Source organism: Kitasatospora sp. GAS1066B, from assembly GCF_041262605.1.
Classification (GTDB): Bacteria; Actinomycetota; Actinomycetes; order Streptomycetales; family Streptomycetaceae; genus Kitasatospora.
In genome coordinates this window covers 1-56,223 of the sequence record NZ_JBGCCO010000027.1, presented here as the reverse complement: position 1 = coordinate 56,223, position 56,223 = coordinate 1, and the positions used below count along the sequence as shown (strand labels likewise).

Below are 56,223 nucleotides of genomic sequence, written 5' to 3'. Positions count from 1 at the left end.
GAACACTGGGACGATGCCACGACAGCTCTTGCCCACCCGGTCCCCGAGGACCGACTCCGGAAGGTGCTCGATGTCCTTTCAGCCGGATGACGCGACCCGCCACCGCCTGGGGGGCGCACATGCTAAGGCCGCCGCCTTCCTCGGTCTCGTCTGCTCCGGCCCGTCCATCTTTGGCACCTCCGGCTCCACCATCGGCCGGCGGACCGAAGACGTCTGGCTTCGCGTCTCCTGCAGCCAACGCCGCCACGCCCCCCGGCCATCCGGTCAAGGCTCCCTCGGAGCGCAGCAGCTCATTCCGGAGTCCGTTCCGCGCCCGCGGCTGCACGACACCATGGACTGGACCGAGGCCAGCTTCTTCTACCAGGCCGACGTCTTCGACCTCGCCGGCCCCGCGGTCTCCGCGACACCAGATCTCCGCGAGGACCCGCAGTTGCAGGACGACTGGTGGAGCGGCCTGAAGAGCGCGCTGGACGGCATCGCCACCGCACCCGGCACGAAGGTCATCCTGCGGCCGGCGTGGATGGAAGAGGCGTTTCCGAAGTACCTCGGCATCCCGGCCCCCACCGAGGTCGAGCGGACCACCGGCCACGGAGATCTGCACTGGGCCAATCTGACCGCTCGGCCTCTCATGCTTCTGGACTGGGAGCGCTGGGGACTCGTCCCGGTCGGCTACGACCCCGCGCTGCTGTGGGTGAGCAGCCTTCTCGTCCCCGCCGTTGCGGACCGCATCCGCGTGGAGTTCTCCGACGTCCTCGACACCCCAGCGGGACGCGTCGGCCAGCTCGCCGCCCTCGCGGAGATGCTCCAGGCCGTTGACCGGGGGTACTACCCGGAACTTGCACCGCACCTTGTCGAGGCCGCGCACAGGCTCACCGGAGACCACTCTGCGTACTGATCACGGGCGGCCCGTTAACCCGCCTGAAGCTCCTGCACGATCTGGGCAGCTGCGTGCCGGGCCGGCCGCACTCGTGGATCTTCCGGGTGGGCGTCAGGGCCGACAAGCTTCGAGCAGGCGAACAGCATCATCAGCCTGCCGTTCCGGCTCTCCAACTCGCGCCGCCGCTCCCGGCGAACCCGGTCCGCCAGGGCAGGGACGGCAAGCGAACTGGCCCACAGCGACGCCGAGTCCAGACCCCGCGGCGCGTTCCCCCAGTCCTCCCAATCGAACAAACAGAATTGCGGTCCGGTGACGTTCGCCCAGTTCAGGTCCGCATGAGCTGGCACCCACTGCGTGACGGCTGTCTCGAACGTGCCGGGGAATGCAGCGCGGATGGCCTCGGTAACGACGGCCTGGGTGATGGTCATGGTGTCCGGGGTGGCAACGCGCGTCGTGTGCTGCCCAGCCAGCGCATCCAACGAGGAGCTCAATGCTTGCCACCAGGAATCGGGAAGCTCTGGGTCGGTGGCAACTACGCTGCTGCCGACCGGGTTTCCCGGCAGGAGACTGGTCTCGTCGGCCCGCCACACCGCCGCGTGCGACTCATCCCACCAGGCCAGTCCCGCGCACCAGGCAGGCTTGGCAATTCCCGTCAACGCCTGTGCACATTCGGTGCCGTTCCAGCCCTGGCCGTCGATCCTGTCGACCTGGCGCCGTTCGATCCGGACCCACGTGTCGCGATGCGTCCGCGCCCCGACAGAGCGGCGCTTCCGAACCACCGTTCCCCGCTCCAGGCACACCTGAAGAGCCCGCTCAACACGGTCAAGAACTTCGTCAACCGGCTCAACCCGCAAGTCGACAGAGGCAGAGGACATCGGGAGCGTCATGCGAGCGACCGTAGCAGCGGGGTACGCAGGGTCGCAGCGGTCAAACAGGTGCTGGGAAATCCAGCTCAGTACCCTCCAGTCCAATGCGGCCCCGATGGGTCCGCTTCGGTCGATGTCGCAGAAGAGTGTTCGCTCGGCACCGAGACAGCAATCCGAGACGGTAGTGAACTGCGGAATCAGCCGCTACGCGGTGCCGACAACCGTCCTGGGACGTCTTGAGGACGTCCCAGGACGGGGTCGCGCCGTCCAGGTTCCGACCACCAGCATCAACAGACCACCGAGCGAGTAGCGGCGCGCACAACGTGCCACGTTCGGCCTTCGGGCGACCAAACGATCGGTCACACTGAGGGATCATCCGGTAACTCAAATGATCAGGGAGGGTGTTCATGTCGACCAAGTCAGTGCCCGGCGATGGACAGCACGGCAAGGGCAGTAAGGGGAGCCCCGGGGGTGGCGTCACCCAGGGCGCCTGGGCGTTCGTCCAGGACCTGACCCGCGGCTTACTGGCACTGCGCCGCAGGTGAGTCTCCTACCCATGTTCGAGGACGGGGCCGGCCGTAGGTCAGCTGATCCGCTGGCCCTGGCGGGCCCCGTCCCCGCGGTCGACCTGTCCGCACTAGCCCTACTCCTGGCGCCACCCGCGATGCTGGGCGAGTTCGTTCCAGCCTCCCCCTGGCAGGACGTTCACCGGGTCCCTGTCGCTCTACCGCGGGTGCAGGCCGGCGATCTCAGATCGGAGTTCACCGCCTCTGTCCGCGAGCTCACCGAGGGCGCGCAGACGATCGGGGTCCTGGTCTCCGGCGGGTTGGACTCGCTGGCGGTACTGGTCCACGCGCTGCGCGTTGCTGGTGATCGCCGTGTGGTGGCTCTGACCACGGACCTACGCGACGATGTCGGCGGTAGCGCTGCGGCTGTTGTCCGCGGACTTCTGGATGAACTGGGGCTGCCGGCGGAACTGGTCGTGCTCGACCCTGCACGGGATCGTGCCGAGCCGGTGTGGATCGGAGCCGGGCCACGGCTGGACGCGCTGCCCGAGGTGAACGCGGCGGCGGCTGAGGTGGCGGACTCGCTCGGGTGCGCGGTGCTGCTCTCCGGGGACGGCGCCGATGAGCTGCTGGGCGTCCCACGGTTCGCCGCCACGGAGGTAGCCCGACGCCGGGGAATACGAGGTGCCGCGCGGTATGTGAACGATGTAGCCCACTCGGGCCCGGGAGCACCCGGGGAGGTCGTCGCACTGGCTGCGGGCCTGCTGCCTCGCCAGGCTCGGGCACGGGCCTACTGGGCCGCCAACTGGCCGTCCTGGTGTGATCCGGTGGCGGCCGCCGTGCTCGCGGAGCCCTTCCGAGAGGCGGCCACCGAGTGGGCCAGGAGGTGGGTGGACGGCACGGTCGCTGCTCATGCTTCGGCCGGGCGCACCTGGGCGCAGGCCGACGCCCGCGACGCGCTGCTGCCCCGCGAGGTCATCCCGCCCGCGGGGAGGGTGGCGGAGGCCTCGCCGTTCCTCCACTCGAACTTCCTCGCCGCAGCCCTCGCCCTTCCGATCGGCGACCGGTACCACCCGGGCCTGCCCAGCGCCTATCAGCGCTGCAAGGCCCAAGTGGTTCGGCTGCTTCCCAGCGGAACAGTCCATGCGCTCCCCCAGCGCAAGCAGTACTTCACCACCGCCCTCGGTCAGCAGGCTGAAGCCGGCAGGAAGGCCCCGATCTGCGTGGAGGCCGGACTGATCGACCCAGCCGCTCTGGCGATCGAGCAGGACGCGGCCGTGCTCCTGGTGGTGGCAGCCATCGAGCGCTGGCTGGCCGGCGCCCTGGAACACGGCGCCGCCCTGCGGTGACACCCCTACTGATGCGCCAGCGATCGGAGCAGCACATTGAACCGAGCTGCACTGAGCGGCAGTTCACGGACGGCGCGAGAAGCTCCACAGGCGATCGACCTCGACCAGACCCGCTCGGTCGTACATCAGATTGGCGGCGGCCCGGCTTCGCTCGACGTCGTCGGCGGGGGCGTCGTCGTCGACGAACAGGATGACCTCGCTCGCCCCCAGGCCCGCGAGAAGGTCGAGACAGGAGCCCATCAGCGCCGGCCCCAGACCGTGGCCGCGGTGCGCGGGTACGACGCTGATCCACCACAGCACACCGATCCCCGCGACAGGCCGGCCGATCGTGGCCTCGGCCATCACGTCGCCGTCGTCACCGCGAATCTCCAGCTGCTTTCCCGGCGGCTCCTCGCACTCACTCACCGTGTAGGAGGCAGCGTGCGCCAGGCCCGTGATCGGCAGCGGGGCGTGCATGTAACGCCAGAGGTTCCGCCCGGTGAAACCGGCCAGCTCCAGCGCCTGGCGGGTCCCGGGGCGGTGGCCAACGGGCAGGCCCTCCAGCCCGAGTGTCAGGGCGGAGGCGAACTCGAAGGCGAGGATCACGCGGTCGCCGAGTTCGCCCACCACGTGGGTGATCAGGACACTGGCAACGGCCTGGTCCTCCCGGCAGTGCAGCCACAGCAGCAGCCCGATGCCGTCCGAGGGGCGCACCGCGTAGGAGGCGACACCCAGCACCCGTCCCGAGGCATCCTGGGCGACGGCGGTCACTGGGACGTCCAGCTCTTCCCACCATCCGGCGTCCACCTGCGACTTGCCGGCCAAGGCATCGGCCAGCATGCTCGCAGTGCTCTCCGGCTGGCCCGTGAGCCGGTCGGCGTTCAGCAGCTCAAGGACCGCTGCCTCGTCAGCCAACTCGTAGGGCCGTACCGACACGACCGTCGCCCAGCCAGAGTTCACGGTTGCCACAGTCCTGCGCCTCCTCTGTTGCATCCCAGCTAGCCCTGTCGAGCTGGGGGGCGAGGTGCCGCAGCACCCGCAGCCCTCGGGGCCGACGGCATTACATCACTCAGATCTCGACTGACCTTACGTCAGTTCTGCTGCCTAACGGGACGCCAGAAGGCACACAGCGGACGCCGGACGTCAGGACCGGGACCTGCCGCCTCCCCTGCGCAGGACCTCGACTGGGGAGGCGAGAGCGACGCTGCGCGCCCTCCAGAACCTGGCCAGCCAGTCGGCGCCATCAGGCCGAAATGACGCACAAGCCACCACCGACGATGGGATTCAGCATGCAGTTCCCGCACGTTGTCCAGTCGCTCACGCCGATGCTCGCTTCACGCTGGGACCGGGAATACATAAGCCGCCGGGACCGGCCTCGTGATCTGGAAGAGGGGCTGTGGCGTCGCACCCAGGACCCCCGCAACGTCGAGGAATCGGGCTGGTCGGGTCCGCTGGACGCGCGCCGTCGGATCCTGCACTACCGGTATCGCTACGCCGCCCAGACGGGCTGGGACGGCACGCAGCTGATCCTGCCCGAGCTATACATCCACCACAGCGCCTCCTACCCGGGCGACGAACTCGCTGCCCACCACGACCTCGTCCGCAAGGCCCTGGCCGACGGCGGCTGGCAGCGTGCCGGGGCCGACGGGCAGTGGCAGCGCGGAGACCTGCGCTGCACGGTGACTGCGTACCGGGTCCACCCGAAGGACACCGACGCCGGCCGCAGCCTGCCCGACGGCTACGAGAGCTTGGATGTGACCGTCACCTCCGCCGGCCACATCCCGACCACCCGGGACCGGGACATGCCGTGGCAGGTCATGGCCGCGGGCATGCGGATCAAGGAGCAGCGCGGCAATCCCGTCCAGCTCGCGGACTTGGCGGCGATGAAGGACTACCTGCCGTTCCAGGTGGAGGTCGGGTGCGGCATGTCGGTGGAGGCCGGCGTGCCGCCACTGCACCGGCTGCACGAGGTCTACCGGGTGACTGACATGGATGACCACAGGTTCATCCTGGCGCCTCAGCGCGACACCTTCCTGACCGAGCTGCTGGGCACGCCGGAGGAGAAGCTGCCGGAGCTCACCGAGATGACGCGCTCCTGTCTGCAGGCCGAGCCGACCGTCGGGCACCGGGCGCTGCGCGGGCTGGCGGACGCCGGGGCGATGGTCGGACCGGTGATCACCAACAACTTCGACGGGTTGATGGCCAGGGTCGGCCTGGACGAGCACTACGTGCGCCGGTACCACGAGCAGATCCCGGACGTCCCGTTCCTGCCCGGCGCCAAGTCCTTGCTGGTGATCGGCAGCCACGCCGACCGGCGCCGGGTGCAGGCCAGGGCCCGCGAGCGCGGTCTGAAGGTCTTCTACCTCGACCGCGAGGGCTTCGAGGAGGCCAGCGTGTTCAGGCCCTACCCCGTGGAGGGCGCGCAGGACGGCGACTTCATGTGCCGGCGCGAGGCCATCCCGGCCCTCCTCGAGCTCGCCGCCCACCTCGACGCGCGGATTCCCCCGGCAGTCTGACCGCCACTGTGCGGCGGTCCCGGGCCCTCGCGCTGCCCCGCCCTGAGCCCGGCGCCCGCACCATCGCCAACGTCCACTCATCACCGAGGAGTTGTTGATGATCGATGAGAAGCCGAAGCTGATCTGGCACAACGGCGCCGTCGTGCCCTGGGAGAGCGCGACGGTCCACGTCACCTCGGAGACCGCGATGCGCGGGTTGAGCGTCTTCGAGGGCCTACGCGGCTACTGGCACCAGGACGCCGGCCGACTCGCCCTGGTCAGGCTGGCGGCGCACCTGGAGCGCCTGGAGGTGTCCGCCCAGCTGATGCACATTCCGAGCGAGGGCCTGGCCAAGCAGATCAGGGCTGGAATCCTGGAGCTGCTGAAGGAACTGGACCCGCGGCACGACGTGTACCTGCGGCCGACACTGTACGTCGACACCGGCCGCTACACCGCGCAGCGCAACGAGGTGACGACCGGCGTGTGGGTGGCCTGCTACCCGGCCGGACCGCGCCCGGCGGAGCCGCTGCGGTGCGTGGTTAGCCGCTGGCAGCGCATCCCCGACGTGGCGATGCCGACGGCGGCGAAGGTCGGCGCCGCGTACACCGCGTTCCGGCTGGCCCGGCTGGAGGCCCTGGATGCCGGGGCGGACGAGGCGATCCTCCTCAACGCGGCCGGCACCGTCGCGGAGACCGGCGGCGCCGCAGTGTTCACCGTGCGGCGCGGGCGGATCGTGACGCCGCCCCTGGCGGACGGGCTGCTGGACAGCATCACCCGCCGCACCGTGATCGACCTCGGCCAGAGCATGGGGATCCCGGTCGCCGAGCAGCCGGTGACCCGCAGCGACCTCTACACGGCGGATGAGGTGTTCGTGGCGGGGACGCTGGACGAGGTCCGCATCGTCGGCGAGGTGGACGGCCATCGGCCCCGCTCGGCCGGATCCCCGATCGGCACCACGGTAAGGGACGCCTACCTGAGGATGTGTGCCGGCACTCGGCTGCCGCTGGACGACTCGTTCCTGGAGATGACGCCGTGACCGGCAACGACCTGCCGAAGGCTGTTCTGCTCGACATAGGCATGACGCTGATCCACCCCAGCGGCCAGGTCATGTCCGAAGAGCTGGCCCGGGCCGGCGCCGCGGGCATCAAGCCGGCCGCTGCCGAGGCCGCGCTCGCGGTCGCCGCCGAGGCCCACCATCTCGACTTCCCGCGCCGGCTCGACCGCTCGCAGAAGGTCGGCGTCACCTGGGGACCGCTGCTGGGCCTCTCGCCCGAGGCCGGCCAGGCGGCGTGGGCCGGCTGCACCGCCCGCCCGGACCTGTACCGGGACCTCGACCCTGACGCCGTCGCCGTGCTGGAGCAGGTACGGGTCCTGGGCATCCGGGTGGCCGCCGTGTCGAACTCGGACGGCACACTGCGCGAAGAGCTGCAGAGCTTCGGCCTGCTGGACCTGTTCGACGTCGTGGTGGACTCCACGCTCGTCGGCGTCGAGAAACCCCAGCCGGAGATCTTCGCCGAGGCACTGCGGCAGGTCGGCTGCTCACCGGACGGCGCGCTGTTCGTCGGCGACGGATTGGTCAACGACATCTTCGGTGCCTACCGGGCCGGGATCACCCGCACCGTGCTGTACGACCGGCACCGGGTGTACCGGCAGCTCCCCGTCCCGGTGATCACCCGCCTGCCGGAACTCCTCCACCACCTGCCCGTCGGTCTCTGACTCTCACCACGAGGGGGAACATGCGTATCGGCCTGGTCAGCACCACCTACCGGCCCAGGGCCGGCGGTCTGGAGACCCATGTCACTACGCTCGCCGAACACCTCGCCCAAGCCGGCCATCAGGTCACCGTCCTCACCAACCGCGACGAGAGCGAGCACCCGGGCGAGTCCGTCGAGAACGGCGTGCGGGTGATCCGGGCCGGTGCCCTGCTGGCCGCACCCGACCCGAACGAGGTGCCCTGGGAACGAGCCCTGTTCGGCCTGCTGAACGACTTCAAGCCGCTGACCGACGAGCAGTTCGACGTGATCCACACCCACACCCAGGCCGCGCTGCTGCTGGCCTCCATGGCCGGCCTCGACCAGATCGCACCGATCGTGGCCTCTTTCCACGAGACCCGGCCTGAGACGGAGCCGGGCGGACCGGCCCGCTCCCGGTTCGTCCTCACCCGCTGCCCCGCCACCCTGGTCCTGGCCGGCAGCGAGGCGTTCGCGCGTCAGGCCAGGACGTTCGGCTTCCCGGATGGCCTGATCCGTACCGTGCACCTGGGCCTTCCCCACCGCGAACGGGCCCACAGTCGGCCCGCAGCGCGGCAGCTGCTGCACCAAGCGGCCGGGGTGCCGGAAGATGGTGTGCTGATCGCACTGACGGGCCGCTACACACCCCGCAAGGCCCAGCACCGCCTCCTGGACGCCTTCCAGCTCATGGAGCACCGCAAGCACGCCCACGTCGTCCTGCTCGGCTCCCGCAACGGCTCCGACGCCCAGTACCTAGAGCGGATCTCCGCCCGGGCCGCCGAGCTGGGCCACCGCGTCACGGTCCTTGAGGACCAGCCCGACACGGTCAGGGACCTGCTGATGGAAGCAGCCGACATCGTCACCCAGCCCAGCATCACCGAAGGTCTCGGCCTGGCCTGCATCGAAGGAATGCAGCGCGGTACCCCGGCCGTCGTCAACGACGCCGCCGGCCTGCGGGAAGTCGTCACCCCCGCCACCGGCCACCTCATCGACTCCGCCGACGCCCGCGCATACGCCGCTGCCCTGGACACCCTCACCGGCTCCGTCGCCCGCCGCATGCAGCTCGGCCGGGCCGCCCGGGAACGGGCGACGACCGTGTTCGGCATCGACCGGTGCGCGGCAGCGACCACTGCGGTCTACGCCGAAGCCGCCGCCATCACCCGAACCGCCGGAGCCGTCCATGCCTGAGCACTCCCGACCCACCCTCGGCGTCTGGGGCCCGGGGCCCGACGACAAGAGCGGCGTCGCCGCCTACATCACCACCTCGCTGACCCACCTCGCACACCGGTTCCGCCCCCAGCGGCTCGCCGGGCCTTCGGCCGGCGCCGACCGGTTCGACCAGGTGCTCTACCACCTGGGCAACAACGAGCTGCACCACGGCGCGTTCCGGGCACTGGCTGAGCGCCCCGGCCCGATCCTGCTGCACGAGTACAACAACCTGAACTACTACTACGAGAGTTGGGGCGCCCTGCCCGCTGCCGAGCAGGCAGCCGTCCTGTCCACGCTCGGTACCGCCCTCGGCACGACGTTCTCCACCCGCGGCGCGCTGGAGCGGTACTTCCGGGAGCACCCGGAGGTCGACCGGTTCAGCGTCGATGCCGGGATCGAGCGCCTGGCCATCGAGGCGGCCACCGTTGTGCTGGTCCACTCCCCGCACGTCGCGGCGTACCTCGGCGACCGCTACCCGGCAGCCGACATCCGGCACCTGCCGTTCCCCGTCTCACCCCTGATCCCCAACGGCCCTTCGGTGCGGACCCGCTACGGCATCCCCGCCGGCGCCTACCTGTACGGGACGTTCGGGTTCCTCGGCGCCTACAAGCGGATCCCCACCGTCCTGGCGGCTTGGCAGTGTTGGGCCGACCGGCCCGCCGACGCCATGCTGCTCCTGGCGGGCGAAGCCCGCGACGGCCTGGTGGTGCCCGACGACCCGAGCATCGTGCACACCGGCTACCTGCCGACCGCGGACTTTCGCTCCCTGCTGCTCGCGGCGGACTGCGGTATCCAGCTGCGCGGGCCCTGGCTCGGGGAGAGCTCCGGGCCGGCGTCCGCGCTGATCGCCCACCACCGGCCGGTCATCCTCAGCGACATCCCCGGCATGCACCCCCACCCCGCCGACGACGGCCAACTCCTGGTGCCCACCGGGCCCGACGAGACGTCCGCCCTCATCAGCGCGATGCGCAGCCAGTACCAGCGGCCGCGTACCGCGCCGCACTTCGACCCGCGGTTCTCCTGGACATCCTGGACCGAGGAGATCACCGCAGCGCTCACCGCCAGGGCACCGCAGTGAACCGGGCCACGGCCCACCCCACCGGCCGGTGGCAGCAGCAGCTCGCCCCCGCGGTTGAGCAGGCCGCCGCCCGCCTGATGCGGACCTGGACCGGACGGCCTGCCGCGGCCGCCAACCGGGCGCGCACCAAGCCGGACGGCACCCTGGTCTGCGACGCCGACACCGCCAGCGAGCAGATCCTCCTGTCCGCGATCCGGGCCGCCGACCCGGGCGGTCGGATCATCACCGAGGAGGACCCGGCCACCCACCACGGCCACGACGGCGCCGCCACCCTGTGGTTCATCGACCCGCTCGACGGCACCCGCCAGTACCTCGACGGGTCACCGGACTTCGCGATCCTCGTCAGCGCCTGGCAGCACGGCGCCCCGGTGTTCTCCATCGCCGCGTTCCCCGCCTGGGACATCCTCGCCCTCGCGCACCACGACACTCTGCAGCTCCACCCGTCGGTCCCCGCCCAGCGCCGCCCCCAGCCGGTGCACGCGTGCTACTGCGATCTGCCCGCCGTGCGCGAGTGCCTGCCGGACGGGACGGCGTACCTCGTGGACGCCTTCGAGTCGACGCGGGCCCTGGTCGACGTCGCTCGCGGGAGTGCGGCTGGCGCCGTGGTCGAGATGTGCGGCCACAGGGCCTGGGACATTGCCGCACCCTGCCACCTGATCGGCGCCAGCGGACGGACCGTCACCGACGAGACCGGAAAGCCCATCTGCCTCGACCAGCCCGACGTTGAAGCCCGCTACCTGGTCGCCGCCGCCACCAGCACCCTGCACGCCAGCCTCCTGACCGCACTGGAGAACTATCGTGACCCACGACCGTGAACCCGCACCCGCCGACCTCGAACTGCCGCCTGCCCCCGAGCAGTGGGCTCGGGACTTCTTCGACCAGGGCTTCGAGACGACCTTCCGCGCCCTGGGGAAGTACGACACCACCACCGCCGACCTCGACGCTCTGGGCGCGCAGCCGTTCATGCAGCCGGGCGCCTCGATCCTCGACGTGCCGTGCGGCTTCGGCCGGCACGCCGGGCCCCTGACCGAACGCGGCTACCAGGTCACCGGGATCGACGCCTCCGCCGAGCAGATCGACCAGGCCCGCCAGCGCCACCCGAAGGCCACCTTCGCCCAGGCCGACATGCGGACCCCGCCACCCGGCCCCTTCGACGTCGTCCTCAACCTGTGGACCAGCTTCGGCTACCTTGACACCCCCAGCGAGGACCAACAGGCCCTCACCGCCTGGGCCTCAGCCCTCAACCCCGGCGGACACCTGGTCATGGAACTCACCACCCGCGAACGCGCCGAGTACGAGAACCGGCGCGCAGCGGAACCCATCAGCACCAAAAGCGTTACGCACGAGGGCGTCACCGAAGATGCCTGGTACGACTGGGAGGCACGCATCGCACACGTCCGCTACACGCGGCCCGGCTGGTCGCGCACCTGCCGAACCCGCATGTACTCCCGCCCCGAACTGCACGCCATGCTCACCGCCGCCGGCTTCAGCACCGTCACCTTCACCGGCGACTTCGCCGGCGGACCCGTCCAGCCGCAGAACCGCACTGTCGTCCTCGCCACCACACCCACCCAGAGGCACCACCTGTGATCACCCGCCGAGACTCCAGCAGCATCACCGAACACGCCGAGAGCAAGGTCCTGGCCGCCCACGGTCTCACTGCCGCCAACCTCCTGGCAGCCGGCACCGAAGCCCGCGTCTACGCCCTGAGCGCCGACCGAGTCCTCAAGATCTACGCCGACCCCGACCAGCGCGGAGCCTTGGACACGCTCGCCGATTTCTACCAGCGCCTCGACCGCGCGAGCGTGCCCTGTGCGCTGCCGCTCATCCAGCACATCGAGCAGGACGGCCCGCTGCTCGCCGTCACCGAGACCAGGCTCCCCGGCAACCCGATGGGCGATGTCCTCGATCTCACGGCGCCGGAGAGCGAAGCGACCTACCTCGAAGCCGTCACCGACCTGGCCGGCCTGCGGCTCACCGTCCCGCTCGGCCGCCGCATGCTGCTCACCCACCCGCAGCAGCCGGACGCCGGGCCAGGTGACTGGAACGCCTTCCTCGCCGAGCTGCTGCACCGCAAGCTGCCAGCTGTCCTCCCGGAGCTGGAGCAGGACGTCCCCGGTATCCAGGACCTCGCCTGGCGTCTCCTGGAGCGCCTGGACGTGCCGTATGCCGGCCCCGAGGGTGTGATCCACGGAGACCTGTACCCGGACAACCTCCTCGTCTCCGAAGGCAAGGTGACGGCGGTCATCGACTTCGGCACCTTCACCATGATCGGCGACCCGCTATACGACCTGGCCGGGGCCTGCATCTACTACCGCATGTACGACAGCGACCGGGCAGAGGTCCGCTCCCGGCTGCTCCAGCGCGCCTCCAGCGCGCTCACCAGCCCGCGGCAGCAGCAGCTCACCGACTACGTGCACCTGATCGCCCTGCTGTCCTGCGACCTCTACCCCGAGCCGCAGGCCCACATCCGCACAACCGGCCATTACCAGTGGGCCGCCGACGTGCTGAACTCGCCGACCGACTGGATGTCCTGATGGCGTTTCCTCCCGAGCCCGATCCGGACAAGGGCGACTGGCTCCCGCCCGACCAGTACATCGCGACCCTCCCGCGCGCGACCGCCTACGCCTCCTTGTACGTCACCGACTCCCGGGGCCAGCCCGTCCTGCTGAATTCCTCGGTCTACAGGACCGACAGCGGTCAGGTCTGGCAGCTGCCCGGCGGCAGCCTCGACCAGGGCGAGTCGCCTCGCGTCGCGGCAGAACGCGAGACCCTGGAGGAGACCGGCCTCTCCCTGAAGTGCGGTCGGCTCCTCGCCGTTCACTTCCTGCCGCCCGAGCCCTACTGGCCGGCAGCGAAGTTCGGGCTGATCTTCGAGGGCGGGGCGCTTACCGCCGACCAGCTGGCCGGGATCCGCCTGGACCCCGCCGAGCACACCGAATGGGACGCACGCACCGTGGCGGCATGGGGGGACGTCCTCACCCCGCGGTCCTACGACCGGCTCACGGCGGTGGAGTCAGCCGCCCTGTCCGGCACCACGGCCTACATCGAGCATGTGGCTCCCGGGTCCGTCGACCACGCCTGACGCCCCGACGAGCGGTGATCGTGGGCATGCTGTCGCGTCGACTGGGCGGGGAGGATCGCGGACCTCAGGGTCCGCCACATGGCCGGGTGAGTGAACGGACCGGGGCAGCGATTCTGCGTTGCTGACCCGGACCTGTCGTTCTACTCTCTGTGCAACGCGCTGACGGAGATAAGTAGCCGCAGGGCACGCGAGCCGAGAGAGCTGCTGGCAGCTGGGAAAGCAGCCTCGCGTCCTGTGGTGAATCCCCTCCCGAGTGCGGGGAGGAACGGCCGGCTGCGGCCCAATGCCCCGCCGGTTCGCTCCCGTTATCGAGCTGTCGAGGCCGCTACCTCCGGGTGCCGGCGAAGGCGTGGTGGCACCGCGAGTTCCCTTCTCGCCCACGCCCCCAAGGGATCACGTCGGACTCCGACTGATCGATGGGACCCGAAATGCTGGACATCACCTTGATCCGCGAGCATCCTCAGCGCGTCGAGCGCGCGCTGGCGAAGCGAGCCGTTCACGTCGACCTCGCCGAGTTCCTTGCCTTGGACGAGAAGTACCGGCATGGCACGACCGAGGTGGAGACGCTGCGCGCCGAGCGCAAGCAGATCTCTCGCGAGATCGCTCGGCTCGACTCGGCGGACCCGGTCGCCGTCGCCAAGCGAGCCGAGGCAATCAAGCTTGGTACCCGCCTTGCCGCACTTGAGGAGCAGCTCACCAACCTGACCGGCGAGCGTCAGGCGTTCCTCGACCAGCTGCCCAACCTGCCGGACGAGGATGTGCCGACCGGTGGCAAGGCGCAGAACGAGGTCGTCCGTGAGCACGGCACCCGGCCGGTCTTCGACTTCGAGCCGCACAACCACGTCGATCTGGCCCGCCGGCTCGGGCTGATCGACTACGAGCGTGGCGTCAAGCTTGGCGGCAGCGGCAACTGGGTCTACCGCGGCAACGGCGCGCTGCTCGAATGGGCGCTGCTCAACTTCTTCGTCGAGACTCACGTTCGTGACGGCTACGAGCTGATCCTGCCGCCGCACCTGCTGACCTATCAGGCTGGCTACACCGCAGGGCAGTTCCCGAAGTTCGCCGAGGACGTCTTCGCGCTTGAGCAGGGTCCGGCCGGGCCGCAGCGATTCCTGCTGCCGACCTCGGAGACCGCCCTGGTCAACCTTCACCGCGACGAGGTCCTGCCGGAGGCCGAACTGCCCCGCAGGTACGTCGCCTACTCGCCCTGCTACCGGCGCGAGGCCGGCAGCTACCGCGCCGCCGACCGTGGAACCCTTCGCGGCCACCAGTTCAACAAGGTCGAGATGTTCCAGTTCGCTCACCCGGACGCCTCCGACACCGCCCACCAGGAACTTCTGGCCAAAGCGGCCAAGTTGGTCGAGGACCTCGGCCTACACCACCGAATCACCCGGCTGGCTGCCGAAGACACCAGCGCCGCGATGGCCAAGACCTTCGACGTCGAGGTCTGGCTGCCCAGCATCGATGGTTACGTCGAGGTGAGCTCGGTATCGAACGCCCGGGACTATCAGGCCCGGCGCGGCAACATCCGCTACCGCCCAGCAACGGGGAAGCCCGGCTACGTGCACACCCTGAACGGCTCCGGACTGGCCACGAGCCGCCTGGTTCCGGCCCTGCTGGAGCAGCATCAGCAGCCGGACGGCAGCGTCACGGTGCCGGCGGTGCTGCAGCGCTGGCTCGGCTGCGAGTCCTTGGCCCCGGCAACGGCCGGATAGCCGGATCGGCTGCTGGCCCGGCAGGCCACATCCCGTTCTGCGGCGCAGGAGAGGACTGTCCGGGCCGCCGCTGCCTCGGTGGCCCGGACAGTCCGTGTCCTCTTGTCGCAACGCATGAAACAGCGGCCGGGTGGGAAGGCCGACAGCGTGACGGAGACCTTGCCCCGGTGGGCGCGGCGGATCGCCGAGCAGGAGCTTGCGGACACCCTGCCGAGGCGGTGGTCGCACTCCAAGGGGGTGGCGCGCCAGGCCGCACAGCTGGCTGCGGTTGCCGGTCCGGACAATGAGTTGCTGGTCGCGGCCGCGGTGATCCATGACATCGGCTACGCACCACGCCTGGCCCTAACAGGGTTTCATCCCCTGGACGGTGCCCGGTTCCTGCGTGACGAGCACGGCGCGGACGGGCGGCTCGTCCGGCTGGTGGCTAACCACTCGCTCGCCCTACTGGAGGCTGAGGAGCGCGGGCTGCGCGAGATCCTGGAGCGCGAGTTCCCGCTGCTCGATGACCAGGTGTTGGTGGACGCTCTGATCTTCTGCGACATGACCACGACCCCCGACGGAACGCCGACCAGCGCCCGAGACCGGGTCGCGGAGATCGTCGCCCGGTACGGACCCGGCACGCTGGTTGGGCGGTTCATCCAGCGGGCGCAGTCGGAGATCGACGCGGCGGTGACCCGCACCGAGCACCGACTCGCCGTTGGCGGTCAGCCCAGGTAGGGATACTGGCCGCTGAGGTAGTGGGAGATCTGCTGGCGCATCCTCAGGTGGATGTCGTACTTGTCCAGATCACCCGGCCGTACCCAGAGGACGCCGTCGGCCTCGTCGTTGATCGTCGGCGTGCCGCCAGCCGGGCGGCCGATGTAGGCGACTTCGAACTGCGGAACGTCCTGAGACAGCGTCGCGCCGTCCAGCCCGCAACGGCGATGGCTGCCGAGGGGTCAGCTGACGCAAGGGGAGAACGACCACTGGCACTGAGGGCACCCCTGCACACCTGAGCCGCAGCAAGAAAATGCGCCACAGTGATCGCTTCGTGACGATACGTTGGCAGCCGCGAACCAGCTGTCTGCAGGCTCGGGTCGACTGGACGGAGTAACTCATGGATCAAGCAACTGTGTTAGACGCCTTGGAATGCGACGCGCCGGCGTGTGCGCTCTCCAAGCTCGCCAACGGGCCGCGGGCCATTGACTGTCCCGAGCTCGGCAGCGGGCGTCTTGTGTTCCCCCGGTACCGAGAGGTCCGCTTCCTCTTACGCGACCCCGGCTTCATCTGTGCCCCGACGGCATCGGGGATGCTCAACTCGCTTTCACCCGAGCTTCGTGAAGTGCTGGCCCCGGTCGCGTCCTGGGTCCTCTATGCGGATCCGCCCGAGCACCCTCGACTGCGCAGCCTGCTCGCCAGCGCCTTCAGCCCACGCCATATCAGCAACTTGCAGAGCACGATCGTCAGGGCAGCCGACGCCCTGGTCAGCGAGTTCGCCGCCAGAGGCGGGGGAGATGCCGTCGCCGAGTTGGCCGAGCCCCTGCCCGTGCACACCATCAGTTCCCTTCTGGGCATACCCCGTGCTGATCGGGCTGGCATCAAGGCGTCGTCGGACGAGGTGGTCCTGATCGCAGAACCACAATTGACTTATCATCAGGAACGGTTGGCGGCATCTGCGTGGGAACGGTTGGCCCGCTACTTCGAGGGTCTCATCGAGGAGCGTCGAGCTCGACCCGGTGAGGACATCGTCTCCGGGTTGGTGCAGGCCGAGGCACAGGGCGAGCGTTTGACCGACGAGGAGATCGTTGCCAACTGCATCGCGTTGCTTGTGGGTGGCCACGAGACGACGAGCGGTCTGATGTCCAGCCTGTTCCTCGCTGCGGCAGCGCATCCCGAGCACAGGGCGGCAGTCGTCAACGATCAGGCATTCGCAGCGAGCTTCGTCGAGGAGGTCCTGCGCCTGGACGGCCCATCGAAGATCACGGCTCGCGCAGCGATCGAGGACACCGAAGTGTTCGGTATCCCCGTGGCGGCTGGGCAGCGGCTCGTGCTGCTCCAGGCGTCTGCCAACCGGGACCCGGAAGTCTTCGAGGCCGCAAGCGAGTTCTGGCCAGATCGTGCCCCCAACCGGCACCTTGGGTTCGGTCACGGGCCGCACGCCTGCTTCGGTGCAGCGCTCGCCCGCATGCAAGCCACTGCGCTGTTACGAGCCTTCATGCGGGATTTGGACTCGCTGAGTGTCGATCTCGCCGGCGTTGTCTGGAAGCCGTCGCAAGTTCTGCGGTCAGCAGCCCGGGTGCCGATGTCCTCCAAACCTGCGCGTCGAGGTGCCGCGTGATCCTCACGGGCCCGTTCATCGAGCAGGAGCTCCACGCCGGCCGGATCGTCATCGAGCCGTTCAGCGCCGAGGCCGTAAATCCGAATAGCTACAACTACCGCCTGGGTAGTCGCCTCAAGCGCTATGACGACGCTATCGGCGAGTTCGTCGAGATGCAGCTGCCTGAGGACGGATATGTGCTTACCCCACATCGCATGTACCTCGGCCACACCGCCGAGATCATCGGCAGCCCCACGTATGCCATGTCGCTGATCGGGCGCAGCTCGATGGGACGACTGGGCCTGTTCCTCCAGCTCTCCGCGGACCTTGGGCACACCACCTCCTGCCACCGCTGGACGCTGGAGATCGTCGCCACCCGCCCCATCCGGATCTATCCGGGCATGGTCATCGGCCAGGTCTCTTTCTGGCGCAACACCGGGACCCTCAAACCCAGCCCTGCGCTGTACGCCACGTTCAGCAACCCCTGTGAGTCCCGGATCGGAGCGCATCAGTGATCCTCACTGGATCGGAGATAGCGAAACAGGTCAAACAGGGCCGCATCACAGTGAGCCCCTTCGATGACTCCCGCTGCACCACCAACTCCTACGATCTCGCCCTCGGTCGACGCCTCGTCATCTACCAGGACGAAGTGCTCGACCCCCGCCGCGCGCCCGCGCACGAGCTGCGCGACATCCCCGACGACGGCTACACGCTCGCCCCCGGCGACTTCCTGCTCGCCGAGACCGCCGAGCGAATCGGCAGCGACCACTACGTCCCGATGATCCACGCGAAGTCCGGCACCGCCCGCCTCGGCCTGTTCGTTCACGTCACGGCCGACCTCATCGACCTCGGCTTCGTCGGCCACTCCACGCTGCAGCTGTACGCCACGCTCCCATTGCGGATCTGGCCGGGAATGCTGATCGCCCAGGTCACCTTCTGGATGCCCTACGGCCAGATCGAGCTCTACCAGGGCAAATACCAGCACGCGGACGGCCCGCAGGTCTCGCGCAGCTACCAGGACCAGCCCACGGTGGTAGGCCGTGGCTGACAGTCCGCCGGCTGCGTTCCGGCTCATCCAGCAGCAGGCCGCCTGTGTCTTCGCCAGCCGCGCGCGGATCGAAGCGGCGTTGCCCTTTCACGGAACCGACGCCCGCGCAGCCGGATTCGCGGCAGCCGCCGCCCTCGCGGACTTCAGCGCGCGTGTGAACACGGAGGAGCTGGACGGGCTTCTCATCGAGCTGACACATCCCTGCCATGGCCTCACTCTGGATGCCCTTGCTGAGACAACTCGCGAGGTGGTCGGCGGATTGCTCGCAGCGAGCGGCGGTCAAGACATCGGCGAGCTGAGCAACCCCGGCACGGAACACTGGTGGCTGACCCTGTGCGAGACCCGTTGGTTCGTCCTCGCGTTCGCGCCTTGCTACCCGGCGGACTCACCCCGCCACGCGTTCGGTTCGCACTCCACCTTCCTGCTCCTGCAACCAGTGGCATCCTTCGACCAGCACGCGACGCCCCGGGGTGCTGTGATCGCCGACGAGGTCCGGCAGATGATCCGCCGCGCGTACGACGCCAACGGCTGCCCGTACGACGCCGATCTCGCCCAGCAGGACATCGAGGCGCTCAAGTTCGTCTGGCCCCTGCATCTGGGCGCGGCGCCCGTCCTGTGGTGGCAGAGCAACACCTGAGCCGAAAGGAGATGCCTTGAAGACGATGTCCGGCCGCGACCGCCTGGCCCAAGAGGTCGCTGCAACACACGCCACATCCCCGCGCGCGGAGTGGGATGCGCCAAGAGATCTACTCGATGCAGCACGAGGGCTGTTCACCGCGGACAGCGACGGCCAGGACAGAGGTGCGGAGGTCATTCTCGCGGGCATCGCCCGTCTCTTGACTCATGGCCCCTTCGCTTCCGTTCGCCTGCACGGCACGGCTACTGGTTCCCTGTTGCCGGAAGCACTGCGCCCGGAGCAGCAGTTCGGCCCGCCGGAGGCGGACGTCCTGCTGCATGCCCTCGCGGCAGCGGCCCCTCCGGGGAGCGAGCTGTGGCCGCAGGGCCCAGCTGATCCCGAGAAGCTCTCGAACGCGATACGGGCACTCTGCGGACGGATACCCTGCCGCACCGTTGCACTGCGGGCCACGGCCGTCTGCTACCTGCTGCGCTTGGTGCCAACTGCGGACACTTCACGCCGGCGCTGGCTGTTACGACGGACCATCTGGCTGCTGGATCCGCGCACCGAGGACGCCCTGCTGCTTCTGCTCGGTCTCACAGGACCGGACGACCCCCTCGTTCACCGTCTTGCGAGCACCAGTGCTCGTAGCGCAGAGGGCCCGGAATCCGCAGAGCCGTTCCCACTGTCCAGCTGGTCGAACTGGCGCACCGTGGAAGGGGTGCTGCGCCTCGGCGGACGGATTTATGCCTTACGGGAACACCGTCGCCTCACCTTTGCCGACCTGCGCTGGGACGACAACATCGCCCAGCTGGCCCTCGCCCGCGAGCAGGCGCGGGCTCTTCGCACCGGCGACCTGGTGACGGTCAGCGGCACACGAGGCACCACCCGAACCGGCCAGCCCACCGTATTCGTCACCCGAGTCGATCGACACCAGCCAGGAGCTGGCGCTCAAGAGCCAGCCGCTGCGGGCCCTGCCCGGATTCTCAAGCCGGTCCGCGACCATCTCGCTGCTGCCGGATTCCTCGAAACGATCAGTCCAGTTCTCACAGATGGATACTTCGGCGGAGCCGCCCGCCCCTTCACCACCTGGGCCGCAGGAGCCGAACACCACCAGTACCTTCGGGTCACCACCGAACTCGCCCTGCTGAAAGTGATCGCTGCTGGAACGAGCCGCTGCTACGAGATAGGCGCGAGCTTCCGGAACGAAGGTCTGCGTGGGCAACAGGCCAAGGAGTTCCTCATGCTGGAGGCTTACGCCGCAGATATCGATCTCTCCTCCATGACGGAGTTCCTGGTGAGCCTCACCCGCGAGGTAGCCGACTACCGGGGCGCCCTCCGCCAGATCTCATTCGATGACGCCTTCCGCGAGGTCTCCGGTCTCGATCCGTCCGATTCCCCGGCGGTGCGCGCTCTGGCCGCCGAGCGCATCCCCGCCACCTCCGCTCGCACCGACGACCTCGACATCCTGGCGCGGCGCCTGTGGCGCAACAGTCTGCGCAGCGCACTGCCAGGGCTCGTTGCCATCAACGCGATCCCTGGCCCTGCTTCGCCGCTCATAGCCGGCACCGGACGGGCCGCCGAGCGGGTCTGGCTGTACATCGACGGGCTGGAGGTCGCCGAGGCCAGCCGCAACGAGCTCCGCCCAGACTTGCTAGCCGAAACCTTCCAACGCCAGTTTGACCGGGACCCGCATCCCGTCCATCGCGACTACCGCGAAGCCCTCGCCATGTTCGACCAGGGCATCCCTCCCTGTGTGGGCATCGGACTGAGCCTCACCCGACTCGCTCATCTCGCCCGCCAGCATGCCGCACCGCCGAGCGTCCCCTCACCCCGCCGGGAGCAGCCACGATGACGACCCGACCGAGCACCTCCGCCCCGGGCCATGCTGGCTGGCTGGCCAGTAACCAGGCGATGTGGGACGCCCGTGTCCCGCTCCACACGACCAGCAACTGGTATGACCTCGAAGGCTTCCGGCACGGGGGTCTCGCCCTGGACGACCTCGAACGCGCCGGAGTCGGTGAGGTCCAAGGACGAAGCCTCCTCCATCTCCAGTGCCACTTCGGCCTGGGCACGCTCTCCTGGTCCCGACTCGGCGCCGACGCCACCGGCGTCGACTTCTCGGCCGAAGCCATCAGCCAGGCTCGCGCGCTGGCTAACGAGCTGGAACTGCGCGCGCACTTCGAGCAGGCCGAGGTCTCCTCCTGCCGACTCGGTCGCACCTTCGACATCTGCTTCACCTCCTGGGGAGTGCTCATGTGGCTCCCGGACCTGGCGGCATGGGCCCGCACGATCGCCGCGCACCTGCGCCCCGGAGGCGAGTTCTTCCTCGCCGAGGGCCACCCGCACCTGTTCATCTGGGATGACGAACGCGATGGCGCCGGCTACCTGCCGCGTCACCCCTACTTCCGCCATCGCGAGCCCGTCACGGACCTCGAGGCGAGCACCTACGTCGATACCAGCCACCAGATCGGCCACCCCCAATATCGCTGGAACCACCCGATCTCCGAAGTCGTCACCGCTCTCGCCAACGCCGGCCTGCGCATCACGGACTTCGCCGAACACCCCCGTCTGCCCTGGCAACCGCTCAGCTGGATGGTCCCCGACCAGCGGCCGGGCTGGTGGCGCATCGACCAGGACCCCTTCCCACTCAGCTTCACCCTCAAAGCCGTCAAGGAGAACCGCCCATGACCTTGCTGCCCGCCCTAACCTGGCCGCTTCCCAAGGCTCCGCATACCGCCGCCGACGTCTGGTCAGCCAGCTACCCCGACTTCGTCGCCATGATCAACCAAACCAACGTCATGCCCGGCGCCCACACCACCATCAGTACCTGGGCCCTGCACGCCCGCATCGACCGCGACAGCAGCGTCCTGGACGTCGCCTGCACCACCGGCTTCACCTCCCGCGAACTGGCGCGCCTTACCGGATGTACCGCCACCGGTTTTGACCTCAACCAGGACTCCGTCGCGCTCGCCCGCTACAACCACCACACCCTCGACCCCGCCCTGCACCTCACCTACGTTCAGGCCGACGGCACCACCTACCAGCCGGGCCGCACCTTCAGCCACATAGCTGTCGGCGCCGCCCTCGGCTTCTTCCCCGACCCACCCGCCATGGCCACCCGCCTGCTCGGCTTCCTCAACAACGGCGGCTACCTCCTCGCCGCACCCTTCTGGGCCGAAGACCCCCTGCCCGAGCACGCCGCAGCCGTCCGCCGCGATGTCTTCGGCATTACCAGCCCCATGGAGACCCGCGAGCAGGCCCTCGCGCTCTTCGCCGGCCTCGACGTCCTCCACCAGAACGACCACCAGCTCAACCCCGAACTCGACGACGCCATCGAGCACTACTGCGCCTCCACCATCGACCGCGCCTGCGCCCAGGCCGACATCCGCGACCCTGCCGTCCGAAACGCCATGATCGACCGCCTGCGCCAGGTCAAGCAGGCCACCAACACGTTGCGCCGCCATCAGCAGTACACCGTCCTGGTCCTGCGCCATGACGCCCGGACCTACCCCAACCGCTACGTCGAGCTGTTCTGAGCCGGCCAGCCCACCCACGTGAAGAGGCAGCGCGTGATCGTCTTCGTGAACGGAGCCTTCGGCGTCGGCAAGTCCACGACCGTCCGAGCTCTCGCCGCCCGCCTGACCCATGCCCTGGTCCTCGACCCCGAGAAGGTCGGCCACATGCTCTGGGCCCAGCTCCCCCCGGACCTGCGCACCGAGGAGTTCGAGCTGGAGCCCGTCTGGCCGCCGCTGACCCACTGCATGCTCGACCAGGCCGCCCGCGCCTACGACCGGCCGATCCTCGTCCCCATGACCATCGCCCGACCCACCGTCTTCGCCCAGATCGTCCAGCCCCTCCGGGACCAGGGCCACCAGGTGCGGCACTTCACGCTCCTGGCCTCACCCGTCACCATCCGGGCCCGCCTGCGCGAGCGCGGTGAAGGACCGGACAAGTGGGGGCCACTCAGCTGGGAGGGCAACCAGATCGAACGCTGCCTCGACAGCCTGCGCACCCCGCTGTTCGCCACCCACCTCGACACCGAGCACCGCCCGGCCGAGGAGATCGCTGACGAGATCCTCGCCCACACCGGCCTTCAGCTCCAGGTCACACGCTGAGCAACGCGGCGGGGCGGAGCCGGCCAGGCTTCGCCCCGCCACGCCCTATGCCACCGTCAGCAGCGCCCGGATTCGATCAGCCCCGAGTGCCAGCAGCAGTGTGGGAAGCCGCGGGCCCGTGTCTCGGCCAACCAGCAGCTCGTATAGCAGCACGAACAGCTCCCGCTGCGACGCCTTCAGCTCCGGTGACGCGGGGGCGTCCAACGGCAGCCCGGCCTGCAACTTCGGCACGCCGTACACCAGCCCTGTCAGCCCCGGCAGCGACCAGTGCTCGTCCAGGCCGTCGAGTAGCAGCTTGATCGCCTCCCGCTGCGACGGCGACAGCTGCTCCAGCCGCTCGCGGTCAGCCTCTCCACGCACCTGTGTGCGCTCCTCGGCCGGGACGTAGCCGTTCACCCACGCCTGTGCCCGGTCCAGACGTGGCCGAGCGTCGTCCAGTGAGGCGAGCGGCTCGTCCCCGGCGAAGTCCCGCAGGATCCGCAGGGTCTGCTCCGGGTTGCCGGCGGTGATGTCCGCCACCGAGGCGAGCGTGCGGAACGGCAGCGCCCGCGGAGTGGACCGGAGCTGCCCGGCCGCCGTCCCGACGGAGCGCTCGCGCACCGCGACATCGAGCTCAGTGGCCGTCCCGGACTCCACCTTCCGCGTCAGAGCGTCCCACTCGTCGTAGAGCCGAAGGATCTCCTGGTCGAACGCCACCGTGATCGACTGCCGGGGCTGACGGCGCCCGTACAGCCAGCGCATCACCGGGGCTTCCAGGATTCCCAGGGCCTCCGTCGGTGTGGGCGCCCCGCCGGCCGAGCCGGACATCTTCGACATCCCACTGATCCCGACGAACGAGTACCCCAAGTACGACGGCGGGTTGCCGCTGAAGACCTCGCGCACCACCTGCGAGCCCACGGTGAACGAGCTGCCCGGAGATGAGTGGTCGACGCCGCCTGCCTCGAAGGTCACGCCCTCGAACGCCCAGCGCATCGGCCAGTCGACCTTCCACACCAGCTTCCCGCCATCCGTCTCGGCGAGAGCGAAGCCGTCCTGGTGACCACACTCGCAGCGGTAGCGGATCGCCGTGCTGGCCTCGTCGAAGGACTCGACCGTGGTCGTGTCACGACTGCACACCGCACAGTACGGCCGGTAGGGGTAGTAGCCGCCCCCGTCAGCCGCGACCTCGTCGGCCTCCTCCCCCTCGTCCGGCGCGGCCGACGCTGCCTTCTTCGTGCGGTAGCGCCCAAGGACGGCGTCGATCTGTCCGCGATGCCGCATGGCATGCAGGATCTGCTGGCGGTACGCCCCGGAGGTGTACATCTGCGTCTGGCTGATCTCCTCCACCTCGACCCCCAGCTCCGCCAGGGCCGCACGGAACGGGATCTTGAAGTGCTCAGCCCAGCTCCCGTGTTCGCCGCACGGGTCAGGCACCGCGGTCAGCGGCCGACCGATGTACTCGGCGAACGAGGCCGGCAGTCCAGCGGGCACCTTGCGCAGCCGGTCGTAGTCGTCCCAGGACAGGATGTGCCTACACTCCAGCCCCCGGCGCCGCAGCTCGTCCGCAACGAAATGCGGGACCATGATCTCCCTGAGATTGCCCAAGTGGATCGGCCCAGACGGACTGATCCCCGACGCGCACACCAGCGGAGTCCCCTCACCACGGCGCTTGCCCTCGGCGATGACCTGGTCCGCCGCCGCGACCACCCAATCGCTCTGCTTAACGCCCATGTGCAAGATCCTCCAGCTGATGGTCTTTCAGGAACTTCAAGGATATGGCCTGGCTCAACTGGCATAAGCCAGTTGAGCCATCCTCGGCGAGGCGCATCCTGTGGCCAATGCCCGGCTGGGTAGCTGGCGGAGACTGGGCGGTTCATCCGGCGTGCCGAGCCGCTGATCTACGCCTCCGTGGCCCGCACGGGACAGCGGCTCGCCACAGCGGGGGTTCAGCCCAGGTAGGGGTACTTGCCGCTGAGGTAGTCGCCGATCTGCTGGCGCATGCTCGGGTGGATGTCGTAGTCGTCCAGGTCGCGGGGCTGGACCCAGCGAACGCCGTCGGCCTCGTCGTTGATCGTGGGCGTGCCGCCGGTGGGCTGGCCGATGTAGGCGACTTCGAACTGCTGGCGGATCTCCCCGTTGCTGCTGTAGGCGACGATGTGCGTGGGGTTGGAGTAGACCCCGAGGAGGCCGGTGATCTCGGCGACGATGCCGGTCTCCTCCAGGCACTCGCGGACGGCGCAGTCGGCGGCCGACTCTCCGATGTCCTGCTTCCCACCCGGCAGCGCCCATTGGCCGGTGTCACGGCGGCGCTGTAGGAGGATGGCGCCGTGCTCGTCCTCGACCAGCAGGTTGCTCGCGGGCACCAGCGAGTTGGCTTCCGGGGCAGCCGGATCGCCGTAGTACTCAGTCCTGCGTGCGCCTGCCATGCGACTGGGCCCCTTCTGTTTCGTCGGCCCACAGCCGGGCGGAGTCCCAGACCGCGTCGAAGCTCGTAGCGTAGCCGTCGAACCACCCTGTCTGCGGCGCCTTCTGGAGGTGCAGCAGGGGGTTTGCGGACGCCGGCTGGCCCCAGACATGCGGGTTGACCAGCAGGTCGTTGTCGTAGCGGAACAGGGAGTTGTACAGGGTGGTGTTGTGCAGGCGGATCTCGCAGCCGGGCGTCACCAGCAGCGGCCGGTAGTACGTGAGGGAGGCGCGGATTTTCGCCGCGAGCGCGTCCCCGATGCCTTCCTCCCGTCCGCGGATCGCCACGGCGCGGCCGTGCGGGTCACCGAAGCACAGCCGGACCTTGACTCCGGCTTCTGCGCGCTGGGCGAGCATGGTGGCGATGCGGGGGTTCGACTGGGCGAAGAACGTCCCCGAGAACACCAGGACGTCGATCTGCGCAACGCTCTCCAGTAGCAGGGAGAGCCACATCTCCCTCGGGACGCTGGCACGGTCGGGGTAGGTGGCTACGAGGCCGGCGCCCTGCCCGGGTGCCTGTCCGGTCCTGGGCTGGGTCTCCGGCCAGAGGAAGGTCTCGTCCACTCTCAGGTGGTGCGCGACGTTGAATCTGTGCCGTGCGTGGGGTACGCGACCGCTTAACCAGCGGGTCACGGTCTTGGGGTCCACCTCGCAGACCGTCGCTAGTGTCTCAGGGGGGACACCGCGCTGGGCGAGTGCGGAGCGGAGTCGCTCGTTCACAGCCGATATCCAACCGGACTCCTTCAGGACCCGCAAGGACGTCCTGGGACGCGCAGCAGCCGACGCGCGCCCAATGTGCTGCCTACGCTGGCGGGATGGCGCTCATCGTACTGTGGGACATCGACCACACGCTCATCGACAACGCTGGGGTGAGTAAGGAGATCTATGGCGCGGCCTTCGAGGCCGTGGCCCGGCGCCGGCCCTCGTGCCCCGCCGTGACGGAAGGCCGGACTGATCTCCTGATCATGCGGGAGATGTTCGACCGGCACGGTGTGGCGCAGCCGGCCTGGGACACCGTGCAGGCCGCTCTCGAAACCGCCGGCCGCGAGCGGTTCGAGGAACTGCGACGGCGCGGCCGAGCACTGCCCGGTGTCCGGGACGCTCTGACCGCGGTCGCCCAGGAGCCTGGGATCATCTCGTCCGTGCTGACCGGCAACATCGCGCCGAACGCCCGGCTGAAGCTCGCCGCGGTCGGGCTCGACGGTCTAGTGGACCTGTCCGTTGGTGCGTACGGTGCTGACCACCTTGAGCGGGCAGGGCTCGTCGCGGTGGCCCGGGACCGCATCCATGGCGCCTACGCTGTCCCCGCCGGAACGCCCGTGGCACTGGTCGGCGACACCCCCCGAGACGTCGAAGCCGCGCTGACGAACGGGGTGCAGATCGTCGGCGTCGCGACCGGGGTCCACACCGCTCACGAACTGCGTGACGCCGGCGCCGGCGTGGTGCTGCCAGACCTGATCGACACGGAGTTCCTACTGAATCACTTCAGACGCATCTCCGGTGCCCACAGCTGACGCGCAGGTAACCTCAAGCGGTAGTACTGGCGCCCAAGCGAAAGGCCATCAACCCTCGTAGCAGTTCTCACGATGCCTTCGGCATGGCCAGCAGCGACGCCAACTCCCTGCCCGCCGACTGGACGAGCAGGTCGTGGACCTCATCGACCGGCACCTCGACCGCGCCCGACCTGGCCCGGTGCGGACTGGGGAAACGGGAGTCGACACCCCCGCACTCGGCGACATCCCACCGGTCTCACCGTCCTACGAGCTCCGTTAGCCCCGCGCGCACGGCGGTCGCGGTGGCGTCAAGCTCCTCTCTCTCACGCACGCGCCACTCCGCGTCCAGCCGGAAGCCGTCTTTGGCGAAGCGCGGGAAGACGTGAAGGTGCACGTGGAAGACCTCCTGGAAGGCGGCCTTACCGTCAGCCAGGAACAGATTGACGCCCTCGCAGCGGAGCGAAGAACGGCGCAGGGCCCGGCCGAGGCGATGCGCCACCTGCCAGATCTTGACGCCGACCTCCTCGTCGAGATCCTCCAGACCGACCGCATGTCCCCTGGGAATGACCAACAGGTGCCCAGGGGTCACGGGTTGGTGGTCCATGAACGCCAGGACTGTCTCATCCTCATAGACGATGCTGGCCTCCGCCTCGCGCTGAGCGATCGCGCAGAACACACACTCATCAGTACTCACGGTTGGCTCCCTCGCCATTTCTAGCCACGAAGGGTAGCGGCATTGGTGGTGGAGACCGACGCCTTTTCTGCTCGCGGTTCGCTGCCCCTGCACTCGATCTCGACGTCCCATCCTCCGGACTAATGAACGGAGTTGGAGAGTCCAGCGGCGCCGATGAGGGAGCTGGCCATACCCTGGGTGACCGCACGAAAGTCATCTCGACCACGGTTCGGCCTCCGCGTGGGGACGACCACCCGACGAGACCAAGAGGCGCTGCATTGAATGACTCCTCGGACATCGAGTTCGCCAAGGAACGCTCGTGGCGTGAGGCGAAGGAAATCGACGACGCCTTCGAGAGCGGCCAGATCGACCAAGCCGGATGGCACGAAGCCGTGTTGGCGATCATCGAACCCGCCTACCTTTCAGCCAGCAACCCTCGCGCTCAGTCCGGCCACAGCGGTGACAGTGACCGTTGGAGGTACGCCCGGAGCCTGCTTGCTGACGCGCTCCCCGGCGACGGCAGCTTCCTCGACATCGGTTGCGCCAACGGACACTTGATGGAGACCCTCACCGAATGGGGAGCCGAGGCCGGTATCGTCATCGAGCCGTACGGGGTGGAGATCTCCGCGCCGCTGGCCGAACTCGCTCGAGCCCGTTGTCCGCAGTGGGCCGATCGGATCTGGACTGCCAACGCCGCCAACTGGCTACCGTCACGCCGGTTCGACATCATCCGAACCGGCCTCGACTACGTCCCCTCCCCGCTGCGTGCCTCGTACATCGAACACCTGCTCAACCAAGCCCTGGTCCCCGGTGGCCGGCTCGTCGTCGGAGTGTTCAACGAAGAGCGCGACCAGCACCTGCTGGAACGCCAGGTGGCGTCATTCGGGTACACCGTCGCAGGCCGGGTCACACGGGAGCACAGGCACCCAGCGATCCACTACAAAGCGTTTTGGATCGATAGCTGACGACGTCACTCGCCATCCGTCGTGGTCGCCAGATTGGCCTTGCCGACCTGCGGTGTCCCGGTGTCGCAAACACCGCATGCACCGGAAACCTACTGGGATGCGGTGGCAGTCTCTACGTGCCACCGTCGCCCATCGCGTTCACGACCTGCGGGGACCTAGAGCATCAAGGGCGCCGCAGTTCACCGCGCATGATCCCAGCGGTGAAGGCGTCGTATTCCGCGTCGTCGAAGAGATGGGGAGGTTTGTGGGGGTTTTTGGAGTCGCGCAGGGCGACGATGCCCCGGTCGATGAAGGCCACCTCCACGCAGGTGGTCCCCCCGCTGCTGGCGGTCTGCCACTGCGCGGTGGCGAGCTGGCTCGTGATCCAGTCTGGGTCGAGGTCGTTCTTGTTCATGACATTTCCTTGGCGAGCGTGGTGAGGAGGGAAATCGACGCCTTCGGCGAAAGGGCGTCGGACTTCAGGAGGTCACTGGTCGTGCGGTAGACCTCCACTGTCTCCGGCCGGTTGAGGTGCAACGATGTTCGCATGGACTCGATGCACACGATGTCGCGCCCGGCGGAGAAGGACATGAGCATGAACGGGCCGTCCATGCCCGCGTGCGCGCCCGCAGTGTAGGGCAGGACTTGGATGGTGATGTTCGGGTTGGTGCGTGCCAGCTCGGCGAGGTGTTCGATCTGGGTGCGCATGACGCTGCGGTCGCCGACCTCCTGGCGGAGCAGTCCTTCGGTGAGGACGGCCCATATCTTCAGCGGGGGCGTGCGCTCGAGCATGACCTTCTGGTGCTCCTGACGCACGGCCACAAAGCCGTCGATGTCCTTGGTCGTCTTCCACGCCCGGCTTCCCTCGATGACGGCCCGCGCGTAGTCGGGGGTCTGCAGGAGGCCGTGAATCGCCAAGGGGTTGAAGGTGAACAGGCCGCTGGCCGTCTCGATCTGGGAGAGGTAGTCGCCCAGCGGGTCGTCGACGATGCCTTCGTACTGCTGCCACCAGTCGGCTTCGCCGGCCTTGCGCACCAGGTCCCGCAGTTCCTGACGCATCGCCTCGTCGGTGACGCCGAACACCTCGAAGAAGTGGGGCAGCTGCTGGACGGTCACCCCTTGGGTGCCCTTCTCGATCTTGCTGACCGTCGACAGGGCCCGGTATCCGAGGCGGGTGGCCGCCTCGTCCTGGGTCCAGCCCAGCCCCTCGCGCAGACGCCTCAACTCGGAGCCCAGGCGTCGGCGACGCGGTGTCGGATCGACAGACATGACCACCTCCCTCATCGTCAGAAAGCGTAGCGCTCAGGCCAGTTCTGGTATACGCCAGATCCCGGACAGGAAAGATTTTCCTGTCCGATGGTATTGCCCAGCGATGTCGCGAGGGTCCATCATCGGAGCTCGACCTGCGGAGGGTACTCCGGCAAGTACGGAGCGCTACCTCGTTCGCTGTGCTTCACCCTGCCGATCGGAGGGGCCGATGCCTGCCATGGCGGTCCGTGCAATCCCGCAGTACCGGACGGTGCTGTCCGAGGTTCGCCCTGAAGCGATGGGGCCTGTGCGCGAGATCGTCCGCGCTCATCTGCGGCTGTGGCGCAAGAGCGAGCTGAGCGACCTGGCAGTCCTGGGTGTGACCGAGCTGCTGACCAACGTCCTCAAGCACGCCCCGGGAGACTGCGAGTTGCTGATGCGTGAGACGCCGGACGGGGTCTTCGTAGGTGTCACCGACTACGCGGACAACCTGCCGACGGTGCGGGAGCCGTCAGAGGGCCAGACCGGCGGATGGGGGCTGTTCCTGCTGGCCGACGTCGCCGACGAACTGGACGTGAAGCCTCTGGCGCACGGCAAGCAGGTCTGGTTCAGACTCGGCGCGGCCTGTACCGAGGACCGGAGAGCGAGTGCCCCTCCGTGCTGACCGTCCATGCCCGGGCCGCGGGCTGCGGCGCGGTCCCGATGGGCGGCTCAGAGTACGGCCTCGATCACCGTCCCCTCGCCGACCAGGAGTCGCGCACATGAAGATCGTGACCGCCGTCCATGCCGACATCCCGTCCTGGATGTCGCTCGCGGCAGAAGTCGAGGAGCTGTTCGGGCCGCTCGTCGACGATCCGGGGTTCCAGGCCGCGCTGGTGCGCAACATCGAACGCGGCACCGCCCTGTGCGTGCGTGCGGCAGAAGGACGCGCCGGGTCGGCGCTCGCCGGCGGTCTGCTGTTCTCGGCCCGTCACCCGCACTACGAGATCACCTGGCTGGCCGTCGAAGGAAAAGCCAGGGGGCGGGGGATCGGCCGGCTCCTGGTGGACGCCGCGCTGCGGGCCTTCACCTCGCCCCCGTGCACGGTCGACGTGACGACCTTCGGGCCGGATCATCCCGGCTCGGGCGCCCGCCTCTTCTACGAGGAACTCGGCTTCGAGCCGACCGCACAGCTCTGCGAGGGCGGCTCGCGCCAGGTGTACCGGCTGCGACTGCCGCTCGCCTGAGCCCGACACCCGCCCCACCTGACGGGCGAGATCCAAGGGTTCGGCCCTGCACCAAGGCCATCACTCAGTGTCATTTACGTATCGCGATCCGCTGATCATGCGGGTGGACGGCACAGGCCGGTCCCGCAGCTGTCCGCGGTTGGGGAGGGTGTCGTGAGCAACAGCAGATCCCGAGAACATCCCGATTCTCCGGTGGTGATCCTCGGCGGCGGGCCCTGCGGCCTGGCGTGCGCGTACGAGCTCCAACGGCTTGGCCACCGCGACTGGCTGCTGCTGGAGGCGGCACCCGAGGTCGGGGGGCTCGGCTCCTCCGTGGTCGACGAAGCCGGCTTCACCTGGGACCTGGGCGGTCACGTGGTGTTCTCGAAGCTGCGGAGCTTCGACGAGCTGATGGGCGAGCTGTTCGCGCCGGCGGAGCTGCTGCACCACGACCGCTCCTCGTTCGTCCGCCATGACGAGAGCTGGGTGCCGTACCCGTTCCAGCAGCACCTGCACCACCTGCCCGCCGCCCGTGCCCGAGAGTGCCTGGACGCTCTGGCCGCCGCTCAGGCCCACGGCCCGGCCCCGGCGGAGGCGGACTTCGCCTCGTGGCTGGAGGGGACCTATGGTCCGGGCCTGGTGGAGGAGTTCTTCGGCCCCTACAACCGCAAGATCTGGGCTGCCGACCTGGCGGAGATGTCCGCCTCATGGATCGCCGAGCGCATCGCCCCCTGCGACACCGACGCGCTGCGGCGCGCACTGGACGCAGGTCCCTCACTCGTCCAACCATGGGGCCCGAACGCACAGTTCGCGTTCCCCGCCTCGGGCGGTTCCGGCGCGATCTGGCGACGGCTCGCCGGCCGGCTGAACGGCGACGTCCACACCGGCAAGGCCGTTGTCCACATCGACGCGGCCTCGCGCACCCTGCTGACGGCCGACGGCGCCCTCCTCTCCTACGGACAGCTGGTGGCCACCGGGGCGCTCGACAAGCTGATCGCGATGACCGCCGCGGTGCCCGACGAGTTACGGCAGGCGGCGAGCGCCCTGCGCCACACCACCGTCGCGATGGTCGGCCTCGGCTACCGCGCGCCGACGACCGACCGGCGCTCGTGGCTGTACTTCCCGGGCAGCGAGGCGCCGTTCTACCGCGCGACGAACTTCTCCGCGTACTCGCCGGCCAACGTCCCGGGCGCTGACCCCGGCCGGTACTCGGCCTGGATGACGGAGACGTCCCTGCCCGCGGGCAGCCTGCTGGACCGCACGGGCCTGGTCCAGGAGTGCGACGCGGCCCTTCGCCGCTGCGGCCTCGTCCCCGAGACTGCGGAGCAAGTCAGCGGACACGTGGAGCTGATCCCGTACGCCTACCCCGTGCCGACCGTCGGCAGGGACGCGGCGCTCGCGCTCATCCAGCCGTGGCTCGAGGAACACCGGATCTACTCACGCGGCCGGTTCGGCACCTGGCGCTACGAGATCGGAAACATGGACCACGCCGTCACCATGGGCCAGGACATCGCCCGACGTCTCGTCAACGGCACGCCCGAGCGGATCTACACCGCACCCGCCCGCTCCACCGTGGGGGCCGGCCATGCCCGCTGAACTCGTCCTGGACGCCCACACCGTGACCGGGCGCCTACTGCTCGGCGCCGCGCCCGACAGCGCCGCCGCCGTCAGCGAGCTGCTCGCCCTGGGCGTCACGCACGTGCTGGACTGCCGGACCCCGCGCGAGGCGCCGCCACCGGCCGCCACCTGCCCCGACATGGTGTGGCACTCCGCGCCCACCGAGGACGACGGCGCCTCACGCGGCGCCGACTGGTACGCCGGCTGCCTGGCCTTCGCCGAGCTCGCCCTGCGCCAGGACGGGGCCCGGCTGTACTGCCACTGCGCGGCCGGAGTCAACCGCTCGCCGGCCGCCGCCTACGCCATCCTGCGCGGGCAGGGCTGGGCGCCGGCCACCGCCCGGGCCCGCATCCTGACCCGCCGCCCCCAAGCCCGCCCCCGCTACTTCGAGGACGCCGACCGGTGCCTGCGCGAACTGGGCATCGCAGAAAAGGAGACATCATGATCCGCGCAAGCCGACTGCTCGTCGCCGCCTACACCGCCCGGTCCGTGTACGTCACCGCGTCCATGGCCCTGTCCTGGCGCTCCATGCGGGCCGATGCCGCCCGCGCCGAGCACGCGCCGACCGGCCAGGCACCCGCCCTGACGGTCATCGTCCCCGCGCTGCGCGAGCAGACGGTGATGCCCCGCTCGCTCGCGCGGTTCGCCGATCTGGCCGCCGAGTGGCCGCAGTTGCGGGTCGTGGTCGTCACCGCAGAGCGGGAGGCGGCTGAGACCCCCGAAGGGCAGCAAACCACTGAAGAGCTGTGCCGGGACCTGGCGAAGACCCACAACGACCTGCTGGGTCGGGAGGCGTTCCACGTCGTGTCCTACCCGGGCCAGGGGCGGCGAGCCTCCCAGCTCAACCACGCCGTCGCCGCGCTGGACAAGCTGTTCCCGCCGACCGGGGACGACTACATCGCGGTCTTCGACGCCGACGCCGTCCCCGACGCCCGCCTGCGCGCCCACTTCGCCCAGGCCGCGACCGACCGGCCCGCGATGATCCAGCAGCCGATGCTGCCCGCGTTCCCCGCCGGCTCCGGCGGGCGGCGCTCGGCCGTGATGTCCGGCCAGGACCTGGCGGCCTTCCGCCGCACTGTCGGCATCGAGTACCGCCGGATCAAGGTGGCCCGCTGGTGCGCGCCCGGACGGGGCGCCAGCCTGCTGGCCGCGCTCGCGCGGCCGATGGTCTACGGCGTGGGCTCCGGGCTGATCGTGCGCCGAGACAAGATCGAGGACATCGGGTTCTTCCAGGAGCCGCACGACGACCTCGCGGTCGGCCACCGCCTCAGCATGGCCGGGGAGCCGATCGCGGTGCTGCCGTCGGTCAACATCGTCGAGCCGTACCAGAGCGTGGCGAGCATGGCCCGCGCGTTCAGCAGCGTGGCCTTCGCCAACGCCGCCACCCGCCACGACTACCGCTTCGCCGCCGCCCGGCCCACCCGGCTCTCGCGCACCGGACAGCGACTGCTGGCCGTTCGCGCCCTGGCCGACGGCGCCGCCTGGGCCCTGGGGCCGGTCGTCATGACGGCTGCCGCGGCCCACCTGGCGGCCAGGCGCGAACACCGGCCGCTGGCCGCGGCCGCCCTGCTCGCCGGGATCGTCGAGCCGATCGTGGCGTACCGGCTGCGCGGCCGGCTGCTGGCGGACTTCCGCTCGCCTGACAAGGCCGACACCGCCTGGCAGCAGCCCGCACCCGCCCCGGCCATCGCCACCAGCCTGCTGCAGCCCGCGGTCAGCGCGCTCGGCCCGTGGCTGCTGGCCCTGCGCGCGAGCGCCGCCCAACTCACCGGCCGCGACCTGCGCTTCACCAAGACCGAACACCTGGGCGAGATCGCCCACTGAGCCGTGAGGAGCAACCCTTCAATGGGCGATCTCGACACCGGCTGGGCCGTGCCCAGCGACTTCCCCGACACCGGCTGGACCCCCGAATCCATCGACCAGCACCTCGCACAGGCCCGCGCCGAGGTACCGGCCTGGGACGACCCCCAGCAGACCCGGCTCGGCTTCGCCATGGCCGCCCCGCACCCGCAGGCCGTGCGCACACTCGGCGACTGGTCGGCCGTCAACACCAACAACGTCGGCGTCCACACCCGCTTCGGCGAGGGCAAGACCGGCACTCGCCGCCTGGAGAAGGAAGCCCTGGCAGCCCTCGCCGGCCTCTACCAGGCCGGAGCCCTCGACGGGCACCTGACCAGCGGCGCCAGCGAGGCCACCCTCGCCGCCCTGCGCATCGCCCGCAACCTGCTGCGAAGCGCGGGCCACCGGACGCGCGTGATTACTTCCGACCTGTGCCACGCCTCGGTCGCCAAGGCCGCCGAGATCCTCGACCTCGATCTGGTGCGCCTGCCCGCCGGCCCCACCTGGACCCTGACCCCCGACCAGGTCCGCCAGGCCGCCGCCGACGCCATCGCCGACGGCGTCACCGGGATCATCGTGGCGGCGACCGCCGGGTACTACAACAGCGGCTTCGCCGATCCCGTCGACGCCATCGCCGCCCAGCTTCGCGACTTCGCCTTCCAGCACCCCGAGCGGGTCCGCTTCTTCCTGCACGTCGACGCCGCCCACGGCGGCTTCGTCTTCCCCTTCACCGCCCCCGAGCTGCCCTTCGACTTCCGCAACCCCGGCGTGCACTCCATGGCTGTCGACCCGCACAAGGCCGGCCTCATGCCGTACGCCTGCGGAGCCCTCCTCGTCCGCAAGGGGCTGCTCGAACACGTCACCCGTATCGACCCGCACACCCGCATCCCGGACGAGACCGTCCTCGGCTCACGTCCCGGCGCCACCGCCGCAGCCCTGTGGGCCACCCTGCACACCCTGGGCCGTACCGGCTACACCGACATCGCCGCCCGCTGCCTGGAGCGCCGCGACCAGCTCGCCGCCGCGATCCGCGCCGCCGACCCCGACGCCCAGCTGCTGCCCGCCCCGAACGCGCCTGTCGTCTCTGCCGCCTTCAGCAACCCGGGCGGGCAGCTGCCGCCAGAGCTGTGCGAGCGCTACCGGCTCGTCCCCCTCGCCTTGCCCGACCCCGCCAAGGACGGCGAGCGGCGCCTCTTCTACCACTTCTACGCCTCCGCCTCCCTGACGGACCCGCAGATCACCGCCTTCGCCGAGCACCTGGCCGACGCCGTTGCGGCAGCCCACACGACGGGGCCCGCTGACGGGACGGGCCGGAGCATCACCTCCGACGTGGTCGCCGACACCCGCACCCACACCGACTGCTTCCGCCACTTCGTCGTCCACCCCGAAGACCGGCGCGACCCCGGCGTCCCGGGGTACTCCTTCCACACCTTCACCCAACGGCGGGCCACCGACGAGCAGATCCAGGACCAGCCCTTCGGGCAGGCGCGGGCCGGCGGCTCCCTGTGGGTCTACGCCCCCGACCTGAAGGCCCCGTTCGCCAACGAGCTCCTCGGGGTCCGCACCGACCACTACTTCCTGGAAGTCCTCGACCGCCACCAACAGCAGCTGTCCCTGGTCGGCGCGATCCACGCCACGATCCTGCTTCCCGGCCCCTTGCGCGTCCTGCTGAACTTCGAGCCCGACGGGACCTTCCGCTCCGCCGAGTACAAGGCCCTGGGCGAGCACGGCGCCGACGAACTGCAGGTCTTCCCCGACGCGATCACCGCCAAGATCGGCAAGCACGCGGCAGGGTTCCGCCGCCCCCGCAGCGACGACTACTCCTTCTCCATCGACACCTCCGCCGAGATCACCGTCCGCCTCACCGACGGCGCCGCACCGCCCACGGTGGTCACCGCGCGGCACAACGCCGATGTGCTGCTGCCACGCCGCCCGCACCTGCGCCGCGAGCAGTTCCGCCGCTTCCCCAACCGCTTCTTCGACACCGAAGTGGACATCGAGGCCGGCCGGGCCTGGACCGGCGCCGCCTACCTGCCCGAACTCCTCGCCCCCACCCCCGTCGGCACCGTGCTGGCGGCCCGCTCCGCCACCGCCGGACTATGTACCGTCGACGGCCGCATCACCGACACCGGCCTGCACCTGGCCCTCACTCCGCTGGCCGAGCCCCGAACCGACGCCCTCGAACTGGCCGCCCCCTGGAACCTCGGCGTTCGCCTGCGCGACGCCCTGCCCCGTCTGGACGTTCAGGACCCGGCCCAGCTCAGCATCGAGCAGGTCGTCGACTTCGCCGAGAACGTCCACGAGGCGTTCACCCGCGACGGCCTGCCCGCCGACCTCGCCATCGCGGGAGCCCACCGATGACTACATCCCTGCTCGACCACGCCGCCGCCAGCCGCCTCATCCCCGGCACCGGAACCCTCAGCGCCCGGCCGCTGCCCCAGGGCCGCTTCAACACCTGTTGGCGCCTGGACGGCTCCGGCCGCTCCTACCTCCTCAAGGTCAACCACCGCGAGGGCGAACCGCACCTGCGGCGGATGGCCGAGGCCATGACTGAGGCCGCAGCGCGCGGCGTCGCCGTCCCGCGCGTCCTCGACGTCGGCCACGATCCGGCCCTCGGCCCGTACCTGCTCCAGGAGTGGATCGAGGGCCGGACGTTCGCCGAAGCCCGCGAGGCCGGCGGCATCGACCGGGACGTGTGGCCGGCACTCGGCCGCCAGATCGCGCTCCTGCACACCGAGCCGATCCCCGGCGCGACGGCGACCCCGGCTTCGCGGACCCGCCAGCTGTCCGACCTCCTCGCTCGCCTCGGCCAGCACGCGCTGATACCCGACGACCTGGCGGACGCCGCACGCCTGCGCGGCACCCTGCTGGCCGAACGGCTGGGCGAGCACCAGATGGTGAATACCCATCAGGACATTCACCCGGATAACATCCTCATCCGACCCGGCGGCCAGATCGCCCTGCTCGACTTCGACCATGCCACCGCGGCGGAGGACGCCAGCGACTTCGTCAAGATCGACCGCTGGTGCCTCACCTCACCCGAGGACCGCCGACAGCTGCTGGACGCCTACTGGCAGCAGCGCGCCCAGCCGGCGGACCTGAGGTTCGAGCAGCGCCTCGCCTTCCACCGCCTGGTCATCCACCTCTCGTACTTCCTGTACTGGCAGGGCCGCGACCCCACCCAGATCCCCGGGTGCGTCAAAGCCCTGCGCGACGAACTGGAGTGAGCCATGACCGCAACCCAGCCCACCACCGCCCCGGCCCCCGCACCGGTCGCCGGCCCCGGCGTCCAGGTCGTCGCAGCCCTGCTGCGACGTGGCGACCAGATCGTCCTCGTCCAGGAACAGCGCGACGGCCAGGAGATGTGGTCCATCCCCGGCGGCGGAGTCGAACGCGGCGAACTCCTCGGCGAGGCCCTCATCCGCGAGGTCCGCGAAGAGACCGGCCTGCGCCTGACGACGGTCGGCCCCCTGGCCTACCTCGTCAACACCACGACCGCCCGCTACCCCTCCACGGTGGTCCTGACCTTCGACTGCACCGACTGGGACGGGGAGATCGCCGTCCACGACCCGGACGGCAAGGTCACCGGCGCCGTCCTGCTGCCGCTGGACGAGGCCAAGAAGGTCCTCGCGTCCTCCACCGCCTCCCGCCCCGAGATCGAACCCCTGCTGGACTACCTCGACGGCCCCGCAGCCGGCCGCGTGTGGTCCTACCGCGACGACCAGCCCGCCGACTGACCTGCCCGGGGCAGCTCGCCCCGGGCAGCTGGGAGAACCCATGACGCTCACCCGCGACCTCGACTCGTCCATAGCCGCGCTCGATCCGCTCGGTGCCGACGCGGTGATGCGGGCCCTTCCCCAGGCCAACATCGCGGCCGACACCACGTGGCTCCGCACCCGAGCAATGCGGTTCTCCCAGCCCGCCGCCCGGATCCGCGACGTCGCTCCCGCCCGGGCGGCGTTGCGGGACCTCGGGATGCTCACCGCCTCCCTCGCCCGCCACACCGGCCGGCCCGTACCGCCGCGCGACGTCGAGGCGGCCATGCTCCACCTCGGCGCCGTCGCCGACGAGGTGCCCCGCGAGAGCGTCTACTCATACGCCACCCGCAACCCCCGCGGGCCCCGGCGACGCTCTTTCACCGACACCCCCGGCGAGCATTTGTTCATCGACGAGGTCACCGCAGCCAGCCACGCCCTCGACACCGCGATCCTCCACGGCTCCCAGCTGACCGACGCCGGCGACCGGGACGCGGCCGACAGCCTCGCCGACCTCATCCACCAGCACCTCCAAGCCTTCGCCGTCCACCTTCTGACCGTCAAACGCAACCTGACGCCGCACTACTTCACCGGACAACTGCGGCCGTACTACCCGCCGCTGGACATCGCCGGGCACACCTACTACGCGCCCGGCGGCGCCCAGATGCCCCTGCTCGTCCTCGACGTCATGCTGCTCAGCCAGGCGGCCACCGGCGAACTCGCCACCTGGTACGAGCAGTACCTCGACGACAACACCCTCTACCTGCCCCCGCACCACCGCGCCCACATCGAAAAGGCGCGGCACATGCCGGGACTCGCCCGCCTCGCCCAGCAGCACCCGCACCTGCGCCCGGCCGCCGCCCTGCTGATCGGCGACCTGCTGCGGTTCCGCCTCCCGCACCGCCAACTCGCCCGCGCCAACATGGCCGTGCGCGACGACGGCGCCCTCGGCAGCGGCGGCTACACCGCCGACGCACTCGACCAACTGCTGGCCGTCACCGAAAGCGCCCGCGCCCTCCTCAACCCCGGGAGCCCCGTGTGAGCACCACCATGTCCGCCATCGACACCGACTTTCCGCCGTTCCCCATCGGCGCCCAGCGCTCCGCACTCGCCGCCGCCCCGGCCACGCCGCCCGAACCCGTCACCACGCGGGTCCGCTTGGCATACCCGAGCCGGATCAACGCCATGGCCCTGGACTCCAGCAAGATCGTCCCCAGTCAGGGGGCCTACCTCGCAGGCGAACTCCTCTTCGCCTGCGACCTCGTGCGTGACGTCGAGATCGACATCGTCGAGGATGGCCCCGCTGTGCAGACCGCCCCGGACTGTGACCACCCGGTCCTGGCCCGGCACGCCGCCCTGCTGATGCGCTCGGCACTGGGCATCCGCGAACGCCTGCGCGTACGGGTCACCGCCCCGGACCTGCCCGCGCACCTGGGCCTGGGATCCAGCAGCGGCCAGATCGCCGCGGTGGCCGCGTCCGTCAACGAGCTCTACGGCCGGCCCGTTACACCCCGACAGCTCGTCAAGTTCCTGGCCCTCAACCACGGCGAGGAGATCGACGGCGAGGACCACCGCCTCCTGCCGGTCCAGTGCCTGGGAGGCTCCGCCGCCGCCGGACTCATACCCGGCGCGGCCCAGGTCATCGCCGGAGCCCACGTACCGCTCCTGCAAGCCGGCCTGCCCGAGGACATCCACATCGTGCTCGGCATGCCGAGCGACCCGGTGATCTGGGACGCGCGGGCGAGCCTTGCCGCCGAAGCCCTCCACTTCGACGCCTTCACCGCGACCGGCCGCACCCACGGCGCCGAGATCGCCTACCGGCTCCTGCACGACGCCTGGCCCGCCCTGACCGACGGTGACCTGCGCCCGCTGGGCAGCCTGCTGTTCGACTACCGCTTCCGCATGGGAAGCCTCGCCAACTGCGCGTTCTCCCACCCGGACCTGCTGGCCACCGGAGAGAAGGTCGAGCACATCTTCACCGACCGCCTCGCCGAGGTCCTCACGCTCTCCTCGGTCGGCCCCACCTTCGCCGCCCTCACCCGCACCCCCGAGGCGTGCGAGCAGGCGTTCACCGACGCGGGCCTGGACACCCTGCGCTGCCGCCCCCTCAGCGGCGGCTACACCCTCAGCAGCCAGGAGGTGCGGTGATGCGCGAACGCCCGGCCCGCACCGGCACGTACTGGAACGACCAGGCCACCGTCACCACGTTCACCGCCCTCACCCCGCCCGCCTACCTGGCAGATCTGCTCGCCGACCCGGCGCCCGACGGTGCCCTGGCACTGGACGCGGGCTGCGGAGCCGGCCGCAACCTGCCCGCCCTGGTCGCAGCCGGATACCGGGTCCTGGCCGTCGACCTCCACCCGGGCATGCTGGGCCAGGCCCGCAAGCAGCACGCGGGGCCCCGGACCACCTTCGCCGAAGCGAACGTCACCAGCCTGCCGCTGGCTGACCGGCAGGCCCACCTCGTCGTCTGCCACGGCGTCCTGCACAACCTCCACCGCCGCCAGGACCTCGCCGACTCGCTGCGCGAACTGCACCGCGTCCTCGCCCCCGGCGGCACGCTCTCGCTGAACACCTTCACCGCCGCCCACCTCGACCCGTGCCTGGAAGCGCTCGGAGACGACGTGTATGCCCTGCCCAACGGCCAGCACATGACGCTCCTCGACCCCGTCGACCTGCTCGCCCTGATCCACGCCGCGGGCCTGTCCCTGCGCGGGCCGGCCGTGCAGTACCTCAGCCCGGGCGACCCCGGGCAGCGCTCCGTGTGGCGCGCCACCCTTACCAGGCCATAGCCGCGCGGAAGGAATCACCGTGCTCCTCGTCGCAGCCACCACCGACGCTCCCGCCGACAGGGAGGTCGCGTTCACCCAACTGGCCGACCCCGCACCCGGACCCGCCCTCATCCTCGCCGGACACACGCTGCGCGACCTCTACTGGCGCCGCCCCGGCGGCGGGCGGCCGAAGTCCGCCGCCGGATCGGTCCGCGTTCCGCTCTGGGCCTGCCACCTCGACCACGCGGCGCGCGAGGCCGCCTTCTTCGCCACGGTGCAGTGGCGCCCGGACGCGGTCGTCCTGGCAGCCTTCCACCGCACCACGGCGCCGACCCTCGATCCCGTTGCCCTCGCCTCGTGGGCCGAGGCCGCCGTCCAGCAGAAGGCCCTGGTGAACTTCCCCGTCCCCCGGCCCGGCCAACGCGACCCGCACGGTCCCGAAGCCGAAGCGAAGATCACCCTCAGCGGCCCGGTGAACCCGCTCGCCGTCGCCCGCCTCCTGCGCGACCACCTGCCCGCCACCGGAGTGCCGGTCTTCGGCCCCACCGTCCACCGGCGGATCCTGCGCTCGGACATCTACCTGCCGCCCAGCGGCGGCCGGCGCGAGTACGCCGCGCTGACCCCGCGCCCCGACGGGACCTGGTGGGCCAAGGCCAAGGTCCTCAAGGACGGCCGGCTCCACAAGAGCATCCGTCCCGCCGACACCCGCGACCAGGCCCTTGCCCTGGTCGCCGAAGCCCTCGGCCACCCGGACCTCGTCCGCGCCGGCGAGCTCCACCGGACCACCTGGGACCTGCCCTCGCCGACGGACCAGGACGGCCACTGGTCCACCGTCACTGTGGACTCCACCACCCTGGCCCCGCATTCCGGCGCCCTCCAGCAGGTCGAGATCGAATACGGGGCCTGCTTCACCGCCGCCCCCGTCACGGCTTCCTCCGCCCGCGTCCAGCAGGCCGTGGCCGAGACCGCCGACCGCGTCGCCGCCGTGCTGACGGCCCATCATATCCCTCACACCCGCAACGGCCAGAGCAAGATCGAACACTTCCTCGCAGTCGGAGACGCCGATGCCCGCCACTGACCAGGCAGTACCGGCGCTCGAAGCCCTCCTCGACGGCAACGCCCAGGCCACCGCCCTCGACCCGTGGTGCGTCGAGAAGACCACCGTCCGACTCAGCGGCCTGACCATCGACGTGCTCGCGTCGACCAGCGCGGCAACGGCCTACGTACGGCGCCTGTTCACCCCGGCCAGCACACTGTGGAACCCCCTCCCATCCGAGAGCGCCGGCCCGGCCGCGACGATGCGCTGCCTCGCCCTGCCGCACGCCCGCGTCACCGCACTCGCCGAGCGCGTCCGTAAGCGGGCCGCCGGCTCCCCGAGCCCCGTGCTGATGCACGTCCACGCCCCTGCGGCATGGCATCAGATGCCCGTCGGCCCGGTGCTCCTGACCGATGCGGGCGCCGGCATCGCGCCGCAGGTCATCGTCCGCCACCTTGACGGCTACACCGTGATCACGTGCGACGACACCGACGCGACGATGAACGCCGCCCGGCACCTGCGGGAGATCGGCTACCGCCGGGCGGAGGACGACGGCTGGGTGTGCCTGCACGCCTCGGCCGCCACCCTCGACGGCCGCGGTGTCCTCATCGTCGGCGACTCCGGCGCTGGCAAATCCAGCCTCGCCCTCGCCCTGGCCGCCGCCCAGGGCGGCGCGTTCCTCTCCAACGACCGCACCATGATCACCACACCGTCGGGCGCCGCACCCCGGGCCGTCGCCATGCCGGGTCCGATTCGGCTCAACGGCGGCACCCTGCAAGCCCTCGGCTTCGGGAACGCCCGCCAGTGGGACCTCACCCGGCCCAAGCCCGCGACGGACACCGACTGGCAGACCTTCCACGGCGCCAACAAGCTGCACATCCTCCCCGCCGAATGGCACGAACGGACCAGCACCCCATTGGCGCCGACCACGACGGTGGACCTCGTCGTCTTCCCCCGGATCGTCCAGGACTCCGAGGAACTCCACCTCCAGCCAGCGCCCCCCGGGCCGGCGCGGGAACTGCTTGCCGCCCAGTGCATGTCGCCGGGCGACGACGTCTACGTCCACGACTGGCTCGGCATCCGGACCGGCAGCGCAGCCGACCTGGCCGGCAACGGAGCCCGTGCCCTCGACGTGCTCGCCAGCCGTCCCGCCCTGAGCCTGAACTTCGGCACCCGCACCCCTTACACCACGGTCACCTCTGCCTTGCGCGCAACGCTCGACGACCTGGCCACGCGGACATGAGCGGCGCCGCGATCCCGCCGACGAACCGACTCCTGCGACTGCCCGGCGCGGTGATCAAGATCTACCGTGAACCCTGGCGCGCGCAGACCGAGAGCGCCGCGCTGCAGCGGCTCGCCGAAGCCCGGATACCGGCCCCGGCAGTTCTCGGGGCCGGCCGCATCCGAGGCCGCCAACTCTTGCTCCTGCGCCGTCTGCACGGACCGGCGGCGGGCAGCGGCGAGGCGGCGGCCCGGTGCGTGGTCACCTACCTGCAGGCTGTCCACGAGCTCACTGGTCCCGGCTTCGGCCGGCTCCACGCTCCAGCGGCGGCGAGCTGGGGAGAGTATCTGCGCGAGCGCCTGCTCTCCTACCAAGGTGCGCTCGCCCGCCACGGCCTTCACGAAGCCGCCGACACCGCCGAAGCGCTCGCGCACTCGCCCCTACCCGAACCGGCTACGCCGCACCTCCTGCACAACGATCCCGAGCCCGGCAACTTCCTGCTCAGCCCCACCGGGACCGCCGGCCTCGACTGGGAACTCGCGATCTACGGCGACCCCGCCCTCGACCACGCCCGCACCGCCCACGCCCTCGGCCTCCGCCCCGCCCGCCTGATCCGCATCCTCGCCGACCACGGCATCCCCCACTCGGAGGAGACCCTGGCCGCCTACCGCTCCGTCCACCTCCTCGGCCGCCTCATGTCCGCGGTCACCGCAACCCCGCCCGACCCCGCCGCCGCACAGCGCCACGCGCGAGACCTGACCACGAACACCACCTGACGACGCGACAGTGAGGTCCACATGCAGGCATATCCCCGCCGCGACCGCACCAGCACACCGACCGGCCCGTCTGCCTTCAGCACCGTGCCCGAGGCGGTCCGCACCCCTTCATCGCCGGACAGCACCTGCCCCTCACCTGGGACCTGCGACCACGGAAACCCGCCCCCAGACCTGGACCGCTACGAAGCGGTTCTCTTCGACTGGGACGGAACGCTCGTCGACAGCCACCCGCTCAACTTCCAGGGCCTTTCCCACGCATGCGCCAACTGGGGGCTCACCATGGACGAGTCGTTCTACACGGCCCGGATAGGCACCTCGGGCGCGGAGCTGATCACCGAACTTGCCACCACAACAGACGTCACCGTGCCGGTGGACGAAGTCGTCGCCCTGTGTCTGGAGACCATCCTCGACAAGATCGCTGGCTTGAAGTCCTACAAGGCGGTGGTCCAACTCGCCGAATCCCTGTACGGCCGTCTTCCCCTGGCCGTCGCCTCGGGCGGCGCCCGCAGAGCGGTCCAGGCCGGCCTCGACGCCACCGGCCTTCGACCACTGTTCGATGACATCGTCACCGGAGAGGACGCCTCGCGCGGCAAACCAGACCCGGGCCTGTTCCTCCTGGCAGCGAACCGCCTCGGCGTCGAACCTGCACACTGCCTGGTCTACGAAGACTCGCCCGAAGGCATGCAAGCAGCGCAGGCTGCCGGCATGCGCGCCGTAGACGTTTGTTGCTTCCGCAGCAGCCGCAGGTAGCCCAAGCGCGACACCCTAGTACTCCAGCAGGGGGCGGCGGTAGAACCGTGGTCCCTCGGGCGGGACTGTCTCGGACAGTCCCGCCCGGCTACTCAGGAGGATTCGCCCGCGGCGGGCTTGCCGCGTCGCGGAACGAGGCGGACGACGGCCTCGGCGGCGTCGTGGGCCATCTCGGGTAGGACGGACTGGTAGATGTTCAGGGTGACGCGGGTGTCGCTGTGGCCGAGCATTTCGGAGACGACCTTGATGTCGATGCCGGCGGCGAGGGCGAGGGTGGCCGCGCCGTGGCGGAGGTCGTGGAGGCGGATCGGGGGGAGTCCGGCGTCGGCGACGAGTCGGGCGAAGCGGTCGGAGATCTTGCCGGGGTGGAGCCAGGTGCCGTCTTCCATGGTGAAGATGAGCCCGGTGTCGACCCAGGCCGGGCCGAAACGGAGCCGGTCGGCCTTCTGGCGCAGCTCGTGCTGGCGCAGTACCTCCATGCTCTCCGGGTCGAGCGCGACGGTGCGGATGCCGCTGTTCGTCTTCGGAGCGCCCTCGAGGACCTCCCAGCCGTTTTGGACGAGTTGGGAGGCGACGCTGAGCGTGTTGCTCGATTTGGCGAGGGCGGTCCAGCGGGCTCCGCAGCCTTCGCCTCGGCGCAGGCCGCGGAAGGTGATCAGGTGCCAGAGGGCGTACAGGCGGTCGTTGGCCACCGAGTCCAGGAAGGTGCCGGTCTGCGCGGGGGTCCAGACCATTACCGGGGAGGGTTTCTCTCCGGTCTTCTTCCAGTGGGCGACGTGTTCGGGTGTCCAGACCAGCGCTTTGGGCTTGACGGCCGAGGTGACCTCGACGTGTTCGGCGGCGTTGAAGTCGATGTACTGCTGGGCGATGGCGGCGTTGAGGGCGGTTCGCAGCGTGGCACGGATGTGCTGCTGTGTGGAGGGGCCGGTGACGCGTCGGAAGGGCGGCATCTGGGCGATAGCCTCGCGGGCGACGCGGCGGGCGGCCCGATCGCGGATCTCCTTGAGGTCGTTGAGGGCCTGGCGGCGTTGGGCGTTCTGCTCCAGGATCTCCTCGTTGCGGTCGTCGATCGCGGTGAACATCTGGTCGAGGTGCTGGACGCAGAGCCGGTCGAGGCGTATGCCGCCGATGTGCGGCTTGAGGTGGACGCGGATGTCCATCTCGTATCGGGTCTTGCCCGTGGGGCGCAGCTTCTTCTTGCCCGCCAGCCACAGGTCCAGCCACTCGGCGATGGACATCCTGCTGTTGAGCGCCTGGCCGGCCTTGAACCGGCGTGCGACCTCCTCGGCGGTCGGCAGGTTCGTCTTGGACTTGGCGCACGCCGCGATCATGTCGCTGATCGCGATGGAGTCTTGCGGGTTGTCCTCGTCGGCGAGCGCGAGCAGCGCGCGCACCGTGTCCATTTCCTTCTGGGCGTCCGGTTCGGTCTTGAAGCCGGAGCGGCGGAAGGTCCGCCTCTTGCCGTCCCCGTCCGGGTGCAGCTCCTGCCGCACGGTCCAGGTGCCGTGCTCGCGGTCGGTCAACTTGGGGCAGGAGGCGTTGTAGTGGGCACCGGTCTGGGGGTTGCGGCAGCCGCAGCGGCGGGTGATGGAGCCGTTCAAGGGGTGGCGTTCTCCTTGTCGTCGGGGTCGTCGACGAAGTCCAGTTCGTCGGGGAGCGGTGCAGGGCGCAGGCCCTGGGCGCGGAGTTGGTCGCGGGTGGCTTTGAGGACGTCGTAGTCCCGGGAGGCGATCCGCTCGAATTCCTCTGCCTGCCTGATGAGCTGGGCCGCGATCTCGGGGTTGCGGGCCCTTGGTGCCTGGAGCCGGCGGGTGACGGCTTGCTCGGTGGAGAGCAGGGCGGTCTCCACCGCGACCTGGTGCTCGCGGAAGGCGTCCAGGGCGGCCCGCGGGCTTCCGGCGGGTGCGGCGGTCGTGAGCTGTTCCTCTCCGGTGAACCAGGAGGCAGCCTCCCAGGACGGCACGTCCATCTCGGGGAGCAACTCGACGGTGGGCCGGTCGTCCAGGGGGAAGATCAGGCTGACCGGTGGCACCTTGAGAACCTTCGCCAGGACGAGCAGCTCCTCGAGCTTCAGCGAGCCCCTGCGGCCTGATTCCAGGTTGGCGATCATGTTGTTGGGGAGCGGCACTCCCAGGCGGCCGCATGCCTCGGCGACCTCGGGGCCGGTCATGCCCAGGTGGTTGCGGTGTTTCCTCACCTCGGCCGCGATGCGGGCGGTGAGATCGGCGAGCCATCCGTCGGTTGTCATGAATGAATGATAGCTCTGCTCTCCATGCATTCACAGCATGTGTGATAGAAGTTCTCGCAGAGAGAACATACTGAGACGATCGGAACGTGCTGTGAATGCATCGGCTGAGCCCCACGCCCTGCCGGACTACTCCCAAGGGGCGCTCGATGCACTGCCGCCGGCGATCACCCTGAAGGTGGCCAACGAGCTGCTGTCCCTGAGCCGGAACACCGGCTACCGGCTGGCGGCAGCCGGCCGCTATCCGTGCCAGGTGCTGAGGGTTGGCGGCGAGTACCGTGTGATCAAGGCGGACCTGCTGCGGGTCCTGGGCATCCAGGCGGCGCAGGTGCGGTCGGAGCAGGTCGAAGATCAGGCGGCGTGACGGCTGGGCGGAATGACGATCATTGGTCGGCCTGCGCCCGCAGCTTGCGGGCGAGATCCGCGTCACGGCGGAACGTGCCGGCCACCTTCACGTCCAGCGCGCTCTGCTCGTGCTCTTCGCCGCACGGGCACAGGCTCCAGCCAGCGTCCTCGATCCGCGCCGCGACGCTGTCGATGATCTCGGCGGCCTCGTCGAGCAGGCCGACGGGGATCTCGATGCGGTCACTGTCGGGGTCGGCCACCGCTGCGGCGCCTACCTCGGTGAGCAGGTCGAGTGCGTGGGCCATCGAGCGGGAGTCGCCGTTGACCGCGGCGTACTTGGCGGCCTGGGCGAGCGCCATCACCTGGTGCCCCGGAATCCACCGCGGCATCGAGACCTTCCGGTCGTCGACGCGGACCGGGCGGACTCCATCGACCGACTCTGAGCCCGCGGTGTCGTGCGCGGCAGCCTCGGCAATCTTGTCCGCGACCGTCTCCGGCTCGACGTACCGCAGTGCCGACCGCGGCTGGATCCCCAAGCCCGTGGCGACCACGTCGACCATGTGGGCGACCACGTTGTGCAGCGCCACCGGCTCAACCTCAAGCCCTCGCGTCAGCAGCACGGCGGTGGTCTGCGCTGCCAGAGCCTTGAACTCCGCAGTGTTCCTCACGTCTGCCACACGCCCAGCCTAGGCCCGCCCGTGCGACGATCGGGAGCCCGGCCACGTTCGAGTGATGCGAGAAGGCCAGGTCTTCGATGCGGCGGCGCCTCACGTGCTGGTGGTCCGCCCCGACGCGGTGGGTCTGCGCTCGAGGGAGGCGGTCATGGCCGGCGGATTGCCCGTCCGGCCGTCGGCCGTTCCGACACGGCCAACACGCCTGGGCCGGTAGCCTGTTCCGGTGCCAACGGGATCAGACCAGACGCGGTTGATTGTGATCCGCGGAAGCTCCGGCGCTGGCAAGAGCACCGTGGCCGCCGCGATCCGGGCCGCCTACGGGCGGGGCGTCGCCATCGTGGGGCAGGACAACCTTCGCCGGGTGGTCCTGCGGGAGCGTGACGTACCGGGCGGTGCGAACATCGGCCTGATCGACACGGTAGCCCGCTACTCCCTCAACGTTGGGTACCACGTGATCGTGGAGGGGCTGCTCTACGCCGACCACTACGGTCCGATGCTCCGCGCTCTGCGGGACGATCATGCGGGCCGCAGCTGCTTCTTCTACCTGGACGTGCCGTTCGAGGAGACCGTGCGCCGGCATTCGACCCGGCCGCAGGCTGCCGAGTTCAGCCCCGACGACATGGCGGGCTGGTACCGACCGGGGGACCTGCTCGGCGATGTCCCGGAGGAAGTCGTCGGCCACGGCAGCGCACTGGAGGCCACGGTGCGGCGGGTGCTCGCCGCCGCCGGCCTCGCCACCCGGTCGCAGGGGCGCTGATTCCGCGGGCTGCTCAGGCCGACGCCGATCCACCGGGCGCGCGACCGAACGACGGCACGACCTCCACAAGGGTATGTGATCAAGGTCTCTGGTCGAACGATCCCATTGGGGCAAGGGATGTGCTACGGTCCGTCGTCCCAATAGATCATGAGGCCCCGGCGGTGCGTCAACACCGCCGGGGGTCCTGCAGCACGAGGAGCGGTCACTCCACATGCGTGTTCATCGTAGCGAACACCCCTGCCATTTCACGGTCCTGCCCAACGGCATTCTGCAGGACCGCCGTCTGAGCTACACCGCCCGCGGCCTGCTGGCCGACCTGCTCTCTCGCCAGGACGGCTGGCGGGAGGACGGCCGGCACATGGCCGACTCGAGCCCGCAGGGGCGCGGGGCGATCCGCAAGGCGCTGAAGGAGCTGACCGAGGCCGGGTACTACCGGGTCGACAAGGTCCGGATGGCGGACGGCACGATGCGCTCTGAGGCGCACGTCTTCGACGTCTCGCAGCTGGCGATACCGGGTGTCCCCCGTCCGGGATCCGGCCAGGCGACACCCGCTCCCGCTGACACCCTTCCTGTAAAGGAACTTGAGAAAGAACCTTCCCTCCCAAGCTCGTCGCAGGGTCAGGTGCCGCGAGGCGGCACCGAGCCCGAGACCGAGGGGAAGGAGGGCGGGCAAGAGACTCCGCTGGCCACGCCAATCGCGGCCGATGCCCAGACCCGCGAGGCGGTCGCCCTGCTGTTCCGGGTGATCCGGCCCGAGCCGCGCCTTCGCCTGGGGGCGGTCGAGGCGTTCGAACTGGCGCCGCTGGTGGCGCAGTGGCTCGAGCGGGGCAGCTCGCAGGCGGACCTCGCCGGCGCCCTGCTGCCGGGCCTACCTGCGCAGATGTACTCGGCCGCAGGCGTGCTGCGCGACCGCCTGACCCGCAAGATGCCGCCCGCCCCCGAGCCCGTGAAGCTGGCGGCGCCGCAGCTGGAGTGCGCGAAGTGCCACGACCCGGTGTCGCAGCCGGGCATCTGCCGGGCCTGTGCGGGCCTTGGCACGCCCATGGTCCAGGTCGGCGGCGGTGCGGCGGCCACGCCGCGCGGCATGGCCCTGGTCAGGGCGGCGCTGCGCTCGGCCAAGGGAGACACCCTGCCGAACGCGGCATAACCTCGCCAGGCCGTGCCGATGGTGCCGTCCCCTGCGCGGCACCAGCACCACAGCCTGGCGAGTTAGCTATCAGGCCGAGACCAGCTCCTCCCTGACCGCGCTCAGGTGAGCGATGCGGTCCTGGCAGTCGCGGATCAGCTGGTCGATGTGGCCGGGCAGTGTGCTGGAGCGCTGGTCAAGCGTGGCGCGCAGCAGCAGCCGGTACTCGTGCGGAGCCTCGTGGCCGCACCGGGCCGGCAGTCGCAGCAGGGCTTGATCTGCCGTCAGTTCCTCGACGATCCACTGGCCGTCGGGCTGCTCGTCGGCCCAGAACACGGTGCGGGTGTCCAGCGCGAGAACCAGCTGCCGGCCAGAGCCGAGCTGGCGGCTGAGGTCGGCCAGGTGCAGGGCACCCGGCCCGGCCAGTTCCATGGCGTCGTCGAGCGTCGGCACGGTTCCGTAGGGCTGCAGGGTTATCGGAGAGGCAAGGTGCATGGCGTTCTCGTGAGGTCGAGGGGCGGGAAGGGCAACGGTGCGTTCGAGCGTCATGACGGCTTGCTTTCCGACGCCTGCGGATCCTGCTCACTGCCGAGGTAGGAGATGACGACGAACCGTAGGTCGGGATACGTGGCCGGGACGAGGACCTGGGAGACCACGTCGATCTCCGCCTCGAACCGCGGGATGTCCAGCCGGAAGTGATGGCCATCGCGATGGCTCACGACCATCGGCCCCTCGTTCCAGTACGTCTGGCAGATCGGGTCCTTGAGGACCTCGGCCAGCAGCGCGCTCAAGGCCAGGTCCTTCGGCAGGCGGGCGAGGGCCTGGCGGATCATGGCCAGGTAGATCCGTGCGTGGCCCTCCCAGCCGACCAGCTGCGTGCGGGCTTCCTCAGAGAGCAGCCCCCAGCGGATGAGATTCGCGCCGGGCTCGAGCACCCAGGGGAACCAATCGGCCATGGCCTGGTTGTAGCCGACGATGTTCCACGTGAGGTCGCTCAGGTAGGCGGGCCGCGGCGACTGCTGCTGCAGGAGCAGCTGGAGCGCTGCGTGTGCGGGGCTGTCGCCGAGCGGGTTGCTCTTCTGCAGCGGCGCGCTGCCGAGCGTGTAGTAGTAAAGGGTCAATCTTTCTTCCTCCCCCAGAAGAAGTGCCTCGGCCAGCTGCTCGATGGTCTTGCGGTCCAGACGGGACGCGGCCCCGCGCTCGAGCTCGCGGTACCACCGCTCGCTCATGCCGGCGGTCATCGCGACCTCGGCCTGCGACAGGGGCTTCCCAAGGCCCAGGCGCTCGCCGGCGGCGATGCGCCAGGCGCGCAGGAGGCCCGCCAGCCCCATCAGCTCCTCGGCTGGCGTGGAGGCGGGGTCGTCTTGGCGTCGGTTGGTCTGCACGGGAAGTCACCTTTGAGCGGCCTTGCAATTTCGGAACCAGCCTAACTGCTTGCGGATTAGTTCGACCGGCAAGCGTTTGCCGGAAGTAATGTGCCGGAACTCGTTTGCCGGGTGACGCGCGTAGACAATCGACCCGAATTGAGACATTGCCGAGCCTGCATCCATTGCACCCGTTGTGGGTGGCCCTATTCGAGTCCCTGACGTCGCGTCGGAATGCTTGCAGATGTGGCGACTTGAAGATATCTGACGAGCCGTCTGGAAAATGTGCTGTTGATAATTTCCTCAAGAGGTCTATGCCACTTTCAAGATTTCTTGACGGTTTAGGTGGCGGGTGCTTAGAGTCACGGCGAATCAACTCTCTGGGGATTTCCAGGGTGACGGATTCCACAGCATTGAAGGTGTCCTGGGTGAGCGGGTGCATATCCGCTGCCGTCCCTGGGTGCCTCATCCTGGGCGGTGCCGCCTGTCGGGCGCCCCATCAGGTCGGATATGCGACAGGGCAGTTGGCTACACGAGGAGGGGGAAGTGGTGGGCACCGCACTGGCTGCTGAGCGCATCTCGGCGGCAGTTCCGCCAGGGGGCCGCTGGTCGATACACGGACCTGCGCGCCGGGCGGCGCACGAAGCCGGCGCGACTGCAGGGCGTCACGTCCGCCTGCGGCTGGACGACCCAGGCGCAGGCGCCGCCTACCGCCCAGGAATCGGCGTGATCAAACCGTGACTCTGCGAGTCGGTTGATTTTTTGGTGAACGGCCGACCGGGTGATCGGATGGCTCGTGCGCCCGGTTGCCAGAAGAACGGGCCCCACGGCAGGAGAGAAGAACAGACAGCGTACGTCGTACCCGTCGTCGTCAGTGCCGAACACGACAACGGCGCCTGGGAGCTGGAACTCCCAGACGCCACGTCGCGCGCGCCCTGAAAGGCACGGAATCACACCTGAAGCAGACCGGCTGAACTTTTGGACGAGCGACGCCGACCTGCTCCTAGCTATGAGGAGTGTTACATGTCTACGCCTCTGCGTACAGTCAGAGACGGGGCTGAGGTGGTCGGCGAATCCGCCGTGCTGCCCCGAAACGAAGCCGTTCTCGACGCACATACTGCAACGTCGCTGGCCGAATGCCTGCGGGCGATGGCACCGGGCGCTCACGTGATGCGCATCACGATATCCGGCCCCGGAAGCCCGTTCACAGCGCAAGCCTTCGACAGTACCGATACCTACGTCCCGCTCAAGCTGCGAACAAGAAGGGCCTTCGCCCGCTGGATCGCGGCGGAGTTCCCCCGCGTGGACTGGCGGCACGCCCACGAACTCGACCTGGCCACCGGCATGCTCGCTGCCGTGCCCCTCGCGGACGCGGTGGGGTGCTGACCGTGTCCCGCATCCGTACTGTCAAGCCGGAGTTCTTCAACTCCGACGACGTGGCTTCCGTGTCTCTGACCGCCGAACGTACCTTCCTCGGCCTGTTCACCCAGGCCGACGACCGGGGCCGCCACCGAGACAACGCCCGCATCATCTACGGCACTCTGTGGATCACCCGGACCGAGCAGACCCCGGAAGGGGTCGAGGACGACCTCCGTCATCTCGCCGAGCGGAACCTGGTCTGCCGGTACACCGGCTGCGACGGCAAGCGCTACCTGCACATCGTCACCTGGGACAAGCACCAGAAGATCTCCCACCCCGCCGCGTCCAGGCTCCCGGCCTGCCCCGAGCACCAGGTCGCCCAGGAGTGCGGCGGTTGCAAGCAGAAGCACTGCACTGGCCCGGCTCCGGAGAACTTCCGGAGGCCGACGGAAAACCGCCCGCTGTCCGCGGACACCCCCACCGGGGCGACGCCCCAGGTCCTGATCCGCGCGGAGGAGCACCGAAGCGTCGAGGAGCGACCCGCAGTACCTGAAACGGATAAAACCACAGGTCAGAGCCTGTCTCTGGAACCTCTCCGGAGTCCTCGGGAGAAGCTCGTGCCTGGATCCAGGATCAAGGATCCTGGATCTACCCCTAACGGGGACGGCTTCGCCGCGCCCCTGGCTCCCTCTGCTGATCGTCTCGTGGCCCAGTACGTGAAGCTCTGCGCGAGGCGCCCGGCGAGCAAGACCCTCGCCCGCCTCGGCAAGGAGACCAAGGACCTCCTGGCCGACGGCTTCACCCCGGACGAGATCTGGGCCGGCCTGCTGCGCTACCACGCCAACCCGAAGAGCCCCGCTCTCCTGCCTGACATGGTCAACGAGGCCCTCAACGGCACCGCCGGCGCCCAGGGGACGACCCGCGGTGCGCCACGCCACCAGGCGTGGACCAACCCGACCGCCGACGCCTACGCCGAGGAGCTGTGACCATGGCAGACCCCAAGCGCGTCGACGGCGTCCTGCGCCGCATCCTCCTGCGCCGCAACCTCGACCCCGACCGGCTGGCCGAGATGCACCCCGAGCCGCAGGACCGTCTGCTGGCACTGGAGTTGGCCGCCGCCCGCATCCCGGCCCTCTACCAGGACGCCCTCGCCGACCACCCCCAGGTCGTCGCCTGGGTGGACGAGGTCAAGCGGGCCGCCCGCCGCGGCCCGGCCGGCCAGCCGGGTATCGCCCAGGCGACCTCGCTGATGCTGGTCGGCCCGACCGGCACCGGCAAGACGTACCAGGCGTACGGCGCGATCCGACTCCTGCTCGCCGAGGGCGTGCGCCTGCGCTGGCGGGCCATCACCAGCCCCGACCTGCACGCCCTCATGCGCCCGCGCCCCAACTTCGACGCCGAGAAGGAATTCCGGGAACTGGCGGACACCCCGCTGCTGCTGCTGGACGAACTGGGCGCAGGCAAGTCCTCGGAGTTCACCGAGGACCTGACCTGGCGGCTGATCAACCACCGCTACGTGCACCGCCTGCCGACCCTGGTGACGAGCAACCTGGCCACCTCGGACCTCCGAGGTGCCGTCGGCGACCGGGTCGCCTCACGCCTGCGCGAGATGAGCCGCCGGGTCCTGCTGGCCGGCGAAGATCGCCGCCGCCCGCCCACGGCCGCCTGAACTACCCCCGGCGCCGCACCCGGCCTCGCCGCCGCCTGCGGCCACACCACCGAACGCTCCTCTCCCAGCCCTGCGCGAGCCGCCCCGTCGCCGTGCCCGCAGGACGACACGAAAGCACCACCTTGACCGTCACTGAGCTGACCCCTGCCCACAACCGGATGCCGGACCCGGTCTGGATGACCCGCGCGGCCTGCGCCGGCCACCCCGAGCCCGACACCTTCTACCCGTTGCCACGCGGCCTGCGACACATCGCCGAAGCCAAGCGCGTGTGCGCCGGCTGCCCCGTGGCGAGTGAATGCCTCACGGACGCGCTGGAACGGGGCGACCGACACGGCATCCGCGGTGGCCTCACCGAGGCTGAGCGCCACCTCCAGCACGAAGAGGGCGACAACGACCGCACCGAGGAACAGCGCGTACTCGCCGCCCTCGACGGCGAATACGTACACCTGTCCACCAAGGAACGCGAGTCGGTCGTCATCGTCGCAACGCTGACCGGCACCCCAGCCCAGCTCTGGGCCCCCACACTCGGGATCTCGCGCAAGTACGCCCTCGAGCGGATGCGCGACGTCCGGCCCAGGCTGGCGGCCAATCCGACGGCGTACCCCGACGAACGGCGGATGGCCGAGCAGCTCACCGCGCTGACGGCGGTGGCCGCGTGAGCCAGGACGACACCACACGCCAGATCTCCGGCTGGGACGCCGCAGCCATCGGCATACTCGGCACGGTCGGAGCGGTCCTGTCCTACGACGCGCTGCAGCAGATGGCCGTGGCCATGCACGTCCGAGGACCCCTCACCTACCTCTTCCCGGCGGTCATCGACGGATTCATCGCCTATGGTGTCCGCGCCCTCCTCGTCCTGCGTGAGGCTCCCTGGCCGGCCCGCGCCTATGCCTGGTCCCTCTTCACGGGGGCCACCTCCACCAGCATCTGGGCCAACGCCCTGCACGCCGTCCGTCTCAACGAACAAACCAGCCTCAATCAGGGGCTGCGGCTGCCGAACACGGCCGTCGGGTTCCTGAGCACCCTGGCACCACTCGCCCTCGGCGGTGCGGTTCATCTCTACATCGTCATGGCCCGTCACGCTCCCAAGCGTGGGAACCGGTCGGAAGGGGAGGTAGCAGCGGAGCCCACAGGCGAGCGTGACGTTCAGCACCGTTCGGGGACGGCCCGCGCTTGGCTGTTCCGAACGCGCCGCACGATGACGCTCGAAGCTGGTCGGGACCGTAACGTCAGCCGCGACCACTTGAAGGCAGCGGACCGGGCAGCGCCCGAACTGCCGTTCGGGACACCTGCCCCGCCAACGCCTCCGGCACTGCAAACCGGAGGAGGGACCTCGATCGCGCCGCCGCCGGGGACGGGGACCGCACCGGGCATCACAGGGCCGTCGGGGACCGGGACCGTTCTCGGGAGCGCCCCGCTGTCGGGGACCGGGCTGGGGACCGTTCCTGGCAGCGGACCTGGGGGCGCCGGGCTGGCGGGGACGGGACCGAGCACCACAACGGGGACGGGGACCGTGCCGCCGTCGGGGACGGCGACTACGCCGGGCCAAGGGACCGTTCGGTCTGCGGCCGGGACTCTGGGCGGGACCGTGGTGGGTGCAGGCGTGGGGACCGTTCTGCCTCCGGGGGCCGGGACTGTACCGAGTCCGGGGACCGTTCCGCCGGTACGGACGGGGACCGTCCCACCTCTGGGGACGGGGACGGTCCCGCAGTCGGGGGTCGGGACTGTACCGAGTCCGGGGACCGTCCCGCCGGTACGGACGGGGACCGTGGCGCCGACGGGGACCGCTGTGGCGGTGGGGACGGGGACCGTCCCACCTCTGGGGACGGGGACGGTCCCGCAGTCGGGGGCCGGGACTGTACCGAGTCCGGGGACCGTCCCGCCGGTACGGACGGGGACCGTGGCGCCGACGGGGACCGCTGTGGCGGTGGGGACGGGGACCGTCC

At 69.9% G+C, this 56,223-nt stretch carries 61 protein-coding genes and 1 pseudogene (1 of these 62 only partly in view); 48 read left to right on the top strand and 14 right to left on the bottom strand.

All coding sequences use genetic code 11. The features are described from left to right. On the top strand, positions 1–90 hold the end of the coding sequence (locus ABH937_RS27355; protein ID WP_370219822.1) for an aldo/keto reductase. The gene continues 756 nt to the left of window position 1, outside the view; 90 of the gene's 846 nt are visible here — the last part of the coding sequence; its start codon lies beyond the left edge, outside the window; it ends in the stop codon at positions 88–90. 241 nt (positions 91–331) lie between these two features. Then, entirely contained in the window at positions 332–895 is a 564-nt protein-coding gene (locus ABH937_RS27350; RefSeq protein WP_370219821.1) for a hypothetical protein, read from the top strand. Positions 896–909: 14 nt separating this feature from the next. Here the strand turns inward: ABH937_RS27350 and ABH937_RS27345 are convergent, their stop codons facing one another. Then, on the bottom strand, positions 910–1,764 hold the full coding sequence (locus ABH937_RS27345) for a hypothetical protein (protein ID WP_370219820.1): 855 nt from the start codon (positions 1,762–1,764) through the stop codon (positions 910–912). A 386-nt stretch (positions 1,765–2,150) separates the two neighbouring features. On the opposite strand from ABH937_RS27345, the gene ABH937_RS27340 reads away from it, so the two are divergent. Both ABH937_RS27340 and ABH937_RS27335 read left to right on the top strand, forming a co-directional pair. Then, positions 2,151–2,288: a hypothetical protein gene (locus tag ABH937_RS27340; RefSeq protein ID WP_370219819.1), complete on the top strand. Its 138-nt coding sequence runs from the start codon at positions 2,151–2,153 to the stop codon at positions 2,286–2,288. 11 nt (positions 2,289–2,299) lie between these two features. Further along, positions 2,300–3,598: an asparagine synthase-related protein gene (locus ABH937_RS27335; protein WP_370219818.1), complete on the top strand. Its 1,299-nt coding sequence runs from the start codon at positions 2,300–2,302 to the stop codon at positions 3,596–3,598. 63 nt (positions 3,599–3,661) lie between these two features. Here ABH937_RS27335 and ABH937_RS27330 read toward each other — a convergent pair whose 3' ends face one another. After that, positions 3,662–4,546, bottom strand: coding sequence for a GNAT family N-acetyltransferase (locus ABH937_RS27330; protein WP_370219817.1), 885 nt, complete (start codon positions 4,544–4,546; stop codon positions 3,662–3,664). A gap of 320 nt (positions 4,547–4,866) precedes the next feature. Here ABH937_RS27330 and ABH937_RS27325 point away from each other — a divergent pair, with 320 nt between their 5' ends. The 11 genes from ABH937_RS27325 (at position 4,867) to ABH937_RS27275 (ending at position 15,606) form a co-directional block, all read left to right on the top strand. Next, a complete protein-coding gene (locus ABH937_RS27325; RefSeq protein WP_370219816.1) occupies positions 4,867–6,093 on the top strand; it encodes a hypothetical protein in 1,227 nt (408 codons plus the stop codon). Positions 6,094–6,190: 97 nt separating this feature from the next. Continuing rightward, positions 6,191–7,108, top strand: a complete 918-nt coding sequence (locus ABH937_RS27320; protein ID WP_370219815.1) for an aminotransferase class IV — start codon at positions 6,191–6,193, stop codon at positions 7,106–7,108. Beyond that, positions 7,105–7,788: an HAD family hydrolase gene (locus tag ABH937_RS27315; RefSeq protein WP_370219814.1), complete on the top strand. Its 684-nt coding sequence runs from the start codon at positions 7,105–7,107 to the stop codon at positions 7,786–7,788. The genes ABH937_RS27320 and ABH937_RS27315 overlap by 4 nt, the downstream gene beginning before the upstream one ends. Before the next feature lie 20 nt (positions 7,789–7,808). Continuing rightward, positions 7,809–8,990: a glycosyltransferase family 4 protein gene (locus ABH937_RS27310; protein WP_370219813.1), complete on the top strand. Its 1,182-nt coding sequence runs from the start codon at positions 7,809–7,811 to the stop codon at positions 8,988–8,990. Next, a complete protein-coding gene (locus ABH937_RS27305) occupies positions 8,983–10,089 on the top strand; it encodes a hypothetical protein (protein WP_370219812.1) in 1,107 nt (368 codons plus the stop codon). Before ABH937_RS27310 ends, ABH937_RS27305 begins: the two co-directional genes overlap by 8 nt. Then, positions 10,086–10,904 carry an inositol monophosphatase gene (locus ABH937_RS27300; protein WP_370219811.1) on the top strand — a complete coding sequence of 273 codons (819 nt, stop codon included), beginning with the start codon at positions 10,086–10,088 and terminating at the stop codon, positions 10,902–10,904. Before ABH937_RS27305 ends, ABH937_RS27300 begins: the two co-directional genes overlap by 4 nt. Next, entirely contained in the window at positions 10,888–11,679 is a 792-nt protein-coding gene (locus ABH937_RS27295; protein ID WP_370219810.1) for a trans-aconitate 2-methyltransferase, read from the top strand. Before ABH937_RS27300 ends, ABH937_RS27295 begins: the two co-directional genes overlap by 17 nt. Then, positions 11,676–12,626: an aminoglycoside phosphotransferase family protein gene (locus ABH937_RS27290; RefSeq protein ID WP_370219809.1), complete on the top strand. Its 951-nt coding sequence runs from the start codon at positions 11,676–11,678 to the stop codon at positions 12,624–12,626. The genes ABH937_RS27295 and ABH937_RS27290 overlap by 4 nt, the downstream gene beginning before the upstream one ends. Next, positions 12,626–13,174: an NUDIX domain-containing protein gene (locus ABH937_RS27285; RefSeq protein ID WP_370219808.1), complete on the top strand. Its 549-nt coding sequence runs from the start codon at positions 12,626–12,628 to the stop codon at positions 13,172–13,174. The genes ABH937_RS27290 and ABH937_RS27285 overlap by 1 nt, the downstream gene beginning before the upstream one ends. Positions 13,175–13,602: 428 nt before the next feature. After that, a complete protein-coding gene (gene serS, locus ABH937_RS27280) occupies positions 13,603–14,889 on the top strand; it encodes a serine--tRNA ligase (RefSeq protein WP_370219807.1) in 1,287 nt (428 codons plus the stop codon). A 147-nt stretch (positions 14,890–15,036) separates the two neighbouring features. Further along, complete coding sequence (locus tag ABH937_RS27275) at positions 15,037–15,606, top strand: HD domain-containing protein (protein ID WP_370219806.1); 570 nt, start codon at positions 15,037–15,039, stop codon at positions 15,604–15,606. On the opposite strand, the pseudogene ABH937_RS27270 reads toward ABH937_RS27275, so the two are convergent. Then, a pseudogene (locus ABH937_RS27270) lies at positions 15,594–15,767 on the bottom strand (NUDIX hydrolase); the annotation flags it as partial. The gene ABH937_RS27275 and the pseudogene ABH937_RS27270 sit on opposite strands and share 13 nt — an antisense overlap. A 410-nt stretch (positions 15,768–16,177) precedes the next feature. On the opposite strand from ABH937_RS27270, the gene ABH937_RS27265 reads away from it, so the two are divergent. Genes ABH937_RS27265 through ABH937_RS27230 form a run of 8 tightly spaced genes read left to right on the top strand, consistent with a single transcriptional unit; the run spans position 16,178 to position 22,967 of the window. Beyond that, on the top strand, positions 16,178–17,206 hold the full coding sequence (locus ABH937_RS27265) for a cytochrome P450 (RefSeq protein WP_370219805.1): 1,029 nt from the start codon (positions 16,178–16,180) through the stop codon (positions 17,204–17,206). Beyond that, positions 17,203–17,700 carry a deoxycytidine deaminase gene (locus tag ABH937_RS27260; protein WP_370219804.1) on the top strand — a complete coding sequence of 166 codons (498 nt, stop codon included), beginning with the start codon at positions 17,203–17,205 and terminating at the stop codon, positions 17,698–17,700. The genes ABH937_RS27265 and ABH937_RS27260 overlap by 4 nt, the downstream gene beginning before the upstream one ends. Continuing rightward, positions 17,697–18,233, top strand: coding sequence for a dCTP deaminase (gene dcd, locus ABH937_RS27255; protein WP_370219803.1), 537 nt, complete (start codon positions 17,697–17,699; stop codon positions 18,231–18,233). Before ABH937_RS27260 ends, dcd begins: the two co-directional genes overlap by 4 nt. Further along, positions 18,226–18,870: a hypothetical protein gene (locus tag ABH937_RS27250; RefSeq protein WP_370219802.1), complete on the top strand. Its 645-nt coding sequence runs from the start codon at positions 18,226–18,228 to the stop codon at positions 18,868–18,870. The genes dcd and ABH937_RS27250 overlap by 8 nt, the downstream gene beginning before the upstream one ends. A 25-nt stretch (positions 18,871–18,895) precedes the next feature. Next, complete coding sequence (locus ABH937_RS27245) at positions 18,896–20,704, top strand: amino acid--tRNA ligase-related protein (RefSeq protein ID WP_370219873.1); 1,809 nt, start codon at positions 18,896–18,898, stop codon at positions 20,702–20,704. Next, complete coding sequence (locus ABH937_RS27240) at positions 20,701–21,540, top strand: class I SAM-dependent methyltransferase (protein ID WP_370219801.1); 840 nt, start codon at positions 20,701–20,703, stop codon at positions 21,538–21,540. The genes ABH937_RS27245 and ABH937_RS27240 overlap by 4 nt, the downstream gene beginning before the upstream one ends. Further along, positions 21,537–22,388: a class I SAM-dependent methyltransferase gene (locus ABH937_RS27235; protein ID WP_370219800.1), complete on the top strand. Its 852-nt coding sequence runs from the start codon at positions 21,537–21,539 to the stop codon at positions 22,386–22,388. The genes ABH937_RS27240 and ABH937_RS27235 overlap by 4 nt, the downstream gene beginning before the upstream one ends. 33 nt (positions 22,389–22,421) lie before the next feature. Continuing rightward, positions 22,422–22,967 (top strand): AAA family ATPase, encoded by a 546-nt coding sequence (locus ABH937_RS27230; protein WP_370219799.1) that lies wholly within the window; start codon positions 22,422–22,424, stop codon positions 22,965–22,967. 45 nt (positions 22,968–23,012) lie between these two features. Here the strand turns inward: ABH937_RS27230 and lysS are convergent, their stop codons facing one another. The 3 genes from lysS to ABH937_RS27215 all read right to left on the bottom strand — a co-directional run bounded on the left by lysS (position 23,013) and on the right by ABH937_RS27215 (position 26,129). Beyond that, entirely contained in the window at positions 23,013–24,677 is a 1,665-nt protein-coding gene (gene lysS / locus ABH937_RS27225) for a lysine--tRNA ligase (RefSeq protein ID WP_370219798.1), read from the bottom strand. A gap of 215 nt (positions 24,678–24,892) precedes the next feature. Next, positions 24,893–25,372, bottom strand: coding sequence for an NUDIX hydrolase (locus ABH937_RS27220; RefSeq protein WP_370219797.1), 480 nt, complete (start codon positions 25,370–25,372; stop codon positions 24,893–24,895). Further along, the gene (locus ABH937_RS27215; RefSeq protein ID WP_370219796.1) at positions 25,350–26,129 is read right to left on the bottom strand and encodes an XRE family transcriptional regulator; all 780 of its coding nucleotides are present in this window, start codon (positions 26,127–26,129) and stop codon (positions 25,350–25,352) included. Before ABH937_RS27215 ends, ABH937_RS27220 begins: the two co-directional genes overlap by 23 nt. 95 nt (positions 26,130–26,224) lie before the next feature. Between ABH937_RS27215 and ABH937_RS27210 the strand changes: the two genes are divergently transcribed. After that, positions 26,225–26,923 (top strand): HAD family hydrolase, encoded by a 699-nt coding sequence (locus ABH937_RS27210; protein WP_370219795.1) that lies wholly within the window; start codon positions 26,225–26,227, stop codon positions 26,921–26,923. 235 nt (positions 26,924–27,158) lie between these two features. Here the strand turns inward: ABH937_RS27210 and ABH937_RS27205 are convergent, their stop codons facing one another. Then, entirely contained in the window at positions 27,159–27,596 is a 438-nt protein-coding gene (locus ABH937_RS27205) for an HIT family protein (RefSeq protein ID WP_370219794.1), read from the bottom strand. A gap of 257 nt (positions 27,597–27,853) precedes the next feature. Between ABH937_RS27205 and ABH937_RS27200 the strand changes: the two genes are divergently transcribed. After that, entirely contained in the window at positions 27,854–28,540 is a 687-nt protein-coding gene (locus ABH937_RS27200) for a class I SAM-dependent methyltransferase (RefSeq protein WP_370219793.1), read from the top strand. Positions 28,541–28,703: 163 nt separating this feature from the next. On the opposite strand, the gene ABH937_RS27195 is transcribed toward ABH937_RS27200, so the two are convergent. Further along, positions 28,704–28,934: a DUF397 domain-containing protein gene (locus ABH937_RS27195; protein WP_370219792.1), complete on the bottom strand. Its 231-nt coding sequence runs from the start codon at positions 28,932–28,934 to the stop codon at positions 28,704–28,706. Next, positions 28,931–29,788 (bottom strand): helix-turn-helix domain-containing protein, encoded by an 858-nt coding sequence (locus ABH937_RS27190; protein ID WP_370219791.1) that lies wholly within the window; start codon positions 29,786–29,788, stop codon positions 28,931–28,933. Before ABH937_RS27190 ends, ABH937_RS27195 begins: the two co-directional genes overlap by 4 nt. Positions 29,789–30,005: 217 nt before the next feature. Between ABH937_RS27190 and ABH937_RS27185 the strand changes: the two genes are divergently transcribed. The 15 genes from ABH937_RS27185 (at position 30,006) to ABH937_RS27115 (ending at position 44,738) form a co-directional block, all read left to right on the top strand. Then, the gene (locus ABH937_RS27185) at positions 30,006–30,431 is read left to right on the top strand and encodes an ATP-binding protein (protein WP_370219790.1); all 426 of its coding nucleotides are present in this window, start codon (positions 30,006–30,008) and stop codon (positions 30,429–30,431) included. 97 nt (positions 30,432–30,528) lie between these two features. Further along, a complete protein-coding gene (locus tag ABH937_RS27180) occupies positions 30,529–30,993 on the top strand; it encodes a GNAT family N-acetyltransferase (protein ID WP_370219789.1) in 465 nt (154 codons plus the stop codon). Between the two features lie 153 nt (positions 30,994–31,146). After that, positions 31,147–32,568, top strand: coding sequence for an NAD(P)/FAD-dependent oxidoreductase (locus ABH937_RS27175; RefSeq protein WP_370219788.1), 1,422 nt, complete (start codon positions 31,147–31,149; stop codon positions 32,566–32,568). Next, positions 32,558–33,034: a hypothetical protein gene (locus ABH937_RS27170; RefSeq protein ID WP_370219787.1), complete on the top strand. Its 477-nt coding sequence runs from the start codon at positions 32,558–32,560 to the stop codon at positions 33,032–33,034. The genes ABH937_RS27175 and ABH937_RS27170 overlap by 11 nt, the downstream gene beginning before the upstream one ends. Next, on the top strand, positions 33,031–34,413 hold the full coding sequence (locus ABH937_RS27165; protein ID WP_370219786.1) for a glycosyltransferase family 2 protein: 1,383 nt from the start codon (positions 33,031–33,033) through the stop codon (positions 34,411–34,413). Before ABH937_RS27170 ends, ABH937_RS27165 begins: the two co-directional genes overlap by 4 nt. A 21-nt stretch (positions 34,414–34,434) precedes the next feature. Further along, positions 34,435–36,789 carry a pyridoxal-dependent decarboxylase gene (locus ABH937_RS27160; protein ID WP_370219785.1) on the top strand — a complete coding sequence of 785 codons (2,355 nt, stop codon included), beginning with the start codon at positions 34,435–34,437 and terminating at the stop codon, positions 36,787–36,789. Beyond that, positions 36,786–37,655: a phosphotransferase family protein gene (locus ABH937_RS27155; RefSeq protein WP_370219784.1), complete on the top strand. Its 870-nt coding sequence runs from the start codon at positions 36,786–36,788 to the stop codon at positions 37,653–37,655. The genes ABH937_RS27160 and ABH937_RS27155 overlap by 4 nt, the downstream gene beginning before the upstream one ends. A 3-nt stretch (positions 37,656–37,658) precedes the next feature. Then, positions 37,659–38,165: an NUDIX domain-containing protein gene (locus tag ABH937_RS27150; RefSeq protein ID WP_370219783.1), complete on the top strand. Its 507-nt coding sequence runs from the start codon at positions 37,659–37,661 to the stop codon at positions 38,163–38,165. A gap of 40 nt (positions 38,166–38,205) precedes the next feature. Beyond that, entirely contained in the window at positions 38,206–39,225 is a 1,020-nt protein-coding gene (locus ABH937_RS27145; protein WP_370219782.1) for a monodechloroaminopyrrolnitrin synthase PrnB family protein, read from the top strand. Next, a complete protein-coding gene (locus tag ABH937_RS27140) occupies positions 39,222–40,331 on the top strand; it encodes a hypothetical protein (protein ID WP_370219781.1) in 1,110 nt (369 codons plus the stop codon). Before ABH937_RS27145 ends, ABH937_RS27140 begins: the two co-directional genes overlap by 4 nt. After that, positions 40,331–40,975: a class I SAM-dependent methyltransferase gene (locus ABH937_RS27135; protein WP_370219780.1), complete on the top strand. Its 645-nt coding sequence runs from the start codon at positions 40,331–40,333 to the stop codon at positions 40,973–40,975. The genes ABH937_RS27140 and ABH937_RS27135 overlap by 1 nt, the downstream gene beginning before the upstream one ends. 19 nt (positions 40,976–40,994) lie before the next feature. Beyond that, positions 40,995–42,032: a hypothetical protein gene (locus tag ABH937_RS27130; RefSeq protein ID WP_370219779.1), complete on the top strand. Its 1,038-nt coding sequence runs from the start codon at positions 40,995–40,997 to the stop codon at positions 42,030–42,032. Continuing rightward, the gene (locus tag ABH937_RS27125) at positions 42,019–43,233 is read left to right on the top strand and encodes a hypothetical protein (RefSeq protein WP_370219778.1); all 1,215 of its coding nucleotides are present in this window, start codon (positions 42,019–42,021) and stop codon (positions 43,231–43,233) included. The genes ABH937_RS27130 and ABH937_RS27125 overlap by 14 nt, the downstream gene beginning before the upstream one ends. Continuing rightward, complete coding sequence (locus tag ABH937_RS27120) at positions 43,230–43,988, top strand: phosphotransferase family protein (RefSeq protein ID WP_370219777.1); 759 nt, start codon at positions 43,230–43,232, stop codon at positions 43,986–43,988. Before ABH937_RS27125 ends, ABH937_RS27120 begins: the two co-directional genes overlap by 4 nt. Before the next feature lie 21 nt (positions 43,989–44,009). Then, complete coding sequence (locus ABH937_RS27115; protein ID WP_370219776.1) at positions 44,010–44,738, top strand: HAD family hydrolase; 729 nt, start codon at positions 44,010–44,012, stop codon at positions 44,736–44,738. Positions 44,739–44,830: 92 nt separating this feature from the next. Here ABH937_RS27115 and xerC read toward each other — a convergent pair whose 3' ends face one another. Both xerC and ABH937_RS27105 read right to left on the bottom strand, forming a co-directional pair. Continuing rightward, entirely contained in the window at positions 44,831–46,339 is a 1,509-nt protein-coding gene (gene xerC / locus ABH937_RS27110) for a tyrosine recombinase XerC (protein ID WP_370219775.1), read from the bottom strand. Beyond that, positions 46,336–46,986 (bottom strand): helix-turn-helix domain-containing protein, encoded by a 651-nt coding sequence (locus tag ABH937_RS27105; RefSeq protein ID WP_370219774.1) that lies wholly within the window; start codon positions 46,984–46,986, stop codon positions 46,336–46,338. The genes xerC and ABH937_RS27105 overlap by 4 nt, the downstream gene beginning before the upstream one ends. A gap of 175 nt (positions 46,987–47,161) precedes the next feature. On the opposite strand from ABH937_RS27105, the gene ABH937_RS27100 reads away from it, so the two are divergent. After that, a complete protein-coding gene (locus ABH937_RS27100) occupies positions 47,162–47,347 on the top strand; it encodes a hypothetical protein (protein WP_370219773.1) in 186 nt (61 codons plus the stop codon). Between the two features lie 19 nt (positions 47,348–47,366). Here the strand turns inward: ABH937_RS27100 and ABH937_RS27095 are convergent, their stop codons facing one another. Beyond that, positions 47,367–48,005, bottom strand: coding sequence for a hypothetical protein (locus tag ABH937_RS27095; RefSeq protein ID WP_370219772.1), 639 nt, complete (start codon positions 48,003–48,005; stop codon positions 47,367–47,369). A gap of 220 nt (positions 48,006–48,225) precedes the next feature. Between ABH937_RS27095 and ABH937_RS27090 the strand changes: the two genes are divergently transcribed. Continuing rightward, on the top strand, positions 48,226–48,759 hold the full coding sequence (locus ABH937_RS27090; RefSeq protein ID WP_370219771.1) for a kinase: 534 nt from the start codon (positions 48,226–48,228) through the stop codon (positions 48,757–48,759). A gap of 211 nt (positions 48,760–48,970) precedes the next feature. After that, positions 48,971–49,906, top strand: coding sequence for a hypothetical protein (locus tag ABH937_RS27085; RefSeq protein WP_370219770.1), 936 nt, complete (start codon positions 48,971–48,973; stop codon positions 49,904–49,906). A 69-nt stretch (positions 49,907–49,975) separates the two neighbouring features. On the opposite strand, the gene ABH937_RS27080 is transcribed toward ABH937_RS27085, so the two are convergent. Together ABH937_RS27080 and ABH937_RS27075 are read right to left on the bottom strand one after the other, a co-directional pair. Further along, the gene (locus ABH937_RS27080; RefSeq protein WP_370219769.1) at positions 49,976–50,380 is read right to left on the bottom strand and encodes a hypothetical protein; all 405 of its coding nucleotides are present in this window, start codon (positions 50,378–50,380) and stop codon (positions 49,976–49,978) included. A gap of 50 nt (positions 50,381–50,430) precedes the next feature. Beyond that, positions 50,431–51,270, bottom strand: a complete 840-nt coding sequence (locus tag ABH937_RS27075; RefSeq protein WP_280667050.1) for a helix-turn-helix transcriptional regulator — start codon at positions 51,268–51,270, stop codon at positions 50,431–50,433. Between the two features lie 1,002 nt (positions 51,271–52,272). On the opposite strand from ABH937_RS27075, the gene ABH937_RS27070 reads away from it, so the two are divergent. From ABH937_RS27070 to ABH937_RS27050, 5 genes are all read left to right on the top strand, one after another. Further along, a complete protein-coding gene (locus ABH937_RS27070) occupies positions 52,273–52,635 on the top strand; it encodes a hypothetical protein (protein WP_280667049.1) in 363 nt (120 codons plus the stop codon). 2 nt (positions 52,636–52,637) lie between these two features. Beyond that, positions 52,638–53,594: a hypothetical protein gene (locus ABH937_RS27065; protein WP_370219768.1), complete on the top strand. Its 957-nt coding sequence runs from the start codon at positions 52,638–52,640 to the stop codon at positions 53,592–53,594. 2 nt (positions 53,595–53,596) lie between these two features. Then, a complete protein-coding gene (locus ABH937_RS27060; RefSeq protein ID WP_370219767.1) occupies positions 53,597–54,277 on the top strand; it encodes an ATP-binding protein in 681 nt (226 codons plus the stop codon). A gap of 122 nt (positions 54,278–54,399) precedes the next feature. Then, positions 54,400–54,936 carry a WhiB family transcriptional regulator gene (locus tag ABH937_RS27055; RefSeq protein ID WP_370219766.1) on the top strand — a complete coding sequence of 179 codons (537 nt, stop codon included), beginning with the start codon at positions 54,400–54,402 and terminating at the stop codon, positions 54,934–54,936. Next, on the top strand, positions 54,933–56,223 hold a 1,291-nt coding region (locus ABH937_RS27050; protein ID WP_370219765.1), incomplete at its 3' end, for a DUF2637 domain-containing protein. The genes ABH937_RS27055 and ABH937_RS27050, both read left to right, overlap by 4 nt.

Bases quoted from the DNA above. Each gene is read 5' to 3' on its own strand.
- ABH937_RS27190 (WP_370219791.1), bottom strand. From the start codon at position 29,788: ATGTCTGTCGATCCGACACCGCGTCGCCGACGCCTGGGCTCCGAGTTG.
- ABH937_RS27120 (WP_370219777.1), top strand. From the start codon at position 43,230: ATGAGCGGCGCCGCGATCCCGCCGACGAACCGACTCCTGCGACTGCCC.
- ABH937_RS27325 (WP_370219816.1), top strand. From the start codon at position 4,867: ATGCAGTTCCCGCACGTTGTCCAGTCGCTCACGCCGATGCTCGCTTCA.
- ABH937_RS27345 (WP_370219820.1), bottom strand. From the start codon at position 1,764: ATGACGCTCCCGATGTCCTCTGCCTCTGTCGACTTGCGGGTTGAGCCG.
- ABH937_RS27185 (WP_370219790.1), top strand. From the start codon at position 30,006: ATGGCGGTCCGTGCAATCCCGCAGTACCGGACGGTGCTGTCCGAGGTT.
- ABH937_RS27085 (WP_370219770.1), top strand. From the start codon at position 48,971: ATGCGTGTTCATCGTAGCGAACACCCCTGCCATTTCACGGTCCTGCCC.
- ABH937_RS27115 (WP_370219776.1), top strand. From the start codon at position 44,010: ATGCAGGCATATCCCCGCCGCGACCGCACCAGCACACCGACCGGCCCG.
- ABH937_RS27245 (WP_370219873.1), top strand. From the start codon at position 18,896: ATGTCCGGCCGCGACCGCCTGGCCCAAGAGGTCGCTGCAACACACGCC.
- ABH937_RS27265 (WP_370219805.1), top strand. From the start codon at position 16,178: ATGCTCAACTCGCTTTCACCCGAGCTTCGTGAAGTGCTGGCCCCGGTC.
- ABH937_RS27105 (WP_370219774.1), bottom strand. From the start codon at position 46,986: ATGACAACCGACGGATGGCTCGCCGATCTCACCGCCCGCATCGCGGCC.
- ABH937_RS27165 (WP_370219786.1), top strand. From the start codon at position 33,031: ATGATCCGCGCAAGCCGACTGCTCGTCGCCGCCTACACCGCCCGGTCC.
- ABH937_RS27125 (WP_370219778.1), top strand. From the start codon at position 42,019: ATGCCCGCCACTGACCAGGCAGTACCGGCGCTCGAAGCCCTCCTCGAC.
- ABH937_RS27160 (WP_370219785.1), top strand. From the start codon at position 34,435: ATGGGCGATCTCGACACCGGCTGGGCCGTGCCCAGCGACTTCCCCGAC.
- ABH937_RS27195 (WP_370219792.1), bottom strand. From the start codon at position 28,934: ATGAACAAGAACGACCTCGACCCAGACTGGATCACGAGCCAGCTCGCC.
- ABH937_RS27135 (WP_370219780.1), top strand. From the start codon at position 40,331: ATGCGCGAACGCCCGGCCCGCACCGGCACGTACTGGAACGACCAGGCC.
- ABH937_RS27335 (WP_370219818.1), top strand. From the start codon at position 2,300: ATGTTCGAGGACGGGGCCGGCCGTAGGTCAGCTGATCCGCTGGCCCTG.
- ABH937_RS27080 (WP_370219769.1), bottom strand. From the start codon at position 50,380: ATGCACCTTGCCTCTCCGATAACCCTGCAGCCCTACGGAACCGTGCCG.
- ABH937_RS27320 (WP_370219815.1), top strand. From the start codon at position 6,191: ATGATCGATGAGAAGCCGAAGCTGATCTGGCACAACGGCGCCGTCGTG.
- ABH937_RS27285 (WP_370219808.1), top strand. From the start codon at position 12,626: ATGGCGTTTCCTCCCGAGCCCGATCCGGACAAGGGCGACTGGCTCCCG.
- ABH937_RS27180 (WP_370219789.1), top strand. From the start codon at position 30,529: ATGAAGATCGTGACCGCCGTCCATGCCGACATCCCGTCCTGGATGTCG.
- ABH937_RS27310 (WP_370219813.1), top strand. From the start codon at position 7,809: ATGCGTATCGGCCTGGTCAGCACCACCTACCGGCCCAGGGCCGGCGGT.
- ABH937_RS27350 (WP_370219821.1), top strand. From the start codon at position 332: ATGGACTGGACCGAGGCCAGCTTCTTCTACCAGGCCGACGTCTTCGAC.
- ABH937_RS27305 (WP_370219812.1), top strand. From the start codon at position 8,983: ATGCCTGAGCACTCCCGACCCACCCTCGGCGTCTGGGGCCCGGGGCCC.
- lysS (WP_370219798.1), bottom strand. From the start codon at position 24,677: ATGGGCGTTAAGCAGAGCGATTGGGTGGTCGCGGCGGCGGACCAGGTC.
- ABH937_RS27240 (WP_370219801.1), top strand. From the start codon at position 20,701: ATGACGACCCGACCGAGCACCTCCGCCCCGGGCCATGCTGGCTGGCTG.
- ABH937_RS27235 (WP_370219800.1), top strand. From the start codon at position 21,537: ATGACCTTGCTGCCCGCCCTAACCTGGCCGCTTCCCAAGGCTCCGCAT.
- ABH937_RS27340 (WP_370219819.1), top strand. From the start codon at position 2,151: ATGTCGACCAAGTCAGTGCCCGGCGATGGACAGCACGGCAAGGGCAGT.
- ABH937_RS27060 (WP_370219767.1), top strand. From the start codon at position 53,597: ATGGCAGACCCCAAGCGCGTCGACGGCGTCCTGCGCCGCATCCTCCTG.
- ABH937_RS27220 (WP_370219797.1), bottom strand. From the start codon at position 25,372: ATGGCAGGCGCACGCAGGACTGAGTACTACGGCGATCCGGCTGCCCCG.
- ABH937_RS27150 (WP_370219783.1), top strand. From the start codon at position 37,659: ATGACCGCAACCCAGCCCACCACCGCCCCGGCCCCCGCACCGGTCGCC.
- ABH937_RS27210 (WP_370219795.1), top strand. From the start codon at position 26,225: ATGGCGCTCATCGTACTGTGGGACATCGACCACACGCTCATCGACAAC.
- ABH937_RS27070 (WP_280667049.1), top strand. From the start codon at position 52,273: ATGTCTACGCCTCTGCGTACAGTCAGAGACGGGGCTGAGGTGGTCGGC.
- ABH937_RS27145 (WP_370219782.1), top strand. From the start codon at position 38,206: ATGACGCTCACCCGCGACCTCGACTCGTCCATAGCCGCGCTCGATCCG.
- ABH937_RS27170 (WP_370219787.1), top strand. From the start codon at position 32,558: ATGCCCGCTGAACTCGTCCTGGACGCCCACACCGTGACCGGGCGCCTA.
- ABH937_RS27155 (WP_370219784.1), top strand. From the start codon at position 36,786: ATGACTACATCCCTGCTCGACCACGCCGCCGCCAGCCGCCTCATCCCC.
- serS (WP_370219807.1), top strand. From the start codon at position 13,603: ATGCTGGACATCACCTTGATCCGCGAGCATCCTCAGCGCGTCGAGCGC.